The sequence below is a fragment of the Blastococcus sp. SYSU DS0510 genome (assembly GCF_054050835.1).
Map to the genome: position 1 here is coordinate 1 of NZ_JBJHAC010000023.1, position 57,023 is coordinate 57,023.

The window sequence follows — 57,023 nt, forward strand, 5'->3', positions numbered from 1 at the left end:
CCGGGCTTCGTCCCTGGCTGGATGTCCCACTCTACGCCGGTTTCCAGCAGCCCGTCTAGCGGGGGGCTGGTCCGGCGGCCCTCCCGGGCCGCGCGGCGCAGAGAGAAAGTTACGTGCCCCCGCAGGCTGTGTCAAACCCGTGGTCCGTGACGCCCGACACGCTGCCGTCACACGCCCGTCGCCGCGCGTTCACAGGGCCCGGGGGGCTCAGCCGGCCCGCTGCACGCCGGCGATCGAGCGGCGCCCGCGGCGCAGGACGAGCCAGCCACCGGGGAGCCAGGCGTCCTCCGCCGGGCGGTCGTCGGCGTCCGCCACCCGCTCGTTGTTGAGGTAGGCCCCGCCCTCCTTGACCGTGCGTCGAGCCTCCGACAGGGAGCCCACGAGCCCGGTCTGCTGGAGCAGCTGGGCCACGGTCGGCGGGTCGCCGTCGACCGTGATGCTCCCGGCCTCGGTGAGCGCCGCGGCGAGGGTCGCCTCGTCCAGCGAGCGCAGGTCCTCCCGGCCGAAGAGCGCGCGTCCCGCGGCCTCGGCCTGCCGGAGCTGGTCGGGGCCGTGCACGAGCAGGGTCAGCTCCTCGGCGAGCGCGCGCTGGGCCGTGCGGGCAGCCGGCCGCTCGAGGCTCTCGGTGATCAGCACCTCGAGCTCGTCGGCCGGGCGCTCGGAGAACAGCGGCAGCCACGTGCGGGCGTCGGCGTCGTCGGCGTTGAGCCAGAACTGGAAGAACGCGTAGGGGGACGTCAGCGACGGGTCGAGCCAGACGGTCCCGCCCTCGCTCTTGCCGAACTTGGTGCCGTCGGCCTTGGTCACCAGCGGCGTCGACAGGGCGTGCACCCCGGCCCCCTCGACCCGGCGGACCAGGTCGATGCCGGCGGTGAGGTTGCCCCACTGGTCCGAGCCGCCGGTCTGCAGGGTGACGCCGTGGCGCCGGTGCAGCTCCAGGAAGTCGTTGGCCTGCAGGATCTGGTAGCTGAACTCGGTGTAGCTGATGCCCGCCTCGGAGTTCAGCCGGGCCGAGACCGCCTCCTTGGCGAGCATCCGGCCCACCCGGAAGTGCTTGCCGAGCCCCCGCAGGAAGTCGATGGCCGAGAGCTCGCCGGTCCAGTCGAGGTTGTCCACGTAGACCGGTGGGGCCAGCCCGTCGCGCTCGGCCGGCAGGTCCAGGAACGGCGCCACCTGCCGGCGGATGCTCTCCACCCACCCGGCGACGACAGAAGGGTCGTTCAGCTGCCGCTCCGCCGACGGGCGCGGGTCACCGATCAGACCCGTCGCGCCACCGACCAGGACCACCGGCCGGTGCCCCGCCCGCTGCAGGGCCCGCAGCACCATGAACTGCACGAGGTGCCCGACGTGCAGGCTCTCCGCCGTCGGGTCGAAGCCGCAGTAGTAGGTGACCGGCCCCTCGGCGAGATGGGCGCGCAGCGCGGCCTCGTCCGTGCTCTGGGCGATCAACCCGCGGCGGTGCAGCTCGTCGATGACTCCGTGGGCGGCAGGCGTGGTCACAGGGGTCCATCCTGCCCGGCGCGTCCGCGCCGCGGTCTGCCGCCCGCCCGGAAGGCGCTCACCGACGGCGCGCCGGTCTCCCAGAACCGCCAGGGCAGCTCCGTGGCGACGCTGATGCCGACGCGGGGTCCGGCCGACACCTCGGCCGGCGCGGTCCCCCGGTGCAGGCGCACCGGGGAGGCCGGATCGAGCAGGTCGGTGCCGAGATCCGGGCGCCCGACGGCGAGGGCCTGGGTCAGCCGCGCCGGCCCACCGGCCAGGTCGCGAGGGGTCCGCGCGACCGGACGCCGGGCGCGCGCCAGCTCCTCCCCCGCCACGACCTCGCCGGCGCGCAGAAGCACCGCCGAGCCCTCGCCCTCGCGCCCCACGACGACGTTGGCGCACCAGTGCACCCCGTAGGAGAAGTACACGTAGAGCCGCCCCGGCGGGCCGAACATGATCGCCGCCCGGGGCGTCGGACCGCGGTGCGAGTGCGCCGCCGGGTCGACGCCCGACCCGGAGTAGGCCTCGACCTCGGTGAGCCGCAGCGCCACGGTGCCCTCCGGCCGGTCGGTGACCACCCAGCAGCCGAGCAGGGACGGCGCGACCTCGTCGACCGGGCCGAGCAGCTCCTCGGCCCGGACCAGCGGGCCCGGCTCCGACGACGGCACGCTCAGAGGGCCGCGGCCACGGGCGAGGACACCGCCCACCCGGCGTGCTGCCGCGCCGCCTCGGCCAGCTGCGCGAGCTGCCCCGCGACCCGTTCCGGCGCCGTGCCGCCCCGCGCCGACCGCGCCGCCAGCGCCCCCGGCACCGACAGCACCGAGCGCACGTCGGGGGTGAGCCGCGGGTCGATGCCGGCCAGCTGCTCGTCGTCCAGCTGGTCGAGCTCGAGACCCGCCTCCTCGCAGAACGCGACCATCGCGCCGCTGATCTCGTGCGCCGACCGGAACGGCACCCCCTGCCGGACCAGCCACTCCGCGACGTCGGTGGCCAGCGCGAAGCCCTGCGGCGCGGCGGCCTCCAGCACCTCGGGGCGCAGGGTGAGGGTCGCGACCATCCCGGTGACCGCCGGCAGCAGGAGGAGCAGCTGCTCCATGGAGTCGAAGACCGGCTCCTTGTCCTCCTGCAGGTCGCGGTCGTAGGCGAGCGGCAGCCCCTTGAGCATGGTGAGCAGGCCGGTCAGGTTGCCGACGAAACGGCCGGATTTGCCGCGGGCGAGCTCGGCGATGTCGGGGTTCTTCTTCTGCGGCATGATCGACGACCCGGTCGCCCAGGCGTCGTCGAGGCGGGCCCAGCCGAACTCGGTCGACGTCCAGAGCACCACCTCCTCGCCCAGCCGGGAGAGGTGGACGCCGATGAGCGCGGCGGCGAAGCAGAACTCCGCGGCGAAGTCGCGGTCGCTCACGCCGTCGATGGAGTTGTCGGACGCGCGGTCGAAGCCGAGCTCGGCGGCGACGGCGTCGGGGTCCAGCGGCAGGGAGGAGCCGGCCAGCGCGCCGGAGCCGTAGGGGCTCACGGCCGCCCGACGGTCCCAGTCCCGCAGCCGGTCGACGTCGCGGGCGAAGGCGTGCGCGTGCGCGAGCAGCTGGTGGGCGAAGAGAACCGGCTGGGCGTGCTGCAGGTGGGTCATCCCGGGCGCGGCGACGTCCTGGTAGCGCTCGGCCAGGCCGACCAGCGCGTACTCCAGCGACGACAGCTCCCCGACCAGCGCGCGCACCGTGTGCCGCAGGTAGAGCCGCAGGTCGGTGGCGATCTGGTCGTTGCGGCTGCGGCCGGCGCGCAGCTTGCCGCCGAGGGCCCCCAGCTTCTCGGTGAGCCCGCGCTCGAGCGCCTCGTGCACGTCCTCGTCGGACTCGACGGCGACGAAGGTGCCGGCGGCGACCTCGTCCGACAGCTCCCGCAGCGCGCCGAGCATCTGCTCCAGCTCCTCGTCGGCGAGCAGCCCGGCGCGGTGCAGCACCCGGGCGTGCGCCCGGGAGCCGGCCAGGTCGAAGGGGGCGAGCTTCCAGTCGAAGTGCGTCGATTTGGAGAGGGCGGCCATCGCCGGGGACGGGCCGCCGCCGAAGCGCCCGCCCCAGAGCCGGGTGTGGGTCGCGGGGGCGGTCGGGTCGGTCACGGGGCGGTTCCTCCGGAGGGGTCGTCGGCCAGGTCGCTGTGCAGCTCGGGGTAGACGGCGGGGGTGCGGGCGGCCATGGCCCGCAGCCGCTCCGCGAGCGCGGGTCCGCCGTCGGGATCGCGGGACACCACCAGGAGAGTGTCGTCGCCGGCGATCGTGCCGAGCACGTCGGGGAGCCCCACCTTGTCCAGGGCCGACGCCAGGAACTGCGCGGCGCCCGGCGGGGTGCGCAGCACCGCCAGGTTGGCGCTGCCCTCCGCGCCGGTGAGCAGGTCGGCCAGCAGCCGGGTGAGCCGGGCCGGCGCGGCCTGCGCCGGGCGCAGCGGCGCGTTCTCCGGCGGCAGCACGTAGGAGGCCGGCGCGCCGTCGGAGCCGCGCATCTTCACCGCGCCGAGCTCCTCGAGGTCCCGCGAGAGGGTGGCCTGGGTGACCTCGATCCCCGACTCGGCCAGCAGCACCGCCAGCTGGGTCTGGGAGGTGATCGCCCGTGCTTCGATCAGCTCACGGATGCGGGCCTGGCGCGCCGAGCGGGTCAGGGCACCCGTCACGAACGCTCCAGGAGCCAGACGAGGAGGGCCTTCTGGGCGTGCAGGCGGTTCTCCGCCTCGTCCCAGACCGCGCTCTGCGGCCCGTCGATCACCTCGGCGGCGATCTCCTTGCCGCGGTAGGCCGGCAGGCAGTGCAGGACGACGGCGTCGTCGGCGGCGCGGGTGAGCGCCGCCTCGTCCAGCGCGTAGGGCAGGAACGGGGCGACGCGGGCCTCGTACTGGTCCTCCTGGCCCATCGACACCCACGTGTCGGTGACCAGGACGTCGGCGCCGTCGGCGGCGGCCGCGGCGTCGGCGGTCCACGCCACCGAGCCCCCGGTCTCCGCCGCGATCGCCGCCGCGCGCTCGAGCACCGCCGGGTCGGGCCGGAAGGACTCCGGCGAGGCGATCCGCACGTGCATGCCGGCGGTGGCGCCGCCGAGCAGGTAGGAGTGCGCCATGTTGTTGGCGCCGTCGCCGAGGTAGGTCATGGACCGGCCGGCCAGCGAGCCCTTGCGCTCGATCACCGTCTGCAGGTCGGCCAGGATCTGGCAGGGGTGGTACTCGTCGGTCAGCGCGTTGACCACCGGGACCCGGCTCACCGCCGCCATCGCCTCGATGCGCTCCTGGCCGGAGGTGCGCCACACGATCGCGGCGGCCTGCCGGTCCAGCACCCGGGTGGTGTCCTCGATCGGCTCCCCGCGCCCGAGCTGGCTGCCGGCCGCGTCGATGACCAGCGGGTAGCCGCCGAGCTCGGCGACGCCGACGGAGAACGACACCCGGGTGCGGGTGGAGGGCTTGTCGAACAGCACCGCCACCGCCCGGGGCACCCCGTTGGCGGCGCGCAGCGGGACGGGGGCGTCCCCGGTGTGCCGCGAGGCCTTGAGGGATGCGGCCAGGGCGAGCACCTCGGCCTGCTCGGCCGGGGTCAGGTCGTCGTCCTTGAGGAAGTGCCGGGTCACTGGTGGTTCTCCTGGAGAGCGGTGTCGAGGGCGGCGGGCAGCGCCGCCACGAAGGCGTCCACCTGCGCGTCGGTGAGGACCAGCGGCGGGGCCAGGCGGAGGACGTCCGGGGCGACCGCGTTGGTCAGGAAGCCGGCCGCGCGGAGGTCCGCCTCCAGGGCGGCGGCGACGTCGTCGGTGAGGACGACGCCGAGCAGCGCGCCCCTCCCCCGGACGCCGCGGATGCCGGCGTGGCCGAGGGCCTCGATGCCGGCGGTGAACCGGTGCTCGAGCTCCTTGGCGCGCTCGAGCAGCCCCTCGTCCCGGATGGTGTCCAGGACGGCGAGCGCCGCGGCGGCGGCGATGGGGTTGCCGCCGAAGGTGGAGCCGTGCGAGCCCGCCGTGAGCAGCTCCGCGGCGTCGCCGAAGGCGAGCATCGCGCCGATCGGCAGCCCGCCGCCGAGCGCCTTGGCCAGCGTGATGACGTCGGGGTGCAGCCCGTCGGCCTGGTGGGCGAACCACGAGCCGGTCCGCCCGATGCCCGTCTGCACCTCGTCGACGGCGAACAGCGCGCCCGCGCCCTCGGCGACGTCGGCCGCCGCGGTCAGGTAGCCGGGCGGCGCCGGCAGCACGCCGCCCTCCCCCAGCATCGGCTCGAGCAGCACCATGGCCGTCTCGGCGGTCACCGCCCCGCGCAGGGCCACGGCGTCGCCGTAGGGGACGTAGGAGACCCCACCGGGCAGCGGCGCGAAGGGCGCGGCCTTGGACGGCTGGCCGGTGAGCGCGAGCGCGCCCATCGTCCGGCCGTGGAAGGCGCCCTCGGCGGTGACGACGCCCGGGCGGCCGGTGAGCCGGCTGAGCTTGAACGCCGCCTCGTTGGCCTCGGCGCCGGAGTTGCAGAAGAAGACCCGCCCGGGCCGCCCGGCCAGCTCCAGCAGCCGCTCGGCCAGCAGGATGCCCGGCTCGTGCATCGCCAGGTTGGAGACGTGGCCCAGCCTCGCCGCCTGCGTGGTGATCGCCTCCACGACCCGGGGATGGGCGTGACCGAGGATCGTGGTCGCGATGCCGCCGAGCAGGTCGATGTACTCCCGCCCGTCGACGTCCGTGACGGCGGCGCCGCTGCCGGAGGCGAGCGCCACCGGCGGGGCCTTGTAGTTGTTCATCATCACGGCCGACCAGCGGCGGGCCAGCTCCTCGGTGTGCGTCGTCATGCTGTGCCCTCCTTCTGGTCCCTCGCCGGGACGACCATCGTCCCGGTGCCCTCGGTGGTGAACGTCTCCAGGAGCAGGGCGTGCGGGGTGCGGCCGTCGACCACGGTCGCCCGCTTCACCCCGCCCTCGACCGCCCGCAGGCAGGCGGCCATCTTCGGGATCATCCCGGCGTCCAGCGTGGGAAGGAGCTCGGCGAGCTCCCGGGCGTCGATCTGCTGCACCAGCGAGCCGCGGTCCGGCCAGTCGGCGTAGAGGCCCTCGACGTCGGTGAGCACGACCAGCTTCACCGCGCCCAGCGCGGCGGCGAGCGCGGCGGCCGCGGTGTCGGCGTTGACGTTGTGCACGACGCCGTCGGCGTCCGGGGCGACGCTCGCCACCACCGGGATGTGCCCGGCCTCCAGCAGCGCGGTGACCGGGGTGGTGTCGACGGCGGCGACGTCGCCGACCAGCCCGATGTCGACCGGTTCACCGTCGACGACCGCGGTGGTCCGCCGGGCGGTGAACAGCCCGCCGTCCTCACCGGAGAGGTGCACCGCCATCGGGCCGTGCTGGTTGATCAGCCCGACGATGTCCGGGCCGACCTGCCCGGTCAGCACCATGCGGACGACGTCGATCGTCTCCGGCGTGGTCACCCGCAACCCACCGCGGAACTCGCTGGGGATCCCCAGGCGGGTGAGCATCTCGGTGATCTGCGGGCCGCCGCCGTGGACGACGACGGGGAGGATGCCGCAGGTCCGCAGGAACACCATGTCGTCGGCGAAGGCGCGGCGGCACTCGTCGTCGACCATGGCGTGCCCGCCGTACTTGATGACGACGACCTTGCCGTGGAACTCCTTGAGCCAGGGCAGCGCACCGGTGAGGACGGCGACCTTGGCGGCGTCGCCCTCGGGGTCGTGCGTGCGCATGACCCGGCTGGTGCCGACCCGGCGGGGCAGCTTCGTCGGCGGCGCCGGCTCGTCGATGCGGACGTCGGGCGGGGTGGGGTCCTGCTGGCTCATGTCGAGTAGGCCGAGTTCTCGTGCACGTAGGCGATGGACAGGTCGTTGGTCCAGATGGTGGCCTGCTCCCCGCCGGCCCGGAGGTCGACGTCGATGGTGATCTGCCGGCCGGTGAGGTCGACCCCCTCGCGCGGGTCGCCGATCGCGCCGCCGCGGCAGACGGTGACGCCGTTGATCGTGACGTCGACCTCGTCGGCCTCGAACGCGGCGTCGGTGGTGCCGATCGCGGCCAGCACCCGGCCCCAGTTGGGGTCGTTGCCGAACAGCGCCGTCTTGAGCAGGTTGTTGCGCGCGCAGGCGCGGCCGGCGGTGAGCGCGTCCTCGACGGTGGCCGCGTTCCGGACGGTGATGGCGATGTCCTTGGTGGAGCCCTCGGCGTCGGCGAGCAGCTGCATCGCCAGATCGGTGGCGGCCGCGGTGAGCGCCTCGGTGAGCTCGTCCTCGGTCGGGGTGACGCCGCTCGCGCCGTTGGCCAGCACGATCACCGTGTCGTTGGTGGACAGGCACCCGTCGGAGTCGACCCGCTCGAAGCTGACCGCGGTGGCGGCCTTCAGCGCCCGCTGCAGGACGTCGGGGTCGGCGGCGGCGTCGGTGGTGAGGACGACGAGCATGGTGGCCAGGCTCGGGGCGAGCATGCCGGCGCCCTTGGCCATGCCGCCGACGGTCCACCCGTCCCGCCGCTGCGCCGTCGTCTTCGGCACGCTGTCGGTGGTCATGATCGCCCGTGCCGCGTCGTCGCCGCCCTCCTCGGAGAGCGCCTCGACGGCGGCGGTGACGCCGGCGGTCAGCTTCTCCATGGGCAGCCGGACGCCGATCAGGCCGGTGCTCGCGACGACGACGTCGATCGCGCCGATGTCGAGGCGGGCCGCGGCGTGCTCGGCGGTGGCGTGGGTGTCCTGGAAGCCCTCGGGGCCGGTGCAGGCGTTGGCGCCGCCGGAGTTGAGGACGACCGCGCGCGCCCGCTGGCCGGCGAGCACCTGGCGGCTCCACTGCACCGGCGCCGCGGGAAAGCGGTTGGTGGTGAAGACGGCGGCCGCGGCGTCGTCGGGGCCGGTGTTGAGGACGACGGCGACGTCGGGGTCGCCGCTGGATTTCAGCCCGGCCGCGACGCCCGCCGCGGAGAAGCCCTTCGGTGCGGTGGTGGTCACGGCGCAACTCCTACGAGCGGGAGACCGGTGGTCTCGGGCAGGCCGAGGGCGAGGTTGGCGCACTGGACCGCCGCTCCCCCGGTGCCCTTGGTGAGGTTGTCGACGGCGGCGACGACGACGAGCCGGTTCGCGTCGGCGTCGACGGCGAGCTGCAGCGCGACGGTGTTGGCGCCGAGCACCTGGGCGGTGGTGGGCCACAGGCCCTCGGGCAGCAGGTGCACGAACGGCTCGTCGGCGTAGGCCTGCGCGTAGGCGGCGCGAGCGGCTGCGGCGTCGACCCCCGGCGCCAGCGGCGCGGAGCAGGTGGCGAGGATCCCCCGGCTCATCGGCACGAGGGTCGGGGTGAAGCTGACGCCCACCGGCGCACCGGCGGCCTGCGTCAGGCCCTGGATCATCTCCGGCGTGTGCCGGTGCACCCCTCCGACGCCGTAGACGCTCGCCGCGCCCATGACCTCGCTGCCGAGCAGGTGCGGCTTGGGCGACTTCCCGGCGCCGCTGGTCCCGCTGGCGGCCACGACGACGACGTCGGGCTCGACCAGGCCGGCGGCGAGCGCCGGGGCCATCGCGAGGGTGACCGAGGTCGGGTAGCAACCGGGGACGGCGACCCGCGTCGCGCCGGCCAGCCGCTCCCGCTGGCCGGGGAGCTCGGGGAGGCCGTAGGGCCAGTTGCCGGCGTGCACGCCGCCGTACCAGCGCGCCCAGGCGGCGGGGTCGTTGAGCCGGTGGTCGGCGCCGCAGTCGATGACGAGGGTCTCGGCGGGCAGCTGGTCGGCGATCGCGGCGGACTCGCCGTGCGGCAACGCCAGGACGACGACGTCGTAGCCGGCCAGGCTCGCCGCGTCGCTGGGCTGGACCACCAGGTCGGCGAACGGGAGCAGGTGGGGCTGCAGCTCACCGAGGCGTCGGCCGGCGCTCGAGTTGGCGTGCACCCCGGCCAGCCGGAGGTTCGGGTGCCCGGCCAGCAGCCGGCACACCTCGCCTCCGGCGTACCCGGTGGCGCCGGTGACCCCGACCGTCCACGTCTGCGTGCTCACGATGCATGACCATACATCACCATGCATGAACGTTCATCCAGGACCGACGCGGACCGGCCACCGGGGCCGGCCGTGCGGTAGGACTAGCGGGGAGCGCGACGGGCGCACCGGCTCGGGTGAGGAGCGGCGTGATGACCACGGAGGACGGGATCCGGCCGCTCGAGGAGGGCGTGCAGACCGACTTCAGCACGCGGATGAGCTACGGGGGCTACCTGGGGCTGGACACGCTGCTGTCGGTGCAGCGCCCGATCAGCGACCACCACGACGAGCCGCTGTTCATCATCCAGCACCAGACCACCGAGCTGTGGCTCAAGCTGGCGCTGCACGAACTGCGCGCGGTCCGCGCGGACCTCGACCGCGACGACGTGCAGCACGCACGCAAGGGGCTGGCGCGGGTCAAGCACATCCTGCGCACGATCACCGAGCAGTGGTCGGTGCTGGCGACCCTGACCCCGAGCGAGTACGCCGAGTTCCGGGGCGTGCTGGGCAGCTCCTCGGGCTTCCAGTCCTACCAGTACCGCGCCGTGGAGTTCCTCCTCGGCAACAAGAACGAGCGCATGCTCGCCGTCTTCGCCGCCGAGCCGGCCGCACGCGAGATGCTCGCCGAGCTGCTGGACTCGCCCACGGTCTACGACGCCTTCCTGCGGTTCCTGGCGCGCCGGGGGCACGCCGTCCCGGACGAGGTCCTCTCCCGCGACGTCCGCGAACCCTGGACCGAGCGCCCCGCGCTCCTCCCGGTGTACCGGCGGATCTACGGCGACACCGAGGCGCACTGGGCGGAGTACGCCACCTGCGAGGACCTCGTCGACCTGGAGGACGGCGTGCAGCTCTGGCGGTTCCGGCACCTGCGCACCGTGCAGCGGACCATCGGCTTCACCACCGGTACCGGGGGCAGCTCGGGGGTGGGCTTCCTCCGGCGCGCGCTGGACCTCACCTTCTTCCCCGAGCTCTACACGGTCAGGTCGGGGATCGGCGCCTGACCCCGCTCACAGGTACCTGACAGTCACCGTGCGCGGTTCTGTCAGCACCCAGAGGCACAGTTGCTCCTGTCCGGCGATGGTCGCCGGGCGGGAGAGGGGTCCACGTGCACGTCGTCGATGCGAGCGCCGCCGTCCTGCCGCTGGGGAACATCGACCTGGTGGACGAGGAGTCCGGCCCGGTGCTCCGGCTGCGCGGTGAGGTGGACAGCACCGTCGTCGAGATCTGGGACGCGGTGCGCCGGAGCCCGGGGCACGCGCCGGTGGCGGTCGACGTCTCGGGGACGACCTTCCTGGACGCCCGGGGTCTGCGGCTGGTGGTCCGCGAGACCGAGGTGACCCGGCGCTCGGGCCGGCTGCCGGAGCTGCGGCGCCCCTCGGCGGCGGTGCGCCGGCTGGTGGACATCGCCGGGGCCGGCCCGCTGTTCGCGACGGTCGCCTGACGGCCCGGGGGCGCCACACGAGCGCGCCGCCTCCTGGAGCGGTACGGGGTCAGGCGAGCGGGTCGGTGTCGCCATAGGGGCGCAGGCGCAACTGCCGGGCGGTGCCCTCGGGGGTCACCGAGCGCAGGGTCTGCAGGTCGTCTGCGCCGGCGCGCAGGAAGCGGCCGGACCACGGGTCGAGCTCCCCGGCCGCGATCGCCGCGACGATCTCGACGACCCTCTCCGGCGGCGTCCAGTCGCTGAACCCCTGCCACATGCGCATCGACCGGGTCATCGGCGTGTCGACGACGCCGGGTGCGACGTCGAAGGCCCGGACGTCGGAGCCCTCGAGCGAGAGCGCCAGCGACTCGGTGATCCGGCTCAGCCCGGTCTTGGCCACCGAGTAGGCGGAGTAGTCGGGGTTGGCGCGGGTGCTCATCCCGCTGGCCAGGTTGACCACCCGGCCGCGGTTGCGCAGCAGCATCCACGGGACGACCGCCCGGCTGAGCAGGAAGCTGCCCCGCAGGTGGCTGGTGACGACGTCCCACCACTGATCGGGGTCGGCCTCCCACAGCGGCACCTCGGCCTCGTCGATCAGGCCCGCGTTGTTGACCAGCAGGTCGACCGGCCCGAGCTGCTCGCGCACCTCGCCCACCGCCGCCTCGACCGACGCCTGGTCGGTGACGTCGGCCGCGACGGCCAGCGTGCGGCCCCCGGTGGCCCCGGCGACCTCGGCCATCGCCGCGCGCAGCCGCTCCCCGCCGCGGGCCAGCCCGGCCACGGCCATCCCCCGGCGCGCCAGCCCCTCGGCGAGGTGCCGCCCGATGCCGGTGGAGGCACCGGTGACCAGGGCAACCGCACCCGACAGCGCGGCCCCGTCCAGGGACCCGCCCTGAGCCTGCGAAGGGCGGGGAGGACGGGGTCCTTCGTCAGGCACGGAGCTGCGCCCCGGTCGCGGCGGCCGCGGCCACCGCTGCATCGAACGCGACCCGGGCCTCCTCGCTCGTCAGCGTGCGGTCCGGAGCACGGAAGGTGAGCGAGTACGCCAGCGACTTCTGCCCGTCGGGCACCGAGCTGCCGGTGTAGACGTCGAAGAGCCGCAGGTCCTCCAGCAGCGCGCCGGCACCGCCGCGCAGCGCCCGGCGCACCCGGTCCTCGGGCTGGTCCTGCGGCACCAGCAGCGCGAGGTCCATGCGCACCGGCGGGTAGGTCGAGATCGCCGGCGCCTGCGGCACGGTGGGCTCGGGCAGCGCGTCGGCGTCCAGCTCCATCACCGCGGTGCGGGCGGGGAGGCCGAGCACCTCGCAGACCTTGGGGTGCAGCTCGCCCGCGTACCCGATGACCCGGTCGCCGACCAGCAGGGCGGCGCACCGGCCGGGGTGCCACGGGGCCCGCTCGGCCTGCTCCACGGTGAGCTCGGCCCCGGCGGCCGCGGCCACCAGGCGGGCGGCCTGCACGGCGTCGGCCCACTCCGCCGGCCGGCCCGGCCCCCACCAGCCCCGCGGCTCGCGGTGGCCGGTGAGCGCCACGGCGACGTGCCACGGCTGCGCCGGCACCGCCCCCAGCAGCGCGGCGAGGGTGGCGTCGTCGGGACGGCGGTCGGCGCCCGGCAGCGGCGCGGACGCGCGCTCCCCGCCCGGGAAGACCGAGCCGTGCTCGAAGAGCGCGACGTCGCGGAGGCCGCGGGAGAGGTTGCGGCCCAGCGCGGCGAGCAGGCCGGGCAGCAGCGTGGTGCGCAGCGCCGGGGCCTCCTCCGACAGCGGGTTGCGCACGGTGATCACCCGGCGGCGCTCGTCGTCCTCGGGCAGGCCGAGCGCGTCGAGCTGCGCCGTCCCCAGGAAGGGGAAGGCCGGGGCCTCCACGTAGCCGGCTTCGGCCAGTGCGCGGCCGATGCTGCGCCGGCGGCGCTGGCGCTCGGTCAGCCCGCCGCCCGGGGGCGCCGTGGGCAGGATCGAGGGGATCTCGTCGAAGCCGCGGAAGCGCACGACCTCCTCGACGAGGTCGGCCGGCTCCAGCAGGTCGCCGCGCCAGGACGGCGGGGTCACGCGCAGCTCGTCGCCGTCGCCGTCCACCTCGGCGCCGATGGCCGTCAGCACGTCGAGCACCTGGGACCGGGTGTAGGGGACGCCGGCGATCCGGCCGGGGAGCCCGGCGTCCAGCGCGATGGGTGCGCGCGGCCCGCGGGCGTCGACGTCGACCGGCGCCCCGACGACGCGCGCACCGCCGTGCTCGGCGAGCAGCGCGGCGGCCCGGGCGAGGGCGACGACGGTGACCTCGGGGTCGGTACCGCGCTCGAAGCGCTTGCCGGCCTCGCTGGGCAGCCGGTGCCGCCGGACGCCGCGGGAGATGCCGGTGGGCTCCCAGTGCGCGGCCTCCAGCAGCACCGCGCTGGTGGTCCCGCCGATCTCGGTGGAGGCGCCACCCATGACCCCCGCCAGCCCGATCGGACCCGACTCGTCGGTGATGAGCAGGTCGTCGCCGGTCAGCGCGCGGTCGGCGCCGTCCAGGGTGGTCAGCCGCTCCCCCGCCGTCGCGCGGCGCACCGTGATCGGCCCGGTGACCGTGGCCCGGTCGAAGGCGTGCATGGGCTGCCCGAGCTCGAGCATCACGTAGTTGGTGACGTCGACGGCCAGCGAGATGCTGCGGATGCCGCACTGGGCGAGCCGGCGGCGCAGCGCCCAGGGGCTGGGCGCGGCCGGGTCGAGGTCCTCCACGGCGAGCATGGAGAAGCGGTCGCAGCGGTCGGGGTCGGCGACGGTGACCTCCCACGCGGGCGCCCCGGCCCAGTCCGGCAGCGGCAGGTCGGCCGGGTCGCGCCAGGTCACGCCGAGGACGCCGGCGAGGTCGCGGGCGACCCCGCGCATCGACATCGCGTAGCCGCGGTCCGGCGTCACCTCGAGGTCGAAGACGACGTCGTCCAGGCCGAGGACGTCGGCGGCCGGGGTGCCCGGCACGTAGCCGCCCTGGCCCAGCACCAGGATGCCGGCGTGGTCCTCGCCGATGCCGAGCTCGCGGACCGAGCAGATCATCCCGTCGGAGACGTGGTCGTAGGTCTTCCGCGCGGCGATGGCGAAGTCGCCGGGGAGCACCGCACCGGGCAGTGCGGCCACCACCAGGTCCCCGACGGCGAAGTTCTGCGCGCCGCAGACGATGCCGCGCGGTTCCGCCTCCCCCACCTCGACCTGCGTGTAGCGGATCGGCTTCTTGAAGCCGGTGAGCTCCTCGATGTCCAGCACCCGGCCGACCACGAGCGGGCCGGTGGTCACCGGCGGGCGGACGACGTCCTCCACCTCGAAGCCGAGCCGCACGAAGGCGGCGTCGAGCTCCTCGACCGTGATGCCGGCCGGGAGGTCGACGAGCTCGGACAGCCAGCTGACGGGGACCTTCACTGCTCAACTCCGAAGACGCTGGTGAAACGGACGTCGGCTTCCGCGATGTCGTGCATGTCCGAGACGGCCGACCGGAACTGCAGCGCCCGCTCGATGCCCATGCCGAAGGCGAAGCCGGTGTAGGTGTCCGGGTCGACGCCGCAGGCGCGCAGCACCCGCGGGTTGACCATCCCGCAGCCGCCCCACTCGACCCACTGGGGGCCGTCGCGGTGCTCGGGGAACCAGACGTCGAACTCCGCCGAGGGCTCGGTGAAGGGGAAGAAGTGCGGCCGCCACCGGGTGCGGGCGTCCGGGCCGAACAGCTGGCGGGCGAGGTGGTCCAGGGTGCCGCGCAGGTGGGCCATGGTCAGCCCCCTGTCGACGGCGAGGCCCTCGACCTGGTGGAAGACCGGCAGGTGCGTCGCGTCGAGCTCGTCGGTGCGGTAGACCCGCCCCGGGGCGACGACGTAGATCGGCGGCTGCCGCTCCAGCATCGTGCGCGCCTGCACGGGGCTGGTGTGCGTGCGCAGCACCAGGCCGGAGTCCTCGGGGGCGACGAAAAACGTGTCCGAGAGCCACCGGGCCGGGTGGTCCGGGCCGAAGTTGAGCGCGTCGAAGTTCAGCCACTCCGCCTCGAGCTCCGGCCCGTCGGCGACCTCGTACCCCATGCCCACGAAGATGTCGGCGATCCGGTCGATGAGCGTGGTCAGCGGGTGCCGGGCGCCGCGCGGGGTGCGGTCCCACGGCAGGGTGACGTCGACCCGCTCCTCGGCCAGCACCCGGGCGTCGCGCTCGGCCTCCAGCTCGGCCCGGCGGGCGTCGTAGGCCTCGGTGACGGCGACCCGCGCGGCGTTCACCCGCTTGCCGGCGTCGCTGCGGGCCGCCGGGGGCAGCGCGCCCAGCTCGCGCCGAGCCAGCAGCACCGGGGCGCGGTCGCCGAGGTGAGCCGGGCGGGCGGCGGCCAGCGCCTCCAGGTCCGCGGCCGCCGCGAAGGCCCCGAGCGCGGCGCGGACCGCCTCGTCGAGGGCCTCGGGCGAGAGGGCGGCGACCTGCTTGGGGTCGTAGGGATCGTTGGCGCCAGACACGGGAGGCCATTCTGCCCGGCGCCCGGGCCCGTGCGCGCCTGGGTTCCCGGAGCGTGGACGCCGCGCGGCCCGTGACCGGCGTCCTCCCTCCCCGCGCGGCGTCCTCCCCCACCGCGGGCGCCGAGGGAGGACGCGCCATGATCAGGTGAGCTGATCGTGGCGACGAGGCGGGTGGAGGTGCGCGTGGCGGCCCTCCTCGCGCTCGCGTCCGCGGTCGTCTACGGCGCCGCCGACTTCCTCGGGGGGCTCGCCAGCCGCCGGGCGTCGGTGTTCGCGGTCGTCGCCGTCTCGCAGCTCACCGGCCTGCTCGCGCTCGTCGTGCTGCTCCCCTGGCTCGGCGGACCGGTCACGACGGCGGACCTCGCGTGGGGCGCCGCCTCGGGGCTCGCCGGCTCCGCGGGGCTGCTGGTCTTCTTCCGCGCGCTCGCCGTCGGGGTGATGAGCGTGATCGCCCCGGTCACCGCGCTCACCGCCGCCGCCGTCCCGGTGCTGGTCGGCCTGCTCGGCGGCGAGCGCATCGGCCCGTGGGCGACGGCCGGCATCCTGCTCGCCCTGGGGGCGGTGGTGCTCGTGTCGGCCGAGGGCGGCCTGCGTGCGCTGCGCGGCGCCCGCCCCGCCAGCCTCGTGCCGGCGCTGGTCGCCGGCGCCGCGTTCGGGCTGTTCTTCGTGCTCCTGGACCGGACCTCGGCCGGCGCCGGGCTCACCCCCCTGGTCGCCGCCCGGGTGGCCTCCGTGGCGCTGGTGGTCAGCGTGGCACTGACCACCCGGCAGGCACTGCGGCCGGCCCGGGCCGCGCTGCCGCTGGTCCTGGTCTCCGGGCTCGGCGACATGACGGCGAACGCGCTGTTCCTGCTGGCCACCCAGCAGGACGGGCCGCTGGCCATCACCGGGGTGCTCGCCTCGCTGTACCCCGTGAGCACCGTCGTGCTCGCCCAGATCGTGCTGCGCGAACGGCTCGTTCCCGCCCAGCTCGCGGGCCTCGGGACCGCCGCGGCCGCCGTCGTCCTCATCACGCTGCCCGGCTGACCTCCCCCTTCGGGGGGTGCTCCCCGGTTCCGGCTTCGGCCCGGGCCGGACCCGGCCGATCCCCCGTCCGTGGACCCTGTGCGCCCGAACACCGACGCAGCTCTCGCCGCCGCCCTCAGCCCCGGCGGCGTGCGCAGCGTCTTCCAGCCCATCGTCGAGCTCGACACCGGAGCCGTCGTCGCCTACGAGGCGCTCGCGCGCGGCCCCGAGGGGCCCCTGCAGCGACCCGACCTCCTCTTCGCCGCCGCCCGCGAGGGCGGCGTGCTCGCCGAGCTGGACGCCGCCTGCCGGGTGGCCGCCTTCTCCGGCGCCGTGCGGCACGGCCTGCCCGCGCCGCTGGCGCTGTTCGTCAACGTCGAGCCCGAGGTGCTCGACACCGCGCCGATGGACGAGCTCCTGGCCATCGCCGCGACCGCCCCCGGCGGCCTCCGCGTGGTCCTGGAGATCACCGAGCGGGCGCTCGCCACCCGTCCCGCCGAGCTGCTGCGCACCGTCGCCCGGGTGCGGGAGCTGGGCTGGGGCATCGCCCTGGACGACGTCGGCGCGGAGGCGATGTCGCTGGCGTTCATGCCGATCCTGCGCCCCGACGTGGTCAAGCTGGACCTGCGGCTGGTGCAGGAGCGGCCCGGGCCGGCGATCGCGGAGATCATGAACGCGGTCAACGCCTACGCCCAGGCCACCGGGGCCGCGGTGCTCGCCGAGGGGATCGAGAACGACACCCACCTGGCCATGGCCCGCGCGCTCGGGGCCACCCTGGGCCAGGGCTGGCTCTTCGGCCGCCCCGCCCCCCAGCCGTCCTGCGACCGCCCCGTCGGGTCGCTGCCGCCGCCGGTCGAGGACCCGGGCGTCGAGGTGGAGCCGGGCTCCCCCTTCGCCTGCCTCCCCGAGGGGACGGCGCTGCGCCGCTCCCCGAAGGCGCTGCTCATCGAGCTCAGCAAGCAGCTGGAGCGGGAGGCGATGCGCCTCGGCGAGACCTGCGTGGTCACCGCGACCTTCCAGGAGGCCCGGCACTTCACCCCCTCGACGACGCAGCGCTACCGCGACCTGGTCGACCGCACCGGCTTCGTCAGCGCCCTGGGCGAGGGCCTCCCCGCCGAGCCGCTGCCCGGCCTGCGCGGCACCGACCTGGCCGGCGACGACCCCGTGCGCGGCGAGTGGGACGTCGTCGTCCTGGCCCCGCACTTCAGCGTGGCGCTGCTGGCCCGCGACCTCGGGACGACCGGCCCGGATCTGCAGCGGGAGTTCGAGTACGCCCTGACCTACGACCGCGACGTCGCCGTCCGCGCCGCGCGGAGCCTGCTCGGCCGGGTCGCGCCCCGCACCGGCGGCGCCACCCCGGTCGCCCCCGTCCCGCCCGCTCCCCCGGCCGCCGCGCCGACGGCCATGGGCTCGGAGCTGCTGGGTGACGCCGGCCTGGTGCGTCGCGCCCTGGAGGCGACGCCCAGCGGGGTCTGCCTGGTCGACGTCCGGCTGCCCGACCAGCCGCTGGTGTACGTCAACCCGGCGTTCGAGCGCCTCGCCGGGCTGCCGCGCGAGGAGCTGCTCGGCCGCAACTGCCGGTTCCTGCAGGGGCCCGGCACCGATCCGGGGGCGGTGGCCCGCATCCGCGGGGCGATCGCCGCCGGGCAGGAGTGCCGCGAGGTCCTGGTCAACCACCGGGGCCCCGACCAGACCCCCTGGTACAACGAGCTGCACCTGGCTCCGGTCACCGACGCCTCCGGCAGCGTCGTCCAGTACATCGGCGTGCAGGTCGACGTCACCGAGCGGGTGCTGGCGCAGCGGGCCCTGGAGCAGGAGCGCGACCGCACCCGCGGCTACCTGGCCCGCATCGAGGAGCTGTCGATCACCGACCCGCTCACCGGGCTCTCCACCCGCCGGCACGTGGAGGAGCAGACCGAGACCGCGCTGTGGAACGCGACGTGCGCGGGCGACGCGGTGGCCCTCCTGGTCGTCGCGGTCGACGGCCTCGCCGCGATCGAGGACCGGTACGGCTCCACCGCGGCCGAGCAGCTGCTGACCGCCACGGGGCAGCGCCTCCGCGATCGTCTGCGGCGCGGTGACCTGGTGGCGCGCTGGGGACGCGACTCGTTCGTGGTCGTGCTGCCCGGGCTCGCGGCGGGCAGCGCCCTCCGCGAGGCGGCCCGGGTCCGCGGCGAGCTGGCGGAGGCCGCCCGCGGCCCGGTCGTGCTCGACGGTGCGCCCGTCGTGGCGGCCGTCAGCACCGGCGCCGGCTGCTTCCCCGCCGACGCCGACGACGTCGCCGGGCTCCTGGCGGTCGCCGAGCGCGCGGCCGGGCGGCTGCCCGTCACCAACCGCTGATCGCCCGGGCCGCCCCGTCAGCCGCGCGGGGGCAGCAGCGTGGCCAACCCGCCGTCGGCCAGGTCGGTGAGCTGGTCGACCAGGTCGGCGGCCGACAGGGTGCGGTCCGCCGACCACCAGTGCGTCGCCAGCTGCACCATGCCGACGACGCCATAGGCCCAGGTCATCGCGCCGTCGGCCGGGCGGCCGGCCTCGGTCATCCGGGCGGCCAGGAGGCGGCCCAGGGCGGTGGCGACGGCGTGCTCGGTCGCCGCGACGAGGTCGGCCCGGCCCGCGCGCCCCGCCTGGGCGTAGGCGAAGCGGTAGAGCGCGGGCTCGTCCTCGATCAACGAGACGAAGGCGGCGATCACCGCGCGCAGCTGCGCGCGGTCGTCGGCGCGGTCGGCGGAGAGCTCGCCCAGCAGCCGGGGCAGCAGGATCGCCCGGGAGATGCGCTCCAGGACGGCGTCGATGAGCTCGTCCTTGTCGCTGAAGTACCGGTAGATGACCGTCTTCGAGACGCCGGCGCTTCGTGCGACGTCGTCGACGGAGAAGTCGGGACCGGCCAGGCGGACGGCCTCGACGGCCGCCCCCACCAGGTCCTCGCGGCGCGCGCGCCGGTGCTCGGTCCACCGGGACCGGCGCCCGTCCGCCGGTGCGGTCGCCGGTGCGTCGGCGACCTGCTGCAGGTGCTTCACGGTCACAGCTACCTTCTCTCGCGGCCCTACTCGTCGAGCCGGGGAGCCCGCCGGTGACCACCATCCTCCCGTCCGGCGCCCCGTGGGACACCAGGAAGGTGCCCGCCGGCCCGGCGACGAGCTCCGCGCTACTGGGCGAGCTGGGTGGTGTAGAGGCAGATCGCGGCGGCCGCGGCGAGGTTGAGGCTCTCCGCGCGCCCGCGCATGGGGATGCGGACCCGCGCGTCGGCCAGCTCGGCGAGCTCGGCCGGCACCCCCCGGGCCTCGTTGCCGAACAGCCAGAGCACCGGCCCGGCGAGCCGGCCGTCGGCGACGAGCGCCGGGAGCTCGGCCTCTCCCCCTCCGTGGGCCGCCAGCACGGTCACCCCGGCGGCGCGGAGCTCGGGCAGCAGCGTGCCCAGCGGCGCACCGCGGACGACGTCGACGTGGAACAGGCTCCCGGCGCTGGAGCGCACGGCCTTGCCGCCGTACGGGTCGGCCGACCCCGCGCCGAAGACGACCGCGCCCGCACCGCAGGCGTCCGCCGTGCGCAGCACGGTGCCCGCGTTGCCGGGGTCGGCCAGCTCGGCCAGCGCGACCGCCAGCCGCGGCGGCGCCGTGGTCAGCGTCGTGGCGGGGACGTCGCGCAGCGCGCAGACGGCCACCAGCCCCTGAGGCGTGACCGTCTCCGACAGCCCCGCGGCCGCCTTGTCGGTGACCAGCCGGACCGGCACCGGCGCGGCGGCCAGCATGTCGGCGTGCGCGGCGGCCGCGGCCTCGGTGGCGAAGACCTCCCGCACCCCGGCGGCGTCGGCGAGCGCCTCGGCGACCGCCTGGCGCCCCTCGGCGAGGAACAACCCGGCCGCGTCCCGGCCGGCGCGGCGGGTGAGCTTGCGCGCGGCGACGATCCTCGCGGAGCGCTCGGTGAGCAGCTCGGTCACGCGGTCTCCTCCGTGGTCGTGCAGACGCCGACGCCGCCGGCGCCGGCCCCGGGGGGTCGGTCACCGACGGCGTCAGGTGACGTGCTGGAACGGCCCTCCTGCAGGGCCCCACCGCGAGCGTGCGGGCGGTGGGGGGCAGGAGGGTCCTTCTTCAGGCGGCCTGCTTGCCGGTCGCCTCGGGGTTCGCGGCGAGCGCGGCCCGGGCGGTCTCCACCAGGGCGGCGAAGGCGGCGGGCTCGTTCACGGCGAGCTCGGCGAGGACACGGCGGTCCAGCTCGATCTCGGCGAGCTTGAGCCCCTGCATGAACCGGTTGTAGGTCATGTCGTTGAGGCGCGCCGCGGCGTTGATCCGGGTGATCCACAGCTTGCGGAAGTCACCCTTGCGCGCCTTGCGGTCGCGGTAGCTGTACGTCGCCGAGTGGAGGATCTGCTCCTTGGCCTTGCGGTACAGCCGCGAACGCTGACCGCGGTAGCCGCTGGCGGCCTCGAGGGTCGTCCGGCGCTTCTTCTGGGCGTTGACCGCCCGCTTCACGCGTGCCACGTGAGTGCTCCTGTCTTTCTAAAGGTCAGTGGGAGGGGCGCTCAGAGGCCCAGGAGCTTCTTGAGGTTCTTGGCGTCGGCCGGGGAGACGACCTGGTCCCGGTCGAGCCGGCGCTTGCGGGTCCCGGACTTGTGCTCGAACTTGTGCTGGTTGTTCGCCTGCTCGCGCATGAGCTTCCCGGTGCCCGTGATGCGCACCCGCTTGGCGGTGCCCTTGTGGGTCTTCTGCTTCGGCATGTCCTCGGTCCCTGTCGTCTGGTGTCGGGGCGCGCGGCAGCGTCGAGCTGCCGCACGCACCGGCCGTCTTCGGTGGTGCTGGTCCTGCTGGGCCGGTCAGGCGCTGGGCGCCTGCTCCTCGGCCTGCTCGCCCTTGGGCCGGCGCTTCTCCTGCGCGGTCTGGGCGCCCTTGTGCGGGGCGATCACCATGACCATGTTCCGGCCGTCCTGCTTCGGGTTGGACTCGACGACGCCCAGCTCGCTGACGTCGGCGGCCAGCCGCTGGAGCAGGCGGTAGCCCATCTCCGGGCGCGACTGCTCGCGGCCTCGGAACATCACGGTGATCTTGACCTTGTCGCCGCCCTTGAGGAAGCGCTCGACGTGGCCCTTCTTGGTCTCGTAGTCGTGCGGGTCGATCTTGAGGCGCAGCCGCATCTCCTTGATGACGGTGAGCGCCTGGTTCCGCCGGGCCTCGCGGGCCTTCTGGGCGGACTCGTACTTGAACTTCCCGTAGTCCATGAGCTTGGCGACGGGCGGCCGGGCCATGGGAGCGACCTCGACCAGGTCGAGCTCGGAGTCCTGTGCCAGGCGCAGCGCCTCGCCGATCGACACGATGCCGACCTGCTCGCCCTCGGGGCCGACCAGGCGGACCTCGGGGACTCGGATGCGGTCGTTGATGCGGGGCTCGGTGATGGCCTCTCCTTACGCTGCTGCGTGGGAGGAGTCGCTGGCCCACCCGGGCGCCGACGCGGAAAAGGCCCCGCGAGCGTCTGCTCACGGGGCCCACTCGCCGGTGGCCCACGGCCCCTGAGGGTCGTGCGCACGCGATCACCGACCGGTGGCCGGTTCTCGCGATCCGGGACCTGGGCGCCTGGACGGCGTCAGGTGGGAGCGGGCTCCTCTTGGATAGCGGCCCGGGGCGGGGCCGCTGGTGGTTCGCGCGCCTCGATGTAGCGGGGAGGCACGTCCATGCTACAGCGTCCGCCGCCCCGCGGTCATTCCCCCCCGCGGTGGCCTGCTGGAACGACCCCGTCCAGAGGCTCGCCCCGAGCGCGGGGACGTACTGGAACGGCCTTCCTGCAGGGACCCGCGCCGAGCGTGCGAGGCGTGGGGGGCAGGGAGGTCCTTCCTCAGTCGTCGTACAGCAGCGGCGGGCGCACCGGGTCGTTCGCCCGCACCGCGGCGTGCAGGGCGCGCAGGCCCTCGACGGCCCGGACGGCCTGCTCCCCGTCGGCCGCCTGCAGCGCGAGGAGCGAGACCTCGTCACCGTTCTCCAGCGCCAGGGAGCCCCACGCGGACTTCCGCTCGAACCGGACCGCGCGCACCGCCGTCCACGGCAGGTCGTGGTGGACGACCAGGTTGCGGACGTGGATGCCGGCGGCGTCGGCGTCGACCCGCGACCGCCCCAGGAACAGCACCCCCGCTCCCAGCAGGACTCCCAGGCCGGTGATGGCGGCCTGGTCGACCGGGCCGTAGGCGACGACCGTGTTCTCCGTCGAGGGCAGGCTCAGCGCGACCAGGACGGCCACCAGGACGACGACGCCGGCGACGACGGCCAGCACCAGCCGCAGCCGGCGCGGGACGACCGAGACGACAGGCGGGGAGCCGGGGTCGGGGGAACCGCTCACGCTCCCCATGGTGACAGCCGGCGCTCCCGACCCGGCTGGCAGAGTGCGGCGTCGTGGAGATCACCGGCGCCGCTCAGCGCACCGCCTGGGACCAGCGCGCCCTGCCCCCGGTCGAGCAGCTGCGCGAGGACCTGTGGTCGCTGCCGGTCCCGATCCCGCACAACCCGCTGCGCTGGGTCAACGTCTACGCCTTCGCCCTGGACGGCGGCGGGCTCGGCCTGCTCGACACCGGGTGGGAGAGCGAGGCGGGCTGGACGGCGCTCGCCGAGGGGCTGGCGTCCCTCGGCGGCTCGGTCGCCGACGTCCGGGGCGTGCTCGTCACCCACCTGCACTTCGACCACCTCGGGCTGGCCGCCCGCGTCCGGCAGGCCAGCGGCGCGTGGGTGGCGATGCACCCGGCGGACGCCGACGCCGTCCGCCGGCTGACCGCCACCGAGGCGCAGGCCGCCGTCGACGCCGAGGTGGCGTTCCTCGTCCGGCTGGGCGCGCCGCGCGAGGAGGCGCTCGGCGACGTCGGTGGAGCGGAGAACCTCTCCGGCTTCCAGCGCATGGCCGTGCCCGACCGGCACCTCGAGGACGGCGACCGGGCCGCCTTCCCGGGGTGGTCGCTGCGCGCCGTCCACACGCCGGGGCACACGCCGGGGCACCTGTGCTTCGCCGAGGAGCGGACCGGGCTGCTCTTCTCCGGCGACCACGTCCTCCCGCGCATCAGCCCGAACGTCTCCAGCACCACGGGCGGCTCGCCCGACCCGCTGCGGGACTACCTCGACTCGCTCGCCGCCGTGCGCAGCGTCCGCGCCGACGAGGTGCTGCCCGGTCACGAGTGGCGCTTCCGCGGCCTGGCCGACCGCGCCGACGCGCTCACCGCCCACCACGAGCGGCGGCTGACGGAGCTGCTCGGCGCGATCCGCGCGCACCCCGGGTCGACGCCGTGGGACCTCGCGGCCCACCTGACGTGGTCGCGGCCGTGGGAGCAGTACGCGCGGCGGATGCGGATCTTCGCGGTGACCGAGACCGACGCCCACCTGCGGCTGCTCGCCAGCCGCGGTCTGGTCGCCGGGGACGGCGGCGAGGTGCCCCGGTGGACCCTGGCCCTCCGCTGATCCGGCCGACGTTCGCCGCCCTGGCCGCCCGGACGCTCTCCCTCCCCCCGCGGCTGGGTGGCACCCGGCTCGTGGTCGTCGACGGCCCGGCCGGCTCCGGGAAGACCACGTTCGCGGCCCGGCTCGCCGCTGCGCTGGGTCCTGGGACGCCGGTCGTGCACATGGACGACCTCTACGCGGGCTGGACGCTCACCGGCGCGGTCTCCCGGCTGGCGGCGGGGGTGCTCCGCCCCCTGGCCGAGGGCCGCCCCGGCGCCTACCACCGCTACGACTGGGCGGCCGGCGGGTTCTCCCCCGACCTCGTGCCCGTCCCGCCGGGGCCGGTCCTGCTGGTGGAGGGCTGCGGCAGCGCCGCGCGGCGACTGGACCGGTGGACGACGACACGCATCTGGATCGAGGCCCCGCCGCCGCTGCGGCTGGCCCGCGGGCTGGCCCGCGACGGCGAGGGCCTGGCCGGCGAGTGGCGCCGGTGGCTGGGCACCGAGGCGGCCGCGTTCGCCGCGGAGGACACCCGCCGGCGGGCCGACCTCCGCGTGGACGGCGCGGCGGACGGCCCGCCCGACGGGTTCGTGCTGCAGTCCTGAGGCGGCGCGGCCGCTCGCGACCCGCGACGTTTGCGAGGCGGCCGCGCTGCGTACCGAGCGGAGGGAGGACACCAGGTCGAGCAGGCGGCCGCGCACGCTCCACGTGGAAGGCGCCTCGTGAACGGCAAGCGAATCGCTGGTCCGGCCCTCCCCCTCACCGATGAACTCGCCGGGGTCTTCGCACGGATGTCGGGTCTCCTGCTCTCGGAGGAGACGGTCGAGACGTCGCTGAGCCTGCTCAGCTCGCTGGCCCACGAGACCGTGCCGGCTTCCTGCGGGGCCGGCGTCTCGGTGGTCGAGGCCGGTCACCGGGTCTCGTCCGGGTCGACCGACGACCGGGTGCGGGAGGCCGACGCCCGGCAGTACGAGCTCGACGAAGGCCCCTGCCTGGCCGCGGCGGCGATGCGCGAGGTGGTCCGCGTCGACGACGTGCGGCAGGAACCCCGCTGGCCTCGGTGGGCCGCCGCCGCGGACGCCCTCGGCCTGCGGGCCGCCCTGAGCGCTCCGCTCGTCGCCGGGAACACCGGCCTGGGAGCCATCAAGGTCTACGCCGACCGTCCCGGCGTCTTCGACCGGCGCAGCGAGCACCTGCTCACCCTCTTCTCCGCCCAGGCCGCGTTCCTCGTCGCGAACGTCCAGTCCCACGACCGGGCCCGCCGCCTCAGCGAGGGCATGCGTCAGGCGGTGCGCGACCGCGACGTCGTCAGCATGGCCAAGGGCGTGCTCATGGGCCGGCACGCCGTGGACGAGGACGCCGCCCTGCGCATGCTCGTCGCGCGGAGCCGGGACCGGGGCGTCGTCCTGGCCGACGCGGCGCGCGCGGTGGTCGACTCCGCTGCCCGCCACCGCCGGCTGTGACGCCGGACGCGCGGCAGCCGGCCCTGGCGGCCGGCTACGCACACGCCGGCCTGCAACTCGAGCAGCTGTGGGTGCGGTACTTCGCGCTGGGCGGCACCGCGGACCTCGTGGAGGTCGACGCCTACCTCAACGGCCTCGCCTCCGTCCCGGGCGACCAGCACGACCTCCTGGCGCACGCCGTGAACGAGCGGCTCGAGGAGCTGGTGACGCGCCACCGGGTGCCCTACACCCGCACCATCCGCACCGGGCGGCCGAGCGCCGGCCCGCTCGCCGCCGTCGTCACCCTCCTGGAGGTGGCGGGGGCCGTGCCGCCGGAGCGGCTCCCGGCCCTCGTCGCGGCCGCCGGCCGGATGCTCGGCGTCGACGTCGCCGTCCACCGCATCGACCACGAGCAGCGGTGCCTCGTGCGCCTCGGACCCCCGGTCGCCGGCGAGCGGGACCGGCTCGGGGTGGACAGCACGATGGCCGGCCGGGCGTTCCGCGCCGTGCAGGTGGTCTCCTCCGACCGGGAGGGCCGGCCGCGCCTGTGGGTGCCCGTGCTCGACGGCGCCGACCGGCTCGGGGTGCTGGAGGTCGGCGTCGAGGACGAGGCGGCCCTGTACGACCCGGCGCTGCGCGACCAGTGCCGGTGGCTGGCCTCGCTGCTCGGGCACGTCCTCGCCTCCACCGAGGCCTACGGGGACGAGCTGGAGCGCCCGCGGCGGACCCGGTCCATGTCGCCCGCGGCGGAGCTCGTCTGGCAGCAGCTACCCCCGCTCACCGCCGCCACGGAGTCCTTCGTGCTCGCCGGCCGGCTGGAACCCAGCTACGACGTCGGCGGCGACGCGTTCGACTACGCCCTGTCCGAGCGCACGGTGTCCCTCGGCATCTTCGACGCGATGGGCCACGGCATGCACGCCGGGCTCATGGCGGCGGCCGCGCTGGCCGGGTACCGCAGCGCCCGGCGGGACGGCCGGGGCGTGTTCGACCAGGCCGGCGCGATCGACGACGTCGTCTCCCGCTGCTTCCCACGGAGCGAGTTCGTCACCGGGGTCATCGGCGAGGTGGACCTGGAGTCCGGCCGGCTCCGGTACATCAATGCCGGGCACCCGGCACCGCTGCTGCTCCGCGGCGGCCGGGTGGTCAAGGAGCTCGAGGGCGGCCGGCGGGTGCCCTTCGGGCTGGAGACGGCGAGCCTGACGGTGGGTGAGGAGATGCTGCAGCCCGGCGACTGGCTGGCGCTCCACACCGACGGCATCACCGAGGCCCGCGACTCCGGCGGGACGTGGTTCGGGGAGCGACGCCTCGGCGAGTTCCTCACCCGGGCCATCGGCGCCGGCCAGCCCCCCGCGGAGACCGTCCGCCGGCTCACCGCCGCCGTCCTGGAGCACCAGGCCGGCCTCCTGCAGGACGACGCCACCGTGCTGCTGGCCCGGTGGAAGCAGCCGTGAGGGACCTCGCCGCGAGCGCCCTGGGACGGCCGGACACATCCCTGTAACCCCGAGGCCGCACCATGGACGGGCACCGGCGCGAGGGAGACACGTGACTGAGCAGGACGAGCAGCCGGCGGGGCCGGACCTCCCGCTGGCCGGGTACACCGTCGCGGTGACCGCGGCCCGCCGCAAGGAGGAGCTCGGAGCGCTGCTGGACCGGCGCGGCGCCCGGGTCGTCTACGCCCCGGCGATCCGCATCGTCCCGCTGGCCGACGACGCCGAGCTGGTCGCGGCGACGCGCCGGGTGCTCGAGGCCCCCGTGGACCTGGTCGTCGCCACGACGGGGGTGGGCTTCCGCGGCTGGCTGGAGGCCGCCGACGCGTGGGACCTGCCCCTGGTCGCGCACCTCTCCGGCTCGCGGGTGCTGGCCCGGGGCCCCAAGGCCCGCGGCGCCATCCGCGGCGGAGGGCTGGTCGACGCCTGGTCGCCGGAGTCGGAGTCCTCCGCCGAGGTGCTCGAGCACCTGCTGTCGGGGGCGGAGGGGCCGCTGGCCGGCCGGCGGATCGCCGTCCAGCTCCACGGCGACCCGCTGCCCGAGCTCGTCGCGGGGCTGCGGGAGAGCGGCGCCGAGGTGCTGACCGTGCCGGTCTACCGCTGGGTGCCGCCCGAGGACGTCACCCCGGTGCGCCGCCTGGTGACCGGCATCGTCGCCGGTGCGGTGGACGCGGTCACCTTCACCAGCGCCCCGGCCGCGGCGAGCCTGCTGCAGGTGGCCGAGGAGGCCGGGCAGCGGGAGGCGGTCGCGGCCGCCTTCGGCGACCGGGTGCTGGCGGTCGCCGTCGGCCCGGTGACGGCCGGCCCGCTGGACGCCGCCGGGATCAGCTCCTTCCAGCCGCTCCGCGCGCGGCTGGGCGCCCTGGCCCGCGAGGTCGTCGCGCGGCTGCCCGAGCGCGACCCGGTGCTGCAGGTCGGGCCGCACACGCTCCAGGTGCGTGGCCACGCCGCCGTCGTCGACGGGCAGGTGGTCGAGCTGCCACCCGGGCCGCTGGCGGTGCTGCGGGAGCTGGCCGGGCGACCGGGCCACGTCCTCCCCCGCACCGACCTGGTGGCCGCGCTGCCCGGCGGCGGCGACGGGCACGCCGTCGAGATGGCGGTGACCCGGTTGCGCGCGGCGCTCGGCGCCCCGCTGGTGGAGACGGTGGTCAAGCGCGGCTACCGGCTCGCGGTCTAGCGCTCCGGCCGGAGGTCGCGCCGCACCACCACCCGCGGGAAGCCGTTGAGGACGGAGTCGGTCTCGGCCACCGTGACGAAGCCGGCGCGCTCGAACAGCGACCGGGTGCCGACGTAGGCCATCGTCAGGTCGACCTTCCGCCCCTGGTTGTCGACCGGGTAGGCCTCCACCGCCGGGGCGCCGTGCTCGCGGGCGAACTCCACCGCCCCCGCGACCAGGTGGTGGGCCAGGCCGCTCCCCCGGTGCCCGGGCCGGACGCGGACGCACCACAGCGACCAGACGTCGAGGTCGTCGACGTGGGGGATCCTCCGGTTGCGGGCGAAGCTCGTGCCGGCCCGCGGGTGCACCGCGGCCCAGCCCACGACCTCCTCGCCGTCGTAGGCCAGCACCCCCGGGGGTGGGTCCTCCTGCACCAGCTCGCGCACCCGCTCACCCCGCGCCGGGCCGACCAGCTCCCGGTTCTCCTTCGACGTCGTCAGCCGGTAGCTGAGGCACCAGCACACGTTCGCGTCGGGACGCCTGGGGCCGAGCACGGTGGCCACGTCGGGGAAGCTCGTCGCCGGCCGGACCTGGATCGCCATGCCGGGATGGTGGCACCGGGCACCGACAGGACGTCAGCGGCGGGCCCCGGCTGCACCCCGAGTCGGCCGCCGCGAGCCGGGCGGCGCCGGACGTCATCACCGCCGGCACCCTCACCACTGCGCCGCCGCCCGGGTGAGCGGGTCGTTCCCGAGAGGTCACACGCGCGCGGCGGGTCGGAAACGGCCGGTTCCTAGCGTCGGGCGCCACAGGAGCCGCCCACCCCGCGGCCCCGGAGCCGAGGGATGCGCCCATGACCACCACCCCCACCGCCCGCCCCGCCGGCGAGGTGGCCGCGCCGGCCCCCGCCCCGCCCGCCGCGACCCGGCGGGGGTCCCGCTGGATCGACGACTACGACCCCGAGGACCCGCGCTTCTGGGGCTCGCCGCAGGGCCGCCCGGTGGCCCGGCGCAACCTGGTGTGGTCGGTGCTGGCCGAGAACATCGGTTTCAGCGTGTGGCAGATGTTCAGCGTCGCCACCGCGGTGCTCGCCTCGATCGGCTACGGCTTCACCAGCGACCAGCTCTTCTGGCTGGTGGCCACCGCGGGCCTGGTGGGCGCGATCATGCGGGTGCCCTACACGTTCATGCCGGCGCTGGTGGGCGGCCGGAACTGGACGGTGGTCAGCGCGGCGCTGCTGCTGGTCCCGGTCACCCTGCTGACCGTGGCGGCCACCACCGGGCAGCCCTACTGGTTCTGGGTGCTGACCGCGATCACCTGCGGCTTCGGCGGCGGCAACTTCGCCTCCTCGATGGCCAACATCTCGTTCTTCTACCCGGACAAGGAGAAGGGCTTCGCGCTCGGGCTCAACGCCGCCGGCGGGAACATCGGCGTCGCGATCATCCAGCTGGTCGGGCCGCTGGCGGTGACCGCCGGCGCGCTCGCCGTCGTCGGCGGCGGCACGGGGACGACGGAGGCCGGTGACTCCCGCTACGTGCAGAACGTGGCCCTCATCTGGGTGCCGTTCGTCGTGCTGGCGGTCGCGGGCGCCTGGTACGGCATGGACAACCTCGCGGGTGCCCGCGCCGACATCGCCGGGCAGGCCGCGATCGCCCGCCGCAGGCAGACCTGGGTGATGTCCTTCCTCTACATCGGCGCGTTCGGCTCCTTCATCGGCTTCTCCGGCGCCTTCCCCCTGGTGCTCGCCAACGAGTTCGCCGCCGACACCTACCGCTACGCCTTCCTCGGCCCGCTGGTCGGCTCGCTCTCGCGGCCCTTCGGCGGATGGCTGGCCGACCGGGTGGGCGGCGCGAAGGTCACCGTCGTCACCTTCGTCGGACAGGCCCTGGCGATCGGCGCGGCGATCGGGTTCCTGCGCGCCGGGAGCTTCGGCGGCTTCCTCGCCAGCTTCCTGGTGCTGTTCGCCGTGGTGGGCATGACCAACGGCTCCACCTACCGGATGATCCCGATCATCTACCGCGCCGAGGCCGCCGCCGATCACCCGGGGGAGACACCGGAGGCCGTGCTGTACCGCGCCCGGCGGGACACCGCGGCGGCCGTCGGCATCATCTCGGCGGTCGGCGCCCTGGGTGCGGTGTTCATCCCCCGCGTGGTCTCGGAGTCCTACGAGGCCACCGGCGGGGTGGAGACGGCGCTGCTGGCCTTCTGCGCCTTCTACGTCGTCTGCGTGGCGGTGACCTGGTTCGTCTACCTCCGGCGCGGCACGCTGATGCAGCGCGCCGGCGTCTGATGCGCCGCCGGGCCCGGCCCTCCCGGAGCCGGGCCCGGCGTCCCGCGCGTGGCCCGAGCGGGTGAGCCCGGCCCGCCCCGGGGTGGAGCCGCACCGCCGGAGCGACGAAGATCGCCGGGTGACCGCAGCCGAGGAGACCAGCACCGGGCGCACGCTCGTCGAGGCCGGCGCCCCGGTCGCGGGCTCGATGTGCTCCGCCGCGGCGACGGTGGTGTTCGAGCCCGCCGCCGCGCGCGTGCAGGTCGACGACGCGTTCGCCGCGGTGCTGCGCGCCGCCGCGGAGGACGCCGCCGCCATCCCGGTGGCGCGCGAGCGGGTGCGGGCCGGGGCCGCCCTGGCCTTCGCCGTCGAGCACGCGGTGACGGTGCACCGCGCCGGCCGGGCGGTGCGGACCGACGCCTTCTTCGCCGGCCGCCCCGGCAACCGGCCGGTGGCCGAGGAGGTGACCGAGGCGGTGGTGCTCGCCGCCCGCGCGTCCACCGACGAGCGCCGGGTCCGCCATCTGGGCTACCTGCTGGCCGAGGTCGCCGTCTCCCCCGACATCGACGCCGAGCTCGTCGGCCGGGCGCTGCGGCTGGCCGGCACGCTCGGCTGGCGGCAGCTCGCGCTGCTGGCCGCCGTCGGCCGGCGGGACCGCGTGCCGCTGCCCATGACGCCGCTGGACGACGACCCGCGGGCGTGGACGGCGTGGGGCGCCCGGGAGGACGTCGCGGAGCTCCAGCGCGCCGGGCTGCTCGACCCGCCGCCGGCCCAGCCCCGGCCCGGCGGGGCGGCGCTGCCCCGCCTGCGGATGGCCGACCTGCGGCTCACGCGCCGCGGGGTGCTCGTGCACCGGCTGCTCGTGCTCGAGGTCCTGCGGGAGGGCGCGGTGACCGCCGCCCTCGCCGAGCTGGGGCTCCCGCGCAGCTGAGCGCCGCCCGGCCAGGGGAAGGACTGCTGCTCGGGCCATGTCGCCCTCTGCCCCGCCCGCGTGGGCAGAGAGCGACGCCCTCGCACGGGAGGTCGTGCAGGCGGCCGGGCCGGTGCGGTCAGCGTCGCCGCCGCGCGACGAGCACCGTGTCGGGCACCGGGTTGCCGGTCCGTTGCGCCGCCCCGTGGTCCCGCTCGCGGCTCTCGGTGACGACGTCGGACCACTCCCCCGGCTCGAGCGCCGCCGCGACGTCCTCGGCGGTGTAGAGCACGCCGGGGTCGTGCGCGTGGTGCTGCCCGTGGCTCCGGTCGTCGCCGAGCAGGTGGCCGACCACGAGCAGGGTGCCGCCCGGGGCCACCGCGGCCGCCAACCGCCGGAACACGCCGACGCGGTCGGTCCAGGTCGCGTGCAGGTAGTGCGCCGTCACGAGGTCGAAGGCGCCGGCCGGCGGCTGCCACGCGTCGAGGTCGGCGGGCAGCCACTCCACCCGGTCCGCCAGCCCCCGCGCCCGCGCCGCCGCGGCGCCGCGCTGCAGGGCCACCGGAGAGAAGTCCACCGCCGTGACCCGCCAGCCCCGCTCGGCGAGCCACAGGGCGTCCCCGCCCTCGCCGCTGCCGGCGTCGAGCGCGGTTCCGGCCGGGAGCCCGGCCGCCTCGACGACGAGCTGCCGGTTGGGCCGGCCGCTCCAGACGGCCGGGGCCGACCGGTACAGCTCGTCGTAGGTCTCGCGGTCGGTGGCCCTCACGCCGCCACCGCCCGACGCCGGGCCACCGCTGCCCGGGTGTCCTCCTGGATCAGGTCGGCGTTGATCATCGCCCCGGCCCGGAGCCCCTGGGCGGCGGCGACGATGACCTGCGCGCTCAGGTCGCCCGCGTTCCCGGCCACCCACACGCCGGGCACGTCGGTGCGCCCGGTCGGGTCGGCGGGCAGGTGGGTGCCCATCACCGCACCGTGCATCTCCATCGGCACCGGCACCGCACCGAGGTCGGCGAGCAGTTCGGCGTTGGCGACGAACCGCGGTGCGACGACGACGGCGTCCCGGGCGACCAGCTCACCGGTGGCGAGCCGGACGTCCGCGCCGCCCTCCAGCCCGGCCACCGCGCCGCGCACGACGCGCACCCCGCGGGCCGCCAGCTGCTCGTGCTCCTCGTCGCCCGGCTCGGCGCCGGAGTGCACGAAGAGGACGACGTCCTCGGTCCACTGCCGCCACAGCAGCGCCGCGTAGGCGCCCATCGGGCCGGTGCTCACGATGCCGACGGCCCGGTCGCGGACCTCCCAGCCGTGGCAGTACGGGCAGTGCAGCACCGTCCCGCCCCAGCGCTCCGCGACCCCCGGGAGCTCGGGCAGGTCGTCGGTGAGGCCGGTGGCCAGCAGCAGCCGGCGGGCGCCCACGGAGCCGCCGTCCTCGAGGGCGACCCGGAACCCGTCGTCCTCGCGCCGCACCGACACGACCCGGCCGGGGACCACGGACCCGCCGTAGCCCTCGACCTCGGCGCGGCCGATCGCGTACAGCTCGGCGGGGGGCGTTCCCTCCCGGCCGAGGTAGTTGTGCACGTGCCCGGCGGGGGCGTTGCGCGGCTCGCCCGCATCCACCACCAGCACGCTGCGCCGGGCGCGGGCCAGGGTGAGCGCTCCGCCCAGCCCCGCCGCCCCGCCACCGATGACCACCACGTCGTAGCTGTCGTCCATGGGGCCCACTGTCGGCCGGCGACCGGCTCGCTGGCAAACACGCTTGCCGGAATGGCAAAGTGGCGGCCATGACCGATGACGACGTCCTGCAGAACGTCGGCACACGGCTGCGGGCGCTGCGCGGGGAGAGCGGGCGCACGCTGGCCGAGGTCGCCGGCGCCACCGGTATCTCGGTGAGCACGCTGTCGCGGCTGGAGTCCGGTGGCCGCCGGCCGACGCTCGAGCTCCTCCTGCCGCTCGCGCGCACCTACGGCGTCGCCCTCGACGACCTGGTGGATGTCGCCCCGCCGGCGGACCCGCGGGTGCACGGGCACCCGATCACGCGGGACGACGGCATGACGATGGTGCCGCTGACCCGCCAGTCCGGTGGCCTGCAGGCCTACAAGATGCTGCTCCCGGCCCGGTGGCGGGTGAGCGACACCGACCAGAAGACCCACGAGGGCTACGAGTGGCTCTACGTGCTCTCGGGGCGCATCCGCCTGCTCCTCGGACCCCGCGACTTCGTGCTCGGCCCGGGCGAGGTGGTCGAGTTCGACACCCGGGTGCCGCACACCTTCTCCAACCCGTTCCCGGAACCGGCCGAGGGGCTGGTCCTCTTCGGCCCGCAGGGCGAGCGCATGCACGTGCGCGCCCGCCCGGCCTGAGGCGCCGCTCCGCGGAACGGGGGCGAGCGCTGCTCGGGCCGAGCGGGCGTAGGCGGCCGGCGTCGGCGCCAGCATCCGGCGGAAGTGCCGGGTCAGGTGCGCCTGGTCGTAGCAGCCCGCCGCCGTCCCCGAGCTGATCGGGCGCCCGTACGAGGACGCCGACGGCACGCGGTACCCGGCCATGATCCGGCAGCCGGTGCTCGTGATGACCGGTCGGCCGGACGTGCTCCACGGCGCGGGAGCGCGCGGTGCGGCGCGGGCTGCCGACGTCGGTGCTCACCACTCAGAGCGTCACCACGAGCGCGCCCTCCTCCTCGTGCACGGGGAACACGCGGATCGGCGCCGTGCCGGAGGTCGAGGCGCCGTCGGCCCACCGGTAGGCGTACTGGTGCAGCGGGCACACCAGCACGTCGACGTCGGTCTGCCCGTCGGCGAGCGGGCCCCCCGCGTGCGGGCAGGCCGCCTGGGTGGCGTGCAGCGAGCCGTCGCGCAGCCGGAACACCGCCACCTGCTCGCCGCCGACCACGAACGTCCGCCCCTCCCCCGGCGGGACCTCCGCCACGCTGCCCACCACGTGCGCCGTCGCGGCCCGCTCGTCGATGAGGCTCATCGACCCACCCCCGGTGCCGAACCGGACGCCTGCGGCGCGCGCGTCACCGGCACCTCCGGCAGCGCGACCAGCGGCAGGGCGGGCCGGAACTGGCCGGGGGTGGCCGGCTCGACCGCGTCCTGGCCCCACGGGTCGCGGTAGGCGTCGATCGATCGCTGGATCCCCGCGTCGAGGTCGGCGCAGATGCCCTCGCCGTCCTCCAGCAGCACGTGCTGGAGCTTCGCCAGCCCGACCCGGGGCACGAAGTCGTAGGTGCGCTCCAGCCAGTTGGCGTTCTCCCGGTAGTACTGCATGAACCGGCCGGCCAGGGTGAGCACGGCGTCGCGACCGTCGACGGTGGCCAGCAGGTCGCCCTTGCGGACCGTCGCCCCGGCGGCGCCGCCGACGTAGACCTCCCACCTCCCGTTGCCGACCGCGACGACGCCGACGTCCTTCACGTAGGCCTCGGCGCAGTTGCGCGGGCAGCCGACGACGGCGAGCTTCATCTTCGCCGGGCTCTCGATGCCCTGGAACCGGGTCTCGAGGTCGATGCCGAGCTGGGTGGAGTCGTCCAGGCCGAACCGGCAGAACTCCGAGCCGACGCAGGTCTTCACGGTCCGGAAGCTCTTCCCGTAGGCGTAGCCCGAGGGCATGCCGAGGTCGGACCACATGGCCGGCAGGTCCTCCTTGCGGACACCGAGCAGGTCGATCCGCTGGCCCCCGGTCACCTTGACCATCGGCACCTCGTACGTCTCGGCGACGTCGGCGATCCGCCGCAGCTGGGCCGGCGTCGTCACCCCGCCCTTCATCTGGGGGACGACGGAGAAGGTGCCGTCGCGCTGGATGTTGGCGTGGACGCGGTCGTTGATGAACTCGCCGTCCTTCTCCGGCACGACGTCGTGGCCCCAGATCATCTTCAGCAGCGACGTGAGGCCCATCTTCGACTTCGCGTCGTCCTTGCCGTCGGGAGCGAGGGCGGCGAAGACCGCGGACACGCTGCGCAGGTCGCGCTCGCGGATGGCCCGCATCAGCTCCGGCTTGGGCATCGGGATGCCGGGCACGTAGTAGGACGCAGCGGGGTCCTCGGCGAGATCGCCGCCGGCGGCCCACTCGACGATCTGCGTGACCAGCGCCTTGCAGGAGCCGCACCCCTTGCCGGCGCGGGTGCGGTCCATGACCTCGCCGACGCTCCCGCAGCCCCCGGAGACCGCCCCGCAGATGTCGCCCTTCGACACCCCGTTGCAGTTGCAGACCTGGGAGTCCGCCGGCATCTCGGCGACGCCGACCTCCGCCGCACCGTCGGAGAGGTCGACCAGCAGGCGGATGCGCTCCTCGGGCAGCGGGGAGCCCCGGTCGAAGGCCTGGGTGAGGTAGGCGACCTTGCGGGTGTCGCCGAGCAGGGTCGCCCCGACGAGCGCGCCGTCGCGGATCACCACCGACAGGTGCACCCCCCGCCGGGGCTCGGAGATGACCAGGAACTCGTCGTCGTCCCGCTCGGGGCTGCTCACCCCCATCACGGCGACGTCCACGCCGGCGACCTTCAGCTTCGTCGCCGTCCGGCTGCCGTGGTACTCGGCGGCGGGGTCGGTCCCGGTGAGGACGTCGGCCAGGACCTTCGCGTGCTCCCACGCCGGCGCGACGAGCCCGTAGACCTCGCCGCGGTGCTGGGCGCACTCCCCGATGGCGTAGACGTCGGGGTCGTCGGTGCGCAGCTGGTCGTCGACGACGACCGCCCGCTGCACCTCCAGCCCCGAGCGGACGGCGACGTCGGTGTGCGGGCGCACCCCGGCGGCGACCACGAGCAGGTCGCAGTCCAGCCGCCGGCCATCCTTCAGCAGCACCCCCTCGACGTGCTCCTCGCCCAGCACCTCGGTGGCCAGGACGTCCAGGTGGACGGTGATGCCGAGCTGCTCGACGCTGCGCTTGAGGATGCCGCCGGCCTCGGCGTCGAGCTGGGCGTTCATGAGCCACGGCATCGCGTGCACCAGCTCCACCTGGAGACCGTGCCCCTGCAGGGCGCGCGCCGCCTCCAGCCCGAGCAGCCCGCCGCCCATGACGACCGCGCGGCGGCAGCGCCCGGTCGCGGCGAGCAGCGCGCGGGTCTCGTCGATGGTGCGGAAGCCGTACACGCCCGGGAGCAGCTCGCCGTCCTCGCGGCGCACGCCGGTCATCGGGGGGATGAAGGAGTAGCTGCCCGTGGCGAGCACCAGGTGGTCGTAGGCGGTGACGCTGCCGTCGGCGGCGTGCACCTGCTTGGCCGCGGTGTCGATCCGCTCGACCCGGACGCCGGCGCGCAGGTCGATCCCGGAGTCGGCGTACCAGTCGTGGGAGTTGAGCACGATCTCGTCCTCGTGCGACTCCCCGGCGAGCACCGGGCTCAGCATGATCCGGTTGTAGTTGCCGTGCGGCTCGTCGCCGAAGACGGTGATGCGGAACTGGTCGCCGCCGCCGCGCTCGAGGACCTCCTCCACGAAGCGGGCGCCGGCCATGCCGTTGCCGACCACGACCAGCCGGCCGCGGGCATCGAGGTCGTCGTCCAGGTGCAGGGCGGTGGCGCCGGCCAGGCGGGCCCCGAGGATCGCCGTCATGTCAGACCTCCACCAGTCCCAGGTCGACCACCAGCTCACCGGTGACGCCCTCGGGGGCTGCGGCGTGCAGCTCGAGCACCGAGCCCCCCGGCAGGTCCTCGACCACGCGCAGCGGCACGTGCGTGTCGGCCTTCGCCCCGATCGGGAACCAGCGCACCGGCTCGCCGTCGCGTAGCAGCAGCACGTAGACCAGCTCGGCGGTCGCGTTGCCGCCGCGGAAGTACAGCGCCTGCGCGCTGCAGCCGGCGGGCACCGTGTAGCGCAGCGCCGGGTCGACGGGTCCGGGCTTGGCCAGCCCCTCCCCGGTGATCGGGAAGACGCCTTGCAGGAAGCGCGGGGTGCTCTTCACGGGGGTTCTCCTGGTCGTCGAGGAGCGGGTCGTGCGGGACGGCGGGCGCGGGACGGGGCCGACCGCGGGCCGGTGGTCCGCGGGCCGGGGCTGGGTGGTGGCCGGGGGCGGGGGGAAGCGCTCCTCCGGCCCGCCGACGCGGGTGACGGCGACGGCGCAGACCTTGAAGGGCGGCATCTTCGACGTCGGGTCGAGCGCACCGGCGTCGGTGAGGGCGTTGGTGCCGGCCCAGTGGAACGGCACGAAGACCACGTCGGGCCGGATGGTGTCGGTCACCTGCGCGTGGAAGCGGGCGCGTCCCCGGCGGGTGGCGAGCTCGACGACGTCGTCCTGCGCGATGCCCAAGCGCCGGGCGAGGTCGGGGTGCAGCTCGGCGCGGGGTGCGGGGGCGACCAGCTGCAGGCTCCGCGTCCGCCGGGTCTGGGTGCCCGACTGGTACTGGGCCAGGACCCGGCCGGTGGTCAGCACGTAGGGGTGCTCGGCGTCGGGCCGCTCGTGCGCGTCGACGTGCTCCACGCGCAGGAAGCGAGCCCGCCCGTCGGGGGTGGCGAAGCGCTCGGTGAACAGCCGTGGCGTGCCGGGGTGGTCGGCGGCCGGGCAGGGCCAGAAGACGCCGCGCTCCTCGTCGATGCGCCGGTAGCTGATGCCCGCGTAGTCCGCCGTCCCTCCCGCGCTGGCCCGGCGCAGCTCCTCGAAGACCGTCTCCGGGTCGCCGCTGAAGTTCTGCGCCCCGAGCCGGCCGGCCAGCGTGGCGAGGAGCTGCAGGTCGTCGGGGACGCCCTCCGGGGGGTCGAGCGCCCGCCGACGGCGGATCACCCGGCCCTCGAGGTTGGTCATCGTGCCGGCCTCCTCCGCCCACATGGCGCTGGGCAGCACCACGTCGGCGAGCTCGGCGGTCTCGGAGAGGAAGAAGTCGCTGACGGCGAGGAAGTCCAGGTCGCCGAGCCGGCTGACCACCCGGCGTGCGTCGGGGGCGGAGACGGCGACGTTGGAGGCGAGCACCAGCAACGTGCGCACCCCGCCGTCGGTGCCGAGGGCGTCCAGCAGCTCGAAGGCGCTCGTCCCCGGCATCGGGAGCTCGTCGGGGTCCACGCCCCAGACGGCGGCGACGTGCGCGCGGGCGGCGGGGTCGGCCAGCGACCGGTAGCCGGGCAGCTGGTCGGCCTTCTGGCCGTGCTCGCGGCCGCCCTGCCCGTTGCCCTGGCCGGTGATCGTGCCCCAACCGCTGCCGCGCCGGCCCGGCAGGCCGAGGGCGAGCGCGAGGTTGATCCACGCCTGCGCGGTGTCGGTGCCGCTGCGGTGCTGCTCGGCCCCGCGCGCGGTCAGGATCATCGCCTTCTCCGCGCGGGCCAGGGCGAAGACGGTGCGCCGCTGGTCGGCGACGGGCACGCCGGTGAGCCGCTCCACCCGGTCGGGCCAGTACGCCGCCACGCCGGCCCGGACCTCGTCGAAACCGGTCGTGCGGGCGGCGACGTACTCCTCGTCCACCAGGCCCTCGGCGACCGCGAGGTGCAGCAGCCCGTTGGCCAGCGCCAGGTCGGTGCCGGGCAGCGGCTGCAGGTGCAGGGCGGCGCTGCGGGCGGTGGCGGTGCGGCGGGGGTCGACGACGACGTGCTGCGCGCCGCGCTCCCGGCCGGCGTCGAACCACTGCATCGCCGGCGGCATGGTGTCGGCCGGGTTGCTGCCCACCAGGACGACGACGTCGGCCTCGGCGATGTCGGAGAGCGGGAAGGGCAGCCCGCGGTCCAGGCCGAAGGCGCGGTTCGCCGCCCCCGCCGCCGACGACATGCAGAACCGGCCGTTGTAGTCGATGGCGCTGGTGCGCAGGGCGACACGGGCGAACTTGCCGAACTGGTAGGCCTGCTCGTTGGTCAGGGAGCCGCCGCCGAAGCAGCCGACGGCGTCGCGGCCGTGCCGGGCCTGGGTGCGCCGGATCGCGGCGACGACCCGGTCCAGCGCCTCCTCCCACGTGGACTCGACCAGCGGGCTGGTGCGGTCGCCGGGCACCGCGCGGACCAGCGGCCGGGTGAGCCGCTCCGGGTGGTCGAGCAGGTCGACGGCCGACCAGCCCTTGGAGCACAGCCCGCCGCGGTTGGTCGGGAAGTCCAGCGGCAGCAGAGTGGCCGGGCGGTCTCCCGCGGTGACCGCCATCCCGCACTGCAGGGAGCAGTAGGGGCAGTGGGTGCTAGTCGTCCGCGAGGCCCGCGCACCGGGGGCGGTGGCGGCGGAGGGTGCGGTGGCGGACACGGGAACCAGCGTGCGGCGCGGGCGTTTCCCTTCGTGGACCCCGACGTCAACGCTGGGTTCCGTCCCCCTCACACGAGGGCCGCCGCCCCCGTGCGGTCGCCCGCCGCGCATCATCACCGGCACGTCCCGCCGAGCGAGGGAGAGCGCGATGACCGAGCCGGACCCGGCGGCCGACCCCGACAGCCCCGAGGGACGCGGCGGTGCGGCCGCGACCGTGCCGGCCGCTCCGCCCGGTGCCGGGCGGGCGGGGCTCGACCGCCGCCGCATCCTCGGCGCGGCCGTCGAGTACATCGACGCGAACGGCCTGGGCGCGCTCACGATGCGGCGGCTCGGGGCCCACCTCGGCGTGGAGGCGATGGCGCTGTACCGCTACGTGCCCGGCCGCGAGCAGCTGCTCGACGGGGTGGTGGAGTCGGTGGTCGACGAGCTCTACGGCGACCCCGACGTGCACCTGAGCGCGGCGCACGGCTGGCAGGACTACCTGCAGCGCCTGGCGCACGGGGTCCGGCGGATCGCCCTCGCCCACCCCGAGGTCTTCCCCCTGGTCGCCACGCGGCCGCCGGCGGCCCCGTGGGTCCGCCCGCCGCTGCGCAGCCTCCGCTGGGTCGAGTCCTTCCTCGACACCCTGATCGGCAGCGGCTTCACCGAGGACGCCGCGGTCGCGGCGTACCGCGCCTACTCCAGCTTCCTCCTGGGGCACCTGCTCCTCGAGGTCTCCCAGAAGGGGGTGAAGATCAGCCCGGAGGACCGGCCCGACGGCGCGCCGGACGCCGCCGCGGGCACGGACCTCAGCGCCTATCCCACCGTCGTGCGGCTCGAGTCCCTGCTGTCCCTGGACGAGTCGGCCGCCGAGTTCGAGGAGGCGCTGGAGAACCTGCTGGGGCGGCTGGAGGTCGTGCGAGCGGAGGGCCGCACCCCGCGCCGCGGGGATCCGCGGGGCTGAGGCGCACGCCCGGGAGCACGCGGTCGGTTGTTTACAACGTAAATCTGCGGGCACCGCTCCTGGTGTCCCCGTCCGCGCGACGCCGCGCAGAAACGGGGGACCGTTCCCCCGTTCCCGGCACCCCAGGAGTACGCGCATGATCACCGAGCACCAGCTGAGCGACGTCATCGGCAGCACCGCCATGGGCCCCGACGGCAAGCTGGGCACCGTCAGCGAGGTCTACCTCGACGACGAGACCGGCCGCCCCGAGTGGGCCACCGTCCGCACCGGGCTGTTCGGCACCAAGGAGGCCTTCGTGCCCCTGGCCGACGCCGACATCACCGGCGAGGAGCTGCGGGTGCCCTACGACAAGGCGAAGGTCAAGAACGCCCCGCACATCGACTCCGAGGGCCACCTCTCCCCCGCCGAGGAGACCGAGCTCTACCGGTACTACGGCCTCACCGCCGGAGGGGCCGGCACCGGCGTCCCCGGCGAGGTCACCGACACCACGCGGGCGACCACGCCGACCGGCGACGCCACCCACGGCACCGTCGGCCACGACACCTCCGGGCCCACGACCGACGACGCGATGACCCGCTCGGAGGAGCAGCTCCACATCGGTACCCAGCGCGTGGAGACCGGTCGCGCCCGGCTGCGCAAGTACATCGTCTCGGAGAACGTCTCCCGGACCGTGCCGGTGTCGCACGAGGAGATCCGCGTCGAGCGCGAGCCGATCACCGACGCCAACGTCGGCGACGCGCTCGAGGGGCCGGCGATCTCCGAGGAGGAGCACGAGGTCGTGCTGCGCGGCGAGCGCCCCGTCGTGGAGAAGGAGGCCGTGCCGGTCGAGCGCGTCCGCCTGGACACCGAGACCGTCACCGAGCAGGCGACCGTCACCGAGCAGGTCCGCAAGGAGCAGGTGGAGCTGGACGTCGACGACACCGGCACCGGCACCCGCCGCTGACCCGGATCCCCGGCCGGCGGCATCGGGGCGCTTCCCGGCGCACCGACGCCGCCGGCCCCCGCACCCGCCGTCCCCTCCCGGAGGAGCCCAGCCATGTCCACACCCGCTTCCGCCCACGGCGACGACGCCGGCATCCGACCGGACGGCGCGCACCCCACCCGCGGCGCCGGCCGTGACGCCGTCGACGCCCAGCACTCCCGCTACGGCGGCATCAAGTGGGGCGCGGCGTTCTTCGGCTGGCTCTCCGCCAACGGCCTCGCCGTCCTGCTCATCGCCCTGATCAGCGCCGCCGGGGTGGCCCTGGGCCTGACGCAGGGCGTCCCGTCGGTCGAGGAGGCCACCCAGCAGGCGGGCACGATCGGCATCGTCGGCGCGATCGTCCTGCTGGTCGTGCTCTTCCTCGCCTACCTGGCGGGCGGCTACGTCGCCGGCCGGATGGCGCGCTTCGACGGGGCCCGCCAGGGCATCGCCGTGTGGGTCATCGGCCTGCTCGTCGTCCTGGCGCTCGCCCTCGCCGGCGTCCTCTTCGGCTCGCAGTACAACGTGCTCCAGCAGCTGAACCTGCCGCGCATCCCGATCGACGAGGGGACCGCCACGACCGGCGGGATCATCGCCCTGGTCGCGGTCCTCGTGGTGACCCTGCTCGGCGCGATCCTCGGCGGCAAGCTCGGCGAGCGGTACCACCGGAAGGTCGACCGCGCGGGCTTCTGAACGGACCCCCGGCCCCCCACTCGCACGCTCGCGGCGGGACCCTGCAGGGGGCCGGCGCGCACGGGGGCCGTCCTACCCGGGGCGGCCCCCTTCGTCGTCGGGCGTGGTGGGATCAGGGGGTGACCCCTCCAGGCCCGGTCGTCCGGCGGATCGACGACCCCGACGAGCCCGGCCCCGACGTCCGCGTCGCCGAGCAGCGCGACGTGCCGGCGATCGCCGCGACCCTCACCGTCGCCCTGGCCGACTCGCGCTGGACCCGGTGGGCACTGCCCGACGACGGCCGCATGCAGCGGCTCACCCGGCTCCACGAGCTGGACGCCGCCCACCGCGGGGTGGCCACCGGCACCGCCTGGGTGACCGAGGACCGCGATGCCGTCGCCGTCTGGGAGCCGCCGGCCGGCGCGCCCGGCACCCGCCCCCTGCCCGAGGACGTCCGGGCCGCCCTGGCGCGCGAGCTCCCCTACCTCTCCGCCGACCGCGCGCGGGTGGTGGCCGAGACCGAGGCGCTGGTGACCGCGGCGCTGCCCGACCGGCCGCACTGGCGGCTTCGGCACCTCGGTGTCCGGCCGTCGTCACGCCGCAGGGGGCTGGCCGCCGCCGTGCTCGCGCCGGTGCTGGTGCGCTGCGACGTCGACAGGACACCCGCCGCCGCCGCGGTGTTCGGCTGGGCCAACGTGCGCTTCTTCCGCGGCTTCGGCTTCCAGGTCACCGAGACCACCCGCACCAGCGACGACGAGCTGCCGCTGTGGGTGCTCGTCCGCGAACCGCTCTCGCTCAGCTGACCGCCGGCCGCGAGGCCGCTCCACCGACCCCGGAGGTCCCGTGCCCAGCCCCGCCGGCCGCCTGCTGCCCCCGCTGCTCCGCCTGCTCCGCGCCCGGAGGGAGTTCGAGCGCCCCGAACTCATGCTGCAGGGCGTGCAGGAACGCCTCCTGCGCCCGGCGCCGTACGGGCCACCCCGCCGGCTCGGCCCGGTGGAGGTCGTGGTGGACGTCCACCACGGGACCGGCTGGCCGGTCTACCGCGTCCTCCCCCGCGCCGGGACGCCGGACCGGGCCGCCGTCTACGTGCACGGCGGTGCCTGGGTGAACCAGATCCACCCGTTGCACTGGCGCCTGGTGGCCCGGCTCGCCGCCCGCACCGGCACCGCGATCACCGTGCCCGTGTACCCCCTGGCGCCCGTGGGGACGGCGGCGACGGTGGTGCCGCCGGTGGCCGACCTGATCGCTGCGCTGGTCGAGCGGCACGGCGCCGGGCGGGTGACCGCGATGGGCGACTCGGCCGGCGGTCAGATCGCGCTGTCGGCCGCCCTGCTGCTCCGGGACCGGGGCGTGCCTGCCCTGCACCGGACGGTGCTCATCTCGCCCGCGCTGGACCTGACGCTGGCCAACCCGGAGATCGACCTCGTGGAGCCCCAGGACCCCTGGCTGGCCCGCCCCGGCACCCGGGCGGCCATCGAGCTCTGGCGGGGCGACCTGCCGCTGACCGACCCCCTGGTCAGCCCGCTGTTCGGGCAGTTCGCCGGGCTCGGTCCCCTGACCGTCTTCAGCGGCACCCGCGACATCACCAGCCCCGACACCCGGCTGCTGGTCGAGCGCGCCCGCGCGGCCGGCGTGCCGGTCGACCACCACGAGGAGGAGGGCCTGGTGCACGTGCACGCCCTGCTGCCGGTGCCCGAAGGGCGGCGGGCCCGGCGGGTGATGGCGGCCGTCCTCTCCGGCTGACGCAGCACCCCGGCGGGCCGGTCAGCGGTTCCGCTCGGGTGGTGCTGGCGTCGCCCGTGGCCGTGCTGGGAAAGTCGCGACGAGGGTGTCGATCCGGCCGCACCTCGTTCGTACAGGGGGTGAGCGACCGGCACGAGGCCGGCGCCGAACCCCCAGGAGGCAGCCATGGCGCAGTACCTGCTGAACATCGTCCAGCCGGTCGGCGAGGTCCCCCCGCCGGAGGACCTCGAGCCGGTGATGAAGGAGCTCGCCGCGCTCAACGAGGAGATGCAGGCGGCGGGCGTGTGGGTCTTCGCCGCCGCGCTGCACCAGCCGGAGGCCTCGACCGTCGTCCGCGCCGAGAGCGGCGACGTGCTGATCACCGACGGCCCCTACGCCGAGGCCAAGGAGTTCGTCGGTGGGTTCGACCTGATCGAGGTCGACGACCTGGACCAGGCCCTGGTCTGGGCCGGCAAGCTCGCCCGCGTCCTCGGCGGCCTGCCGGTCGAGGTCCGGCCCGTCGTCCAGGCCTTCTGACGCCGGTGCCCGACGCCGCCGCCGAGGTCGAGCGGGTCTTCCGCGAGCACCACGGCCGTGCGGTCGCCGTCCTGATCCGCCTCCTCGGGGACGTCGACGCCGCCGAGGAGGCGGTCCAGGACGCCTTCCTCACCGCCCTCGCGCGGTGGCCGGCCGACGGGGTGCCGCCCAGCCCGGCCGGCTGGATCGTCACGACCGCCCGCCACCGGGCGATCGACCGCTGGCGGCGCGAGTCCGTGCGGACCGACCGGCACGCTCAGGCCGCGTTGCTCGGCGGCGCCCCCGAGCCCGTCGAGGAGGGTCCCGTGCACGACGACCGGCTGCGGCTCGTCTTCACCTGCTGCCACCCCGCGCTGGCCACGCCCGCCCGGGTGGCGCTCACCCTGCGGCTGCTCGGCGGCCTCACCACCGCCGAGATCGCAGCGGCGTTCCTCGTGCCCGAGGCGACGATGGCCCAGCGCCTGGTCCGGGCCAAGGCGAAGATCCGCACGGCCCGCATCCCGTACCGGGTGCCGCGCGAGGCGGAGCTGCCCGACCGGCTGCCGGCCGTGCTCGCCGTCGTCTACCTGGTCTTCAGCGAGGGGCACACCGCGACCTCCGGGGACCGGCTGGTGCGGGCCGACCTGTGCGCCGAGGCGATCCGGCTGGGCCGGCTGCTCGCCGAGCTGATGCCCGACGAGCCGGAGGTGCTGGGGCTGCTGGCGCTGATGCTGCTCACCGAGGCCCGCCGCCCGGCGCGGACCTCCGCCGACGGCGACCTCGTGCCGCTGGCCGACCAGGACCGGTCGCGGTGGGACCGCGCGCTGATCGCCGAGGGCCAGGAGCTCGTCCGGCGGTGCCTGCGGCGGGGCCGGCCGGGCCCCTACCAGCTGCAGGCGGCGATCGCCGCGGTGCACGGGGACGCGGCGACGGTCGCCGGAACCGACTGGCGGCAGGTGGTCGCGCTCTACGACCAGCTGCTCGCCCTCAGCCGGAGCCCGGTCGTGGCGCTCAACCGCGCCGTCGCCGTCGCCGAGCTCGAGGGCCCCGCCGCGGGGCTGGCGCTGGTCGAGGAGCTGGAGCTGCCGCACGAGCACCTGCTGCCCGCCGTCCGCGCCGACCTGCTGCGCCGCGCCGGGCGGCCGCCCGATGCGATCGCGGCCTACGCGGAGGCCATCGAGCGCTGCGGCAACGAGCGCGAGCGGGCGTTCCTCCGTCGCCGGCGCGATGAGTTGTCGGTGCTGCGCCGGTCGGAGGAGGCATGAGCACCCCCACCGCCCTCGACGTCACCTTCACCGCGCCCATCGAGAAGGACGGTGCGTTCCCCACGTACCTCGAGGTGCCGGACTCCGCCGAGCTGCTGGGCACCCGCCGGGCGGTCAAGGTGACCGGCACCGCCGACGGGCACGCCTTCGCGGCCACCCTCATGCCGTCCGGCAACGGCCCGCACTGGCTGCCGCTGCGGGCGGCGATCTGCTCGGCCATCGGCAAGAGCCGCGCGGGCGAGGAGGTCACCGTGCACCTGCAGCAGCGGCTGGGCTAGTCCCAGGAGCCGCGCTGCTTCTTCAGCTGGCCCCGCTGCTTCTTGGCCTGGATCCGGCGCTCCTGCGAGCCACGGGTGGGCTTGGTCCGCCGCCGGGCCGGCGCCGGTGGGGCGAGCGCGGCGCGCAGCACCGCCGCCAGCCGCTCCCGGGCGGCCTGCCGGTTGCGCAGCTGCTGGCGGTGCTCGCTCGCCGCGATGGTGAGGACGCCGTCGACCAGCCGGCCGCCGAGCCTCGAGGCGAGCCGCGCCCGCTGCGGGTCGGTCAGCCCCGGCAGGTCCAGCGGGCGCACCGAGAGCTCGACCCGGGAGTCGGCGGTGTTGACCCCCTGTCCACCGGGCCCTGAGCTGCGGGAGAACCGCCACGACTGCGCCGCCGCCGGCACGACGAGCGAACCGGTGACGGGGAGGTCACCGGAGGCGTCGTCGGTCCCGGGCACCGGCACAGTGTGGCCGACGCGGTTCAGGTACGGGACGCCAGCGGGCCCGGCGCCAGGTGCTCGGCGGTCCAGCCGGGCACCGCTCCGGCCCACTCGGCGCGCTCGGCCTCGTGCACACCGCGCAGGATCCGGCGCCAGGTCAGGGCGCGCTGCAGCGGCGCGACGCGGAGCGCCAGGTCGCACAGCTCGCGCAGCTCGGCGGCGCTGCCGTGGTCGAGCCACGGGTCGAGGTAGGCGTCGCGCAGCCGGAGCAGCCCGGGGTCGCCCTGTGGCAGCCCCAGCGCCCGACCGGCGGAGCGGAGGGCGACGAGCAGGACGAGGAACGGGTGCGAGACCGAGGCGTCGCCCCAGTCGAAGAAGCGGTGCCGGCGGGCGCGGGCGAAGACGTTCCCGTCGTGCAGGTCGTCGTGCTGCACGCTCGCCGGGACGCGGCCGTCCGCCAGCTCGCCGCAGGCCGCCGCGTAGCCGCCGAGCCCGGCCCGCAGGCGGGTGCGCACGTCGTCGGGAAGCCCCTCCGGGCGGCCGGCCTGCTGCGCCTCGTCGTCGGCCAGGAGGTCCGCCACCAGCGCGGGCAGCCGCTCCGCGCGGTGGTCGGGCACCCCGAGGCCGACGAGCTCCTCGGCGTGCCGGGAGACCTCGGCCTGCAGGCGGGCGTGGCCGGCCAGCATCGCCGCCCAGCCGGCGAGGTCCGCGCCGGTCTCGCGCAGGGTCGGACCGCCGTCGGGCAGGAGGAGCAGCCGGCGCTCCCGGTCCACCGCGAGCGGCACCAGCACCTGCTGAGGCACCCAGCGGCGGAGGGCCTCGGCGAGCACCGGCTCGTGCGCCGAACCCGGCCCCACCGCCTTCAGCCAGACGGCGTCCCCGCCGCGCAGCGGGATGCGGAAGGCGGTGGACCAGGCCCGCACGTGCGGCTGCTCGGGCTCCCCCATGACGACCAGCGCGGCGCGGGCCAGCTGATCGGCCGCCCAGGCCAGCGCGCCGGCCCGCCACGGGGGATCCCGCCAGGTGTGCGTGCCGGTCGGGATCACCGGGCGACCGTGGGCGAGGTCCTGCTCCGGGTCAGGCCGGGACCGGGTCCGCCCCGCCGACGGCGCCGGGGCGGCAGCGCGCCAGGCGGCGCAGCGTCAGCCACGAGCCGCGCAGGGCGCCGTGGGTCTCCAGCGCCTGGATCGCGTACGCCGAGCAGGTCGGGCCGTACCGGCAGCACGGCCGGCGCCGCGGGCTGATGTCCCGCTGGTAGTAGCGGACGGCCGCGATCAACCGGGCGGCGGCGCCGCTGCCCCGCTGACCCGCCCGGATCGCCGGTAGCGAGCGGGGCGCGACCAGCAGGAGGTCCATGCCGCAGCCGATGGCGTTGGCCAGGCAGCAGCCGGTGTTGAGGAACAGCAGGTCGCGCAGGCACGAGTCGTCGCGCCGGCCGCGGCGGTAGCCGCGCGGGGGCCCGTACCCGTAGCCGGGGCCGTAGTGGCCGCCGTAGTGCCCGCGGTAGCCACCGCCGCCGTAGCGGGGCCGCCGGCGCCTCGGACCCCAACCGCTGCTCCAGATGAAGACCATGGGTGCGCAGGTACCGCGGGAGGATGGTCGCCATGCCTGATCTCGCTGCCGGTCTCGCCGCCGCGCTCGCCACCGGCCCCGTCGTGCTGGACGGCGGGCTCTCCACCGAGCTCGAGGCCCGCGGGCACGACGTCTCCTCCGCCCTGTGGTCGGCCCGCCTGCTCCGCGACGACCCGGGGGCGGTGGTGGCCGCCCACGCCGCGTTCGCCGCGGCCGGCGCGCAGGTGGCGACGACGGCGAGCTACCAGGCGACCGTCGAGGGGTTCGCCGCCACCGGTGCGGACGCGGCCGAGGCCCGGCGGCTGATCGCGTCGTCGGTCGCGCTGGCCCGCGAGGGGCAGGGCCAGGGGTGGGTCGCGGGGTCCGTCGGCCCGTACGGCGCGATGCTGGCCGACGGGTCGGAGTACACCGGCGCCTACGTGGCCGAGGTCGGCGTCGCGGCGCTGCGCGCGTTCCACCGCCCGCGCATGGCGGTGCTCGCCGAGGCGGGGGCCGACGTGCTGGCGTGCGAGACCGTCCCCGCGGCGGCGGAGGCGGAGGCGCTGCTGCTCGAGGCGCAGGCGCTGGGGGTGCCGGTCTGGCTGTCGCTCACCACCGTCGTCGACGAGCACGGCGTGCCGCGCACGCGGCGCGGGGAGCCGGCCGCCGACGTCTTCGCCATGGCGGACGGGGTCGACGAGGTGATCGCGGTCGGGGTCAACTGCACCGCCCCGGACGCCGTCCTGCCGGCCGTGCGCGCGGCCGCGGCGAGCGGCAAGCCGGTCGCGGCCTACCCGAACAGCGGTGAGTCGTGGGACGCCGTCGCGCGGCGGTGGACCGGGACCCCCGGGATCGCGCCGGACGCCGTCCGGGAGTGGCTGCCCGCGGGGGTGCGGCTGGTCGGCGGCTGCTGCCGGGTGCGCCCCGCCGCCGTCGCCGCCCTCGTCGCGACGATCAGGTGACCTGATCACGCAGCGTCCTCCCTCACGGTGGGCGGTGAGGGAGGACACTCCATGATCAGGTCAGCTGATCGTGGCCGGGGTCAGAGGATGGGCTTGCCCCCGGTGACGGCGATCCGCGCGCCGGAGACGTAGGACGCCTCGTCGCTGGCCAGCAGCACGTAGACCGGGGCCAGCTCGGCCGGCTGCGCGGGACGGCCCATCGGCACCTGCTGCCCGAAGCTCTCCACCTTCTCCTCGGGCATGGTCGCCGGGATCAGCGGCGTCCACACCGGCCCGGGGGCGACGCTGTTGGCGCGGATCCCCTTCTCCGCCAGCATCTGCGCCAGCGACGCGGTGAAGTTGGCGATCCCGGCCTTGGTCATGGCATAGGCGATCAGGTTCGGGCTGGGGTTGTCGCTGTTCACCGACGACGAGTTGATGATCGACGCCCCTGGCCCCATGTGCGGCAGCGCGTCCTTGGTCAGGGTGAACATCGCCGAGAGGTTCGTGGCGAGGGTGAAGTCCCACTCCTCGTCGGAGATCTCCTCCAGCGAGTCGTGGCTCATCTGGAACGCGGCGTTGTTGACCAGCACGTCGACCCGCCCGAACTCCTCGACGGCCTTCGGGATGATCGTCTTGCAGTGCGCGCGGTCGGAGATGTCCCCCGGCACCAGCACGCACTGCTGACCGGCCTGCTCCACGTACTTCGCGGTGTCCTGCGCGTCCTCGTGCTCGGACAGGTAGGAGATGAGGACGTCGGCGCCCTCGCGGGCGAAGGCGATGGCCACGGCGCGGCCGATGCCGCTGTCCCCGCCGGTGATGACGGCCTTCTTGCCGGCGAGCTTCCCGGAGCCCTGGTAGCTCTCCTCGCCGTGGTCCGGCTTCGGCGTCATCTCGCCGAGCGTGCCGGGGGTGCTCTGCTGCTGGGCGGGCTGGGACTCGGGACGGGGCTCGGACACGGGCGTCCACCTTCCTGGATCGGGAGCGCTCGGCACTCGGGCGCTGGTCTCACGCCCCTGCGGTGCCGTGGCGCGGCCGACCTACCCGCCCTTCGCGGTCCGGAACCCCGGAGACGAGCCCACCGGCCGCCTGACAGCACACGACCCGGGCGGGAGGAGAGGCGCACGTCGGTGTGCACCCCTCCTCCCTCCCGGGTCGGGAGGGGTCGTCCTCGTCAGGCGGCGCGCGCCACCGGGCTGTGGGCGGGCGCGGCGTCGAGCGGCACCCAGCGCATCTCGAGCCGTCGCCGACCCGCCTGGTCGGTCACAACGGTCCACCGGCACTCCGGGCAGAAACGTTCGCGCATGGTCTCAGCCACCTTCCGTTCACCTGTTGTTCACCTTCCTCTCCGGTTACGGCGTATGTCACACACTCCGGGAGACCTCGTTACCGGATCGTTACCGTCCCCCGGATGCGGGACGCCGCCGGGCCTGGTCCGGGGAAGCAGGAGAGCATCGGGCACGCTGGTGCACCTGATGACCACGACCGCTGCTCCTCCCCTGCTCGAGGACCCCGCCGACCTGTCCGCACTGCGCGCGACCGGCGGTGACCCCGACGCGCTCTTCGCCGCCTTCGCCGCCTGGGCCGAGGCCGGCGGCACGCCGCTGTACCCGGCCCAGGAGGAGGCGCTGATCGAGCTGGTCAGCGGCGCCAACGTCGTCCTCGCCACCCCGACCGGCTCCGGCAAGTCGCTGGTCGCCACGGGGGCCCAGTACGCCGCGCTGGCCGCCGGCCGGCGCAGCTACTACACCGCCCCGATCAAGGCGCTGGTCAGCGAGAAGTTCTTCGCCCTCTGCGGGGTCTTCGGCGCGGCCAACGTCGGCATGCTCACCGGCGACGCCGCGGTCAACCGCGACGCCCCGATCATCGCCTGCACCGCCGAGGTGCTCGCCAACATCGCGCTCCGGGAGGGCAGCGAATCGGAGCAGCTCGCCGACGCGCTCGTCGTCATGGACGAGTTCCACTTCTACGGCGACCCCGACCGCGGCTGGGCCTGGCAGGTGCCGCTGCTCGAGCTGCCGAAGGCGCAGTTCCTGCTGATGAGCGCCACGCTCGGCGACGTCACCTCCCTGCGGGAGGACCTGACCCGCCGCACCGGCCGGCCCACCGCGCTCGTGGCCAACGCCGTGCGGCCCGTCCCCCTGCACCACTACTACGCGACGACGCCGATGCACGAGACGATCCAGGAGCTCCTGGACACGCAGCAGGCGCCGGTCTACGTCGTCCACTTCACCCAGGCCTCGGCGCTGGAGCGCGCCCAGGCCCTGATGAGCGTCAACGTGTGCAGCAAGGAGGAGAAGGCCGCGATCGCCGAGATGATCGGCGGGTTCCGGTTCTCCTCGGCCTTCGGGACGACGCTGTCACGGCTGGTCCGCCACGGCATCGGCGTGCACCACGCGGGCATGCTGCCCAAGTACCGGCGGCTCGTGGAGCAGCTCGCCCAGGCGGGGCTGCTCAAGGTCATCTGCGGCACCGACACCCTCGGGGTGGGCATCAACGTGCCCATCCGGACCGTGGTCTTCTCCGCGCTCTCCAAGTACGACGGCACCCGCACCCGGCTGCTCCAGGTGCGCGAGTTCCACCAGATCGCCGGCCGGGCCGGCCGCGCCGGTTACGACACCGCGGGCACCGTCGTCGTCCAGGCGCCGGAGCACGAGGTGGAGAACCTCAAGCAGTTCGCCAAGGTCGCCGACGACCCGAAGAAGCGCCGCAAGCTGGTGCGCAAGAAGGTGCCCGACGGCATGGTGCCGTGGAGCGAGGCGACCATGAACCGCCTGGTCGAGGGGGAGCCCGAGAAGCTGACCAGCCACATGCGGGTGACGACGGCGATGGTGCTCGACGTCGTCGACCGCCCCGGCGACCCGTTCGCGGCCATGCGCCGGCTGCTCACCGAGAACCACGAACCGCGCAAGAGGCAGCTGCGGCTGATCCGCGACGCGATCGGCATCGCGCGGTCGCTGCTGCAGGCCGGCGTCCTGGAGCGCCTGCCCGAGCCCGAGCCGGACGGCCGCCGCTACGACCTGACCCTTGACCTGCCCCCGGACTTCGCGCTCAACCAACCGCTGTCGACCTTCGCCCTCGCCGCCATCGAGCTGCTGGACCCCGGCAGCGACACCTACGCGCTCGACGTCGTCAGCGTCATCGAGGCCACCCTCGACGACCCGCGCCAGATCCTCGCCGCCCAGCTCAACAAGGCCAAGGGCGAGGCGGTCGCGCAGATGAAGGCCGAGGGGATCGAGTACGACGAGCGGATGGAGCTGCTCGAGGAGGTCAGCTACCCCAAGCCCCTGGAGGAGCTCCTCGGGCACGCCTACGACGTCTACCGGCAGAGCAACCCCTGGGCCGCGGACGCGCAGCTGTCGCCGAAGTCGGTCGTCCGCGAGATGTGGGAGCGGGCGTTCACCTTCCGGGAGTTCGTGAACACCTACGGCCTGACGCGGGCCGAGGGCGCGGTGCTGCGCTACCTCTCCGACGCGTTCAAGGCGCTGCGGTCCGGCGTGCCCGCCGCCGCGCGCACCGAGGAGGTCACCGACCTGGTCGAGTGGCTCGGCGAGCTGGTGCGCCAGGTGGACTCCAGCCTGCTCGACGAGTGGGAGCAGCTCACCAATCCGGACGACGGGGCGGTGGCCGAGGTCGCCGTCCCGGCCCGGCCGCGCCCGCTCACCGGCAACGAGCGGGCGTTCACGGCGATGGTGCGCAATGCGCTGTTCCGGCGGGTCGAGCTGTGGGCGCGCCGGCGCTGGTACGACCTGGGCGAGCTGGACGCCGGCTCCGGCTGGGACGCCGAACGCTGGGGCGAGGTGGTGCAGGCCTACTTCGCCGAGCACGACGACGTGCGCACCGGAGCCGACGCGCGCGGGCCGGCGCTGCTGATCTGGGACAAGCGCCCCGGCACCTGGCACGTGCGGCAGATCCTCGACGACCCCGAGGGCAACCACGACTGGGGCTTCGACGTCGAGGTGGACCTGGAGGCCTCCGACGAGGAGGGCGCGGCGGTGATCCGCCTGGTCGACGCCGGCCGCAAGGACTAGACCGTCGGGCCGGAGGGCTCCGGACATTCCTCCCCGGAGTGCGCCGACATCCGGCTCCTCGTGGCCGGGACCGGGCAGCCGGCGGCGCACCGCGGCGCCGGCTTCCGGCGCGGCGGCTGGGTGTCACCGAGCGCCCAGCCGGCACAGCGGGATCGGTCACTCTGCGTCATCGGTTACGACGTGTGACAGGCGCGCCGATTCCGTTCCGGAAAGACGGCGGGCGATGAACCGCGCACGGGGAGCACATGCAGCTCACGGGCGCGCAAAGCCTTGACACCGTTCGCGGCGCGATGAGAAGTTGCGGCCACTGCGACCGGAACAGGGCAGTTCACCGGCCGGTCGAGCACTGTCGCCCAGACCAGTGGAGGTCTGCCCCGTGCGTGCTGAACTTGCGGGCCAGGACGGTCGTCCTGTGCCCCGCCCTCGGTAGTCGCGCCTGCGGGCGCCTCACTCTCCGTCACGCGCTTCTTCTGAACGGCTCGGGCATCCGCGACCGGCCGTGACGCGCTGTGCAAACGGTCGTCCCTCTCGTCGTCGACCGACCCTGCGCTCGTCACCGAGCGCCCGCGGGCTGCCCCCGATCAGCCTTTGGACCAGTGATGAGCTCACCCTCCGTCTCGCGCGCCAACGGTGGCACCCGGCCCTCTGCTCCGGCCCCCGTCGCGCCACGCATCGTCGCCGTTCCCGAAGCCTTCAACACCGAGGATCTCTACGTCGACCTCACGGGGATCATCGGCTCCCCGTTGCACCTGAAATGCGAGGGGTTCAACTTCGCCGGGTCGATCAAGCTCAAGGCGGCCGCCGAGATGGTCGACGCCGCCATCCAGGACGGGGTCCTCACGGAGGACTCGGTGCTCGTCGAGTCGTCGTCGGGCAACCTGGGCGTCGCGCTCAGCATGATCGCGGCAAGCCGGAGCCTGCGCTTCCTGTGCATCACGGACCCACGCTGCAACCTGTCCACCCGCCGGCTGATGGAGGCGCTCGGCAGCCGGGTGCACCTCGTCACCGAGCCGGTGGACGACGGGGGCTTCCTGGGCGCCCGCATCCAGTTCGTGCGGCGGCTCTGCGCGTCCGACCGGCGCTACGTGTGGCTGAACCAGTACGCCAACCCCGGCAACTGGCGCGCGCACTACCGCACCACCGCACCGGCCATCGCCCGGCACTTCCCGAACATCGACGTCCTCTTCGTCGGAGCCGGGACCACCGGCACGCTGATGGGCTGCGCGCGCTACTTCCGGAACCGTGACCGGCAGGTGCGCGTCGTCGCCGTCGACGCCGTCGGCTCCGTGACCTTCGGCGGGCCCGCCGGGCGCCGGATGATCCCGGGACTGGGCACGAGCGTCCGCCCGGACCTGCTCGACGAGAGCTACGTCGACGAGGTCGTGCAGGTCGAGGAACGCGACACCGTGCGCGCCTGCCACCGGATGGCCCGGCACGGATTCCTCTTCGGCGGCTCGACCGGCACGGTCGTCAGCGGCGCCGAACGCTGGCTGGCGGAGCACGACGCCCGCGGCCGCACCGCCGTGGCCATCGCGCCCGACCTGGGCGAGCGGTACCTGGACACGCTCTACCAGTCCAACTGGGTGGAAGCCCTCTACGGCCCGGAGGCGCTGGCCGCGTCGACGGACGACCCGCTGTGGTCGGACAGCGCCGGCACGCCGACCCCGGACACCGCCGGTCGGCCGGCCACGGGCGCGCTGGCGCCGTGAGCACCGGGCCACGGCCGGCCGGCCGGACACCGACGGCGGCGGCCCCGTGACGGCGGAGGCCCTGGCAACCGTCCCCGTCGGTGCCCTCCCCCCGCGCGGCGGCGATCTCGCGGTCACGGGTGTCGAGGCCGCGTTCTGCGGTCTCCTCCGGGACTGCCTGCACGGCGCGGACGTGACGCCTGAGTCGCACTTCTTCGACGACCTGGGCGCGGACTCGATGGTGATGACGCAGTTCTGCGCCCGCGTCCGCAAGGATCCCGATCTGCCGCGGGTCTCCATCAAGGACGTCTACCGGCACCCCACCGTGCGGGGCCTCGCCACGGCCGTCGGCGGTCCGGGGATCCCTGCCCCGACCCCGTCGGTAGTCGAGCAGCTGGGGTCGGTGCTGGCCGACGTGCTCGGCCGCGAACGGGTCGACCCGGAGGCCCACTTCTTCGACGACCTGGGCGCGGACTCGATGGTCATGGCGCAGTTCTGCGCCCGCGTCCGCAAGCAGCCCGGCCTGCCGACGGTGTCGATCAAGGCCGTGTACCAGCACCCGACGCTCACCGGGCTGGCGTCGACGCTGGTGAGGACCCCGGCGACGGCCGAGCCGGAGCAGTCCCGGCCCGCCCGCCCGGCGGCGGCGGACCCGCGGTCGGGGACCGGGGGGAGCGGCGGGCCCCCGGCGGCGCCCGCCCCGGCCCGCGGGCGACCTCGCTACGTGCTGTGCGGGGTCCTCCAGGCACTGACGTTCCTGGCGTGGACCTACGCGACCACCGCCCTGGCCCTGCGCGGCTTCGAGTGGGTGGTGGACAGCGGGGACCTGTTCGCCTTCTACCGGCGCGCGGTGGTGGTGGGTGCGGCCACGTTCGCCGGTGCGGCCCTGTTCCCGGTGGCGGCCAAGTGGATCCTCGTCGGCCGGTGGCGGTCCGAGCACTTCCGGGTGTGGAGCCTGCCCTACCTGCGGTTCTGGGTGGTCAAGACGCTGCTGCGGACCAGTCCGGTGACCCGGCTGCTCGCCGGGTCACCCCTGTATTCGCTGTACCTGCGCGCGCTCGGTGCCCGCGTCGGGCGCGGCACCCTCGTCCTGACCCGGGCCATACCCGTCTGCACGGATCTGCTGACGCTCGGTGAGGGCGCGGTGGTCCGCAAGGACACCTTCCTCTCCTGCTACCGCGTGGTCGACGGGGTCGTCGAGACCGGACCGGTGACGATCGGCCGGGACACCTACGTCGGCGAGGGCGCGGTGCTCGACATCGGCACGTCGCTCGGGGACGGCGCCACGCTGGCCCACCGGTCGTCGCTGCACGAGGGCCAGTCGGTGCCCCCCGGCCAGACCTGGCACGGGTCCCCCGCCGCGCGGACGGACTCCTCCTACCGATCGGCCGAGCCGCGCCGGAGCGGCTCCGCCAGACGGTTCACGTACGGGCTCGGGCAGCTGGTCACCACGGCACTGGTCACCATGCCGCTCGCCGTGGGGGTGCTCGACGCCGCCATCGCCGACCTGCCGGTGCTCGACGTCGACCTCACGCCGGGAACCCCGGCGGACGGCGGCTTCTGGCTGGGCTGCCTGGTGGTCTCCGCAATCGTCTTCACCGGCGGTGCGCTCGGGTCGGCGCTGTTCGTCGTGACCGTTCCGCGCCTGCTGGCGCTGCCCCTGCGGCCGGGCCGGGTCTATCCCCTGTACGGCCTGCACTACTCCCTGCAGCGCACGGTCGCGCGCACGACCAACTCGAAGTTCCTCACCGGGCTGCTCGGCGACAGCTCCTACATCGTCGGCTACCTGCGCGCGATCGGGTACCGGATGACGCCGGTGCTCCAGACGGGATCGAACTTCGGCACCGGCGTGAAGCACGAGACGCCCTACCTCGTCCGGATCGGCACCGGCACGATGGCCGCCGACGGGCTGTCGATCGTCAACGCCGACTTCTCGAGCACCTCCTTCACGCTGGCGCCGGCGCGGATCGGCGCGCACAGCTTCCTCGGCAACGCCATCACCTACCCGTCCGGCGCCCGGATCGGCGACAACTGCCTGCTGGCGACCAAGGTGCTCGTGCCGGTCGACGGCCCGGAGCGGCACGACGTGGGGCTGCTCGGCTCCCCGGCGTTCGAGATCCCGCGCTCGGTGGACCGCGACCTCGCCCTGCTCCCGCCACAGGACCAGGTGCCGGCCCTGCTCCGGCGGAAGAACCGCTACAACCTGCGGACCATCCTGCTGTTCCTGCTCGCCCGCTGGTCCAACCTGTTCCTGATCCTCAGCGCCACGCTGGTCGCCGCCGCGTACTACCCGCACCTCGGCTCCGCCGTGTTCGTGGCCTCCACCCTGCTGGCCCTGCTGCTCACCACCGCCTGGGGGGTGTTCCTCGAGCGCCTCTCGACCCGCTTCCGCCCCCTGCGCCCGCGCACCGTGTCCATCTACGACCCGTACTTCTGGTGGCACGAGCGGTTCTGGAAGATGCACGCGCACCCCGAGATCTTCAACGGCACGCCGCTCAAGGGCCTGATCTGGCGCCTGCTCGGTGTCCGGGGCGCCCGGCGGCTCTTCGACGACGGCTGCGGGATGCCCGAGCGGTCCCTGGTGACGCTCGGCGACGGCTGCACGCTCAACGCCGGCGCCACCGTCCAGGGCCACTCGCAGGAGGACAGCGCCTTCAAGTCCGGTGCCATCACGCTCGGGGCCGGCTGCACGGTCGGCGTCGGCGCATGGGTGCACTACGGCGTCACCATGGGCGAGGGCTCCGCGCTGGCCTCGGACGCGTTCCTGATGAAGGGCGAGGAGGTGCCCGCAGGAGCGGTCTGGAGCGGCAACCCGGCGGTCCAGGTCCTCGACCCGCCGGTCGCCGCGCCCGGGGACGGCGTTGCGCACCGCGCGCAGGCCGCGCCGCCCGGGGCGTCCCGTGGTTCCTCGGCCTCCTCGGACTCCCG

General features: G+C 75.3%; 53 protein-coding genes and 1 pseudogene (1 of these 54 running past the window's edge). 25 read left to right on the top strand and 29 right to left on the bottom strand.

The window, feature by feature from the left end; genetic code table 11:
- Positions 1–207 precede the first annotated feature (207 nt).
- The 9 genes from tyrS to argC are packed head-to-tail and all read right to left on the bottom strand — an operon-like array spanning position 208 to position 9,457.
- Entirely contained in the window at positions 208–1,500 is a 1,293-nt protein-coding gene (gene tyrS / locus ACI79P_RS17190) for a tyrosine--tRNA ligase (RefSeq protein WP_456582275.1), read from the bottom strand.
- Complete coding sequence (locus ACI79P_RS17195) at positions 1,497–2,150, bottom strand: DNA-3-methyladenine glycosylase (RefSeq protein WP_456582276.1); 654 nt, start codon at positions 2,148–2,150, stop codon at positions 1,497–1,499. Before ACI79P_RS17195 ends, tyrS begins: the two co-directional genes overlap by 4 nt.
- A 2-nt stretch (positions 2,151–2,152) precedes the next feature.
- Positions 2,153–3,598 carry an argininosuccinate lyase gene (gene argH / locus ACI79P_RS17200; RefSeq protein WP_456582277.1) on the bottom strand — a complete coding sequence of 482 codons (1,446 nt, stop codon included), beginning with the start codon at positions 3,596–3,598 and terminating at the stop codon, positions 2,153–2,155.
- Positions 3,595–4,146 carry an arginine repressor gene (locus ACI79P_RS17205; protein WP_456582278.1) on the bottom strand — a complete coding sequence of 184 codons (552 nt, stop codon included), beginning with the start codon at positions 4,144–4,146 and terminating at the stop codon, positions 3,595–3,597. Before ACI79P_RS17205 ends, argH begins: the two co-directional genes overlap by 4 nt.
- Positions 4,143–5,087, bottom strand: coding sequence for an ornithine carbamoyltransferase (gene argF / locus ACI79P_RS17210; RefSeq protein WP_456582279.1), 945 nt, complete (start codon positions 5,085–5,087; stop codon positions 4,143–4,145). The genes ACI79P_RS17205 and argF overlap by 4 nt, the downstream gene beginning before the upstream one ends.
- Positions 5,084–6,277, bottom strand: coding sequence for an acetylornithine transaminase (locus ACI79P_RS17215; RefSeq protein ID WP_456582280.1), 1,194 nt, complete (start codon positions 6,275–6,277; stop codon positions 5,084–5,086). Before ACI79P_RS17215 ends, argF begins: the two co-directional genes overlap by 4 nt.
- On the bottom strand, positions 6,274–7,275 hold the full coding sequence (gene argB / locus ACI79P_RS17220; protein ID WP_456582281.1) for an acetylglutamate kinase: 1,002 nt from the start codon (positions 7,273–7,275) through the stop codon (positions 6,274–6,276). The genes ACI79P_RS17215 and argB overlap by 4 nt, the downstream gene beginning before the upstream one ends.
- A complete protein-coding gene (gene argJ, locus ACI79P_RS17225; protein WP_456582282.1) occupies positions 7,272–8,423 on the bottom strand; it encodes a bifunctional glutamate N-acetyltransferase/amino-acid acetyltransferase ArgJ in 1,152 nt (383 codons plus the stop codon). Before argJ ends, argB begins: the two co-directional genes overlap by 4 nt.
- Positions 8,420–9,457, bottom strand: coding sequence for an N-acetyl-gamma-glutamyl-phosphate reductase (gene argC / locus ACI79P_RS17230; protein WP_456582283.1), 1,038 nt, complete (start codon positions 9,455–9,457; stop codon positions 8,420–8,422). The genes argJ and argC overlap by 4 nt, the downstream gene beginning before the upstream one ends.
- A 131-nt stretch (positions 9,458–9,588) precedes the next feature.
- Here argC and ACI79P_RS17235 point away from each other — a divergent pair, with 131 nt between their 5' ends.
- Both ACI79P_RS17235 and ACI79P_RS17240 read left to right on the top strand, forming a co-directional pair.
- Positions 9,589–10,437 (top strand): tryptophan 2,3-dioxygenase, encoded by an 849-nt coding sequence (locus ACI79P_RS17235; protein ID WP_456582284.1) that lies wholly within the window; start codon positions 9,589–9,591, stop codon positions 10,435–10,437.
- 104 nt (positions 10,438–10,541) lie between these two features.
- A complete protein-coding gene (locus tag ACI79P_RS17240; RefSeq protein WP_456582285.1) occupies positions 10,542–10,877 on the top strand; it encodes an STAS domain-containing protein in 336 nt (111 codons plus the stop codon).
- Positions 10,878–10,926: 49 nt separating this feature from the next.
- Here the strand turns inward: ACI79P_RS17240 and ACI79P_RS17245 are convergent, their stop codons facing one another.
- From ACI79P_RS17245 to pheS, 3 genes are read right to left on the bottom strand one after another with little or no spacing between them, the layout of a single operon-like run.
- Positions 10,927–11,793 carry an SDR family NAD(P)-dependent oxidoreductase gene (locus ACI79P_RS17245; protein ID WP_456582286.1) on the bottom strand — a complete coding sequence of 289 codons (867 nt, stop codon included), beginning with the start codon at positions 11,791–11,793 and terminating at the stop codon, positions 10,927–10,929.
- Positions 11,786–14,245, bottom strand: coding sequence for a phenylalanine--tRNA ligase subunit beta (gene pheT, locus ACI79P_RS17250; protein ID WP_456582287.1), 2,460 nt, complete (start codon positions 14,243–14,245; stop codon positions 11,786–11,788). Before pheT ends, ACI79P_RS17245 begins: the two co-directional genes overlap by 8 nt.
- A complete protein-coding gene (gene pheS, locus ACI79P_RS17255; RefSeq protein WP_456582288.1) occupies positions 14,242–15,309 on the bottom strand; it encodes a phenylalanine--tRNA ligase subunit alpha in 1,068 nt (355 codons plus the stop codon). The genes pheT and pheS overlap by 4 nt, the downstream gene beginning before the upstream one ends.
- Before the next feature lie 156 nt (positions 15,310–15,465).
- Here pheS and ACI79P_RS17260 point away from each other — a divergent pair, with 156 nt between their 5' ends.
- Together ACI79P_RS17260 and ACI79P_RS17265 are read left to right on the top strand one after the other, a co-directional pair.
- Positions 15,466–16,335: an EamA family transporter gene (locus ACI79P_RS17260; RefSeq protein WP_456582289.1), complete on the top strand. Its 870-nt coding sequence runs from the start codon at positions 15,466–15,468 to the stop codon at positions 16,333–16,335.
- 69 nt (positions 16,336–16,404) lie between these two features.
- On the top strand, positions 16,405–18,654 hold the full coding sequence (locus ACI79P_RS17265; RefSeq protein ID WP_456582290.1) for an EAL domain-containing protein: 2,250 nt from the start codon (positions 16,405–16,407) through the stop codon (positions 18,652–18,654).
- Positions 18,655–18,671: 17 nt separating this feature from the next.
- Here ACI79P_RS17265 and ACI79P_RS17270 read toward each other — a convergent pair whose 3' ends face one another.
- The 6 genes from ACI79P_RS17270 to ACI79P_RS17295 all read right to left on the bottom strand — a co-directional run bounded on the left by ACI79P_RS17270 (position 18,672) and on the right by ACI79P_RS17295 (position 22,635).
- The gene (locus ACI79P_RS17270; RefSeq protein WP_456582291.1) at positions 18,672–19,337 is read right to left on the bottom strand and encodes a TetR/AcrR family transcriptional regulator; all 666 of its coding nucleotides are present in this window, start codon (positions 19,335–19,337) and stop codon (positions 18,672–18,674) included.
- 122 nt (positions 19,338–19,459) lie between these two features.
- Positions 19,460–20,251: a TrmH family RNA methyltransferase gene (locus ACI79P_RS17275; protein ID WP_456582292.1), complete on the bottom strand. Its 792-nt coding sequence runs from the start codon at positions 20,249–20,251 to the stop codon at positions 19,460–19,462.
- Between the two features lie 151 nt (positions 20,252–20,402).
- Entirely contained in the window at positions 20,403–20,792 is a 390-nt protein-coding gene (gene rplT / locus ACI79P_RS17280; protein ID WP_091934216.1) for a 50S ribosomal protein L20, read from the bottom strand.
- Between the two features lie 41 nt (positions 20,793–20,833).
- Complete coding sequence (rpmI, locus tag ACI79P_RS17285; RefSeq protein WP_091934213.1) at positions 20,834–21,028, bottom strand: 50S ribosomal protein L35; 195 nt, start codon at positions 21,026–21,028, stop codon at positions 20,834–20,836.
- Between the two features lie 96 nt (positions 21,029–21,124).
- Entirely contained in the window at positions 21,125–21,700 is a 576-nt protein-coding gene (infC, locus tag ACI79P_RS17290) for a translation initiation factor IF-3 (RefSeq protein WP_456562349.1), read from the bottom strand.
- 437 nt (positions 21,701–22,137) lie between these two features.
- Entirely contained in the window at positions 22,138–22,635 is a 498-nt protein-coding gene (locus ACI79P_RS17295) for a PH domain-containing protein (RefSeq protein WP_456582293.1), read from the bottom strand.
- Positions 22,636–22,688: 53 nt separating this feature from the next.
- Here ACI79P_RS17295 and ACI79P_RS17300 point away from each other — a divergent pair, with 53 nt between their 5' ends.
- From ACI79P_RS17300 to ACI79P_RS17320, 5 genes are all read left to right on the top strand, one after another.
- Positions 22,689–23,738, top strand: a complete 1,050-nt coding sequence (locus tag ACI79P_RS17300; protein WP_456582294.1) for an MBL fold metallo-hydrolase — start codon at positions 22,689–22,691, stop codon at positions 23,736–23,738.
- On the top strand, positions 23,717–24,322 hold the full coding sequence (locus ACI79P_RS17305; protein WP_456582295.1) for a uridine kinase family protein: 606 nt from the start codon (positions 23,717–23,719) through the stop codon (positions 24,320–24,322). The genes ACI79P_RS17300 and ACI79P_RS17305 overlap by 22 nt, the downstream gene beginning before the upstream one ends.
- Positions 24,323–24,439: 117 nt before the next feature.
- Positions 24,440–25,180: a GAF domain-containing protein gene (locus ACI79P_RS17310; protein ID WP_456582296.1), complete on the top strand. Its 741-nt coding sequence runs from the start codon at positions 24,440–24,442 to the stop codon at positions 25,178–25,180.
- Positions 25,177–26,610: a PP2C family protein-serine/threonine phosphatase gene (locus ACI79P_RS17315; protein ID WP_456582297.1), complete on the top strand. Its 1,434-nt coding sequence runs from the start codon at positions 25,177–25,179 to the stop codon at positions 26,608–26,610. Before ACI79P_RS17310 ends, ACI79P_RS17315 begins: the two co-directional genes overlap by 4 nt.
- Before the next feature lie 91 nt (positions 26,611–26,701).
- Positions 26,702–27,823 (top strand): uroporphyrinogen-III synthase, encoded by a 1,122-nt coding sequence (locus ACI79P_RS17320; RefSeq protein WP_456582298.1) that lies wholly within the window; start codon positions 26,702–26,704, stop codon positions 27,821–27,823.
- Here the strand turns inward: ACI79P_RS17320 and ACI79P_RS17325 are convergent.
- Entirely contained in the window at positions 27,820–28,404 is a 585-nt protein-coding gene (locus ACI79P_RS17325) for a GNAT family N-acetyltransferase (protein WP_456582299.1), read from the bottom strand. The two genes, ACI79P_RS17320 and ACI79P_RS17325, sit on opposite strands and share 4 nt — an antisense overlap.
- A 251-nt stretch (positions 28,405–28,655) precedes the next feature.
- On the opposite strand from ACI79P_RS17325, the gene ACI79P_RS17330 reads away from it, so the two are divergent.
- Both ACI79P_RS17330 and ACI79P_RS17335 read left to right on the top strand, forming a co-directional pair.
- Entirely contained in the window at positions 28,656–30,092 is a 1,437-nt protein-coding gene (locus ACI79P_RS17330; protein WP_456582300.1) for an MFS transporter, read from the top strand.
- Between the two features lie 118 nt (positions 30,093–30,210).
- Positions 30,211–31,002, top strand: a complete 792-nt coding sequence (locus ACI79P_RS17335; RefSeq protein ID WP_456582301.1) for a hypothetical protein — start codon at positions 30,211–30,213, stop codon at positions 31,000–31,002.
- Between the two features lie 118 nt (positions 31,003–31,120).
- On the opposite strand, the gene ACI79P_RS17340 is transcribed toward ACI79P_RS17335, so the two are convergent.
- The gene (locus ACI79P_RS17340) at positions 31,121–31,747 is read right to left on the bottom strand and encodes a class I SAM-dependent methyltransferase (RefSeq protein WP_456582302.1); all 627 of its coding nucleotides are present in this window, start codon (positions 31,745–31,747) and stop codon (positions 31,121–31,123) included.
- The gene (locus ACI79P_RS17345; RefSeq protein ID WP_456582303.1) at positions 31,744–32,691 is read right to left on the bottom strand and encodes an NAD(P)/FAD-dependent oxidoreductase; all 948 of its coding nucleotides are present in this window, start codon (positions 32,689–32,691) and stop codon (positions 31,744–31,746) included. Before ACI79P_RS17345 ends, ACI79P_RS17340 begins: the two co-directional genes overlap by 4 nt.
- Positions 32,692–32,759: 68 nt before the next feature.
- On the opposite strand from ACI79P_RS17345, the gene ACI79P_RS17350 reads away from it, so the two are divergent.
- Together ACI79P_RS17350 and ACI79P_RS17355 are read left to right on the top strand one after the other, a co-directional pair.
- Positions 32,760–33,335: a helix-turn-helix domain-containing protein gene (locus ACI79P_RS17350; protein ID WP_456582304.1), complete on the top strand. Its 576-nt coding sequence runs from the start codon at positions 32,760–32,762 to the stop codon at positions 33,333–33,335.
- 130 nt (positions 33,336–33,465) lie between these two features.
- Positions 33,466–33,582: pseudogene (locus tag ACI79P_RS17355) on the top strand (DUF2000 family protein); the annotation flags it as partial.
- Positions 33,583–33,618: 36 nt separating this feature from the next.
- Here ACI79P_RS17355 and ACI79P_RS17360 read toward each other — a convergent pair.
- Genes ACI79P_RS17360 through ACI79P_RS17370 form a run of 3 tightly spaced genes read right to left on the bottom strand, consistent with a single transcriptional unit; the run spans position 33,619 to position 39,108 of the window.
- Entirely contained in the window at positions 33,619–33,945 is a 327-nt protein-coding gene (locus tag ACI79P_RS17360) for a Rieske (2Fe-2S) protein (RefSeq protein ID WP_456582305.1), read from the bottom strand.
- The gene (gene nirB / locus ACI79P_RS17365) at positions 33,942–36,512 is read right to left on the bottom strand and encodes a nitrite reductase large subunit NirB (RefSeq protein ID WP_456582306.1); all 2,571 of its coding nucleotides are present in this window, start codon (positions 36,510–36,512) and stop codon (positions 33,942–33,944) included. Before nirB ends, ACI79P_RS17360 begins: the two co-directional genes overlap by 4 nt.
- Position 36,513: 1 nt before the next feature.
- Complete coding sequence (locus tag ACI79P_RS17370; RefSeq protein ID WP_456582307.1) at positions 36,514–39,108, bottom strand: molybdopterin oxidoreductase family protein; 2,595 nt, start codon at positions 39,106–39,108, stop codon at positions 36,514–36,516.
- Positions 39,109–39,256: 148 nt separating this feature from the next.
- Between ACI79P_RS17370 and ACI79P_RS17375 the strand changes: the two genes are divergently transcribed.
- The 8 genes from ACI79P_RS17375 (at position 39,257) to ACI79P_RS17410 (ending at position 45,465) form a co-directional block, all read left to right on the top strand.
- Positions 39,257–40,051, top strand: a complete 795-nt coding sequence (locus tag ACI79P_RS17375) for a TetR/AcrR family transcriptional regulator C-terminal domain-containing protein (RefSeq protein ID WP_456582308.1) — start codon at positions 39,257–39,259, stop codon at positions 40,049–40,051.
- A 136-nt stretch (positions 40,052–40,187) separates the two neighbouring features.
- Positions 40,188–40,994 carry a DUF2382 domain-containing protein gene (locus tag ACI79P_RS17380; protein ID WP_456582309.1) on the top strand — a complete coding sequence of 269 codons (807 nt, stop codon included), beginning with the start codon at positions 40,188–40,190 and terminating at the stop codon, positions 40,992–40,994.
- 93 nt (positions 40,995–41,087) lie between these two features.
- On the top strand, positions 41,088–41,705 hold the full coding sequence (locus tag ACI79P_RS17385; protein WP_456582310.1) for a hypothetical protein: 618 nt from the start codon (positions 41,088–41,090) through the stop codon (positions 41,703–41,705).
- A 119-nt stretch (positions 41,706–41,824) separates the two neighbouring features.
- Positions 41,825–42,487, top strand: a complete 663-nt coding sequence (locus ACI79P_RS17390) for an N-acetyltransferase (protein ID WP_456582311.1) — start codon at positions 41,825–41,827, stop codon at positions 42,485–42,487.
- A 40-nt stretch (positions 42,488–42,527) separates the two neighbouring features.
- Positions 42,528–43,427: an alpha/beta hydrolase fold domain-containing protein gene (locus ACI79P_RS17395; protein ID WP_456582312.1), complete on the top strand. Its 900-nt coding sequence runs from the start codon at positions 42,528–42,530 to the stop codon at positions 43,425–43,427.
- A 165-nt stretch (positions 43,428–43,592) separates the two neighbouring features.
- Positions 43,593–43,943, top strand: coding sequence for a YciI family protein (locus tag ACI79P_RS17400; protein WP_456582313.1), 351 nt, complete (start codon positions 43,593–43,595; stop codon positions 43,941–43,943).
- A gap of 5 nt (positions 43,944–43,948) precedes the next feature.
- Positions 43,949–45,187, top strand: a complete 1,239-nt coding sequence (locus tag ACI79P_RS17405) for an RNA polymerase sigma factor (protein ID WP_456582314.1) — start codon at positions 43,949–43,951, stop codon at positions 45,185–45,187.
- On the top strand, positions 45,184–45,465 hold the full coding sequence (locus ACI79P_RS17410) for a DUF1905 domain-containing protein (protein ID WP_456582315.1): 282 nt from the start codon (positions 45,184–45,186) through the stop codon (positions 45,463–45,465). The genes ACI79P_RS17405 and ACI79P_RS17410 overlap by 4 nt, the downstream gene beginning before the upstream one ends.
- Here ACI79P_RS17410 and arfB read toward each other — a convergent pair.
- Genes arfB through yidD form a run of 3 tightly spaced genes read right to left on the bottom strand, consistent with a single transcriptional unit; the run spans position 45,462 to position 47,456 of the window.
- Positions 45,462–45,902, bottom strand: coding sequence for an alternative ribosome rescue aminoacyl-tRNA hydrolase ArfB (arfB, locus tag ACI79P_RS17415; RefSeq protein ID WP_456582316.1), 441 nt, complete (start codon positions 45,900–45,902; stop codon positions 45,462–45,464). The genes ACI79P_RS17410 and arfB overlap by 4 nt on opposite strands.
- Before the next feature lie 23 nt (positions 45,903–45,925).
- Entirely contained in the window at positions 45,926–46,930 is a 1,005-nt protein-coding gene (locus ACI79P_RS17420; protein WP_456582317.1) for a hypothetical protein, read from the bottom strand.
- A gap of 31 nt (positions 46,931–46,961) precedes the next feature.
- The gene (gene yidD, locus ACI79P_RS17425; protein ID WP_456582318.1) at positions 46,962–47,456 is read right to left on the bottom strand and encodes a membrane protein insertion efficiency factor YidD; all 495 of its coding nucleotides are present in this window, start codon (positions 47,454–47,456) and stop codon (positions 46,962–46,964) included.
- A 32-nt stretch (positions 47,457–47,488) separates the two neighbouring features.
- Between yidD and mmuM the strand changes: the two genes are divergently transcribed.
- Entirely contained in the window at positions 47,489–48,397 is a 909-nt protein-coding gene (mmuM, locus tag ACI79P_RS17430) for a homocysteine S-methyltransferase (protein WP_456582319.1), read from the top strand.
- An 80-nt stretch (positions 48,398–48,477) separates the two neighbouring features.
- On the opposite strand, the gene ACI79P_RS17435 is transcribed toward mmuM, so the two are convergent.
- Together ACI79P_RS17435 and ACI79P_RS17440 are read right to left on the bottom strand one after the other, a co-directional pair.
- Positions 48,478–49,335 carry an SDR family oxidoreductase gene (locus tag ACI79P_RS17435; protein ID WP_456582320.1) on the bottom strand — a complete coding sequence of 286 codons (858 nt, stop codon included), beginning with the start codon at positions 49,333–49,335 and terminating at the stop codon, positions 48,478–48,480.
- A gap of 215 nt (positions 49,336–49,550) precedes the next feature.
- Positions 49,551–49,682 (bottom strand): hypothetical protein, encoded by a 132-nt coding sequence (locus ACI79P_RS17440; protein WP_456582321.1) that lies wholly within the window; start codon positions 49,680–49,682, stop codon positions 49,551–49,553.
- Between the two features lie 169 nt (positions 49,683–49,851).
- On the opposite strand from ACI79P_RS17440, the gene ACI79P_RS17445 reads away from it, so the two are divergent.
- The 3 genes from ACI79P_RS17445 to ACI79P_RS17455 all read left to right on the top strand — a co-directional run.
- Positions 49,852–52,407 carry a DEAD/DEAH box helicase gene (locus ACI79P_RS17445; RefSeq protein ID WP_456582322.1) on the top strand — a complete coding sequence of 852 codons (2,556 nt, stop codon included), beginning with the start codon at positions 49,852–49,854 and terminating at the stop codon, positions 52,405–52,407.
- A gap of 599 nt (positions 52,408–53,006) precedes the next feature.
- Positions 53,007–54,116 carry a 2,3-diaminopropionate biosynthesis protein SbnA gene (gene sbnA / locus ACI79P_RS17450; RefSeq protein WP_456582323.1) on the top strand — a complete coding sequence of 370 codons (1,110 nt, stop codon included), beginning with the start codon at positions 53,007–53,009 and terminating at the stop codon, positions 54,114–54,116.
- Positions 54,117–54,288: 172 nt separating this feature from the next.
- Positions 54,289–57,023: the 5' portion of a Pls/PosA family non-ribosomal peptide synthetase gene (locus tag ACI79P_RS17455; protein ID WP_456582324.1), read on the top strand. 208 nt of this gene lie beyond the right edge of the window; 2,735 of the gene's 2,943 nt are visible here — the first part of the coding sequence; its start codon is at positions 54,289–54,291; its stop codon lies off the right edge, out of view.

Coding starts and splice junctions, on each gene's coding strand:
- rpmI (WP_091934213.1), bottom strand. CDS start 21,028: ATGCCGAAGCAGAAGACCCACAAGGGCACCGCCAAGCGGGTGCGCATC.
- yidD (WP_456582318.1), bottom strand. CDS start 47,456: ATGGTCTTCATCTGGAGCAGCGGTTGGGGTCCGAGGCGCCGGCGGCCC.
- ACI79P_RS17215 (WP_456582280.1), bottom strand. CDS start 6,277: ATGACGACGCACACCGAGGAGCTGGCCCGCCGCTGGTCGGCCGTGATG.
- nirB (WP_456582306.1), bottom strand. CDS start 36,512: ATGACGGCGATCCTCGGGGCCCGCCTGGCCGGCGCCACCGCCCTGCAC.
- ACI79P_RS17375 (WP_456582308.1), top strand. CDS start 39,257: ATGACCGAGCCGGACCCGGCGGCCGACCCCGACAGCCCCGAGGGACGC.
- ACI79P_RS17400 (WP_456582313.1), top strand. CDS start 43,593: ATGGCGCAGTACCTGCTGAACATCGTCCAGCCGGTCGGCGAGGTCCCC.
- ACI79P_RS17445 (WP_456582322.1), top strand. CDS start 49,852: ATGACCACGACCGCTGCTCCTCCCCTGCTCGAGGACCCCGCCGACCTG.
- ACI79P_RS17330 (WP_456582300.1), top strand. CDS start 28,656: ATGACCACCACCCCCACCGCCCGCCCCGCCGGCGAGGTGGCCGCGCCG.
- ACI79P_RS17325 (WP_456582299.1), bottom strand. CDS start 28,404: ATGGCGATCCAGGTCCGGCCGGCGACGAGCTTCCCCGACGTGGCCACC.
- ACI79P_RS17350 (WP_456582304.1), top strand. CDS start 32,760: ATGACCGATGACGACGTCCTGCAGAACGTCGGCACACGGCTGCGGGCG.
- ACI79P_RS17345 (WP_456582303.1), bottom strand. CDS start 32,691: ATGGACGACAGCTACGACGTGGTGGTCATCGGTGGCGGGGCGGCGGGG.
- mmuM (WP_456582319.1), top strand. CDS start 47,489: ATGCCTGATCTCGCTGCCGGTCTCGCCGCCGCGCTCGCCACCGGCCCC.
- ACI79P_RS17410 (WP_456582315.1), top strand. CDS start 45,184: ATGAGCACCCCCACCGCCCTCGACGTCACCTTCACCGCGCCCATCGAG.
- ACI79P_RS17440 (WP_456582321.1), bottom strand. CDS start 49,682: ATGCGCGAACGTTTCTGCCCGGAGTGCCGGTGGACCGTTGTGACCGAC.
- ACI79P_RS17360 (WP_456582305.1), bottom strand. CDS start 33,945: ATGAGCCTCATCGACGAGCGGGCCGCGACGGCGCACGTGGTGGGCAGC.
- ACI79P_RS17380 (WP_456582309.1), top strand. CDS start 40,188: ATGATCACCGAGCACCAGCTGAGCGACGTCATCGGCAGCACCGCCATG.
- ACI79P_RS17385 (WP_456582310.1), top strand. CDS start 41,088: ATGTCCACACCCGCTTCCGCCCACGGCGACGACGCCGGCATCCGACCG.
- sbnA (WP_456582323.1), top strand. CDS start 53,007: ATGAGCTCACCCTCCGTCTCGCGCGCCAACGGTGGCACCCGGCCCTCT.
- ACI79P_RS17235 (WP_456582284.1), top strand. CDS start 9,589: ATGACCACGGAGGACGGGATCCGGCCGCTCGAGGAGGGCGTGCAGACC.
- argB (WP_456582281.1), bottom strand. CDS start 7,275: ATGAGCCAGCAGGACCCCACCCCGCCCGACGTCCGCATCGACGAGCCG.